This is a genomic window from Pseudobutyrivibrio xylanivorans DSM 14809 (assembly GCF_900141825.1).
GTDB classification, from domain to species: domain Bacteria; phylum Bacillota; class Clostridia; order Lachnospirales; family Lachnospiraceae; genus Pseudobutyrivibrio; species Pseudobutyrivibrio xylanivorans.
On record NZ_FQYQ01000010.1, the window covers coordinates 1 to 57671 of the forward strand.

Annotated in this window: 52 protein-coding genes and 1 riboswitch; of the genes, 6 read left to right on the forward strand and 46 right to left on the reverse strand. The window is 40.0% G+C overall.

The genetic code is table 11. The features are described 5' to 3' along the window. Nucleotides 1–120: 120 nt before the first annotated feature. Nucleotides 121–1917 (reverse strand): oligoendopeptidase F, encoded by a 1797-nt coding sequence (gene pepF, locus BUA88_RS08760; RefSeq protein WP_072916254.1) that lies wholly within the window; start codon nt 1915–1917, stop codon nt 121–123. A 135-nt stretch (nt 1918–2052) separates the two neighbouring features. On the opposite strand from pepF, the gene BUA88_RS08765 reads away from it, so the two are divergent. Beyond that, nucleotides 2053–2418, forward strand: a complete 366-nt coding sequence (locus BUA88_RS08765) for a hypothetical protein (protein WP_028248258.1) — start codon at nt 2053–2055, stop codon at nt 2416–2418. A 96-nt stretch (nt 2419–2514) separates the two neighbouring features. Here the strand turns inward: BUA88_RS08765 and BUA88_RS08770 are convergent, their stop codons facing one another. The 17 genes from BUA88_RS08770 to BUA88_RS08850 all read right to left on the reverse strand — a co-directional run bounded on the left by BUA88_RS08770 (nt 2515) and on the right by BUA88_RS08850 (nt 16818). Beyond that, the gene (locus BUA88_RS08770; RefSeq protein ID WP_072916258.1) at nt 2515–3510 is read right to left on the reverse strand and encodes an SPFH domain-containing protein; all 996 of its coding nucleotides are present in this window, start codon (nt 3508–3510) and stop codon (nt 2515–2517) included. 141 nt (nt 3511–3651) lie between these two features. Continuing rightward, entirely contained in the window at nt 3652–3999 is a 348-nt protein-coding gene (locus tag BUA88_RS08775; protein ID WP_015548769.1) for a hypothetical protein, read from the reverse strand. Nucleotides 4000–4029: 30 nt separating this feature from the next. Beyond that, a complete protein-coding gene (locus tag BUA88_RS08780; RefSeq protein ID WP_072916262.1) occupies nt 4030–4620 on the reverse strand; it encodes a helix-turn-helix domain-containing protein in 591 nt (196 codons plus the stop codon). A gap of 231 nt (nt 4621–4851) precedes the next feature. Continuing rightward, nucleotides 4852–5487 carry an ECF transporter S component gene (locus BUA88_RS08785; RefSeq protein WP_072916266.1) on the reverse strand — a complete coding sequence of 212 codons (636 nt, stop codon included), beginning with the start codon at nt 5485–5487 and terminating at the stop codon, nt 4852–4854. Between the two features lie 103 nt (nt 5488–5590). Beyond that, a riboswitch (FMN riboswitch) is annotated at nt 5591–5725 on the reverse strand. A gap of 63 nt (nt 5726–5788) precedes the next feature. After that, entirely contained in the window at nt 5789–7327 is a 1539-nt protein-coding gene (locus BUA88_RS08790) for a DHH family phosphoesterase (RefSeq protein ID WP_072916271.1), read from the reverse strand. A 115-nt stretch (nt 7328–7442) separates the two neighbouring features. Then, entirely contained in the window at nt 7443–7943 is a 501-nt protein-coding gene (locus BUA88_RS08795; protein ID WP_083572457.1) for a MarR family winged helix-turn-helix transcriptional regulator, read from the reverse strand. A gap of 10 nt (nt 7944–7953) precedes the next feature. Further along, the gene (gene fabZ / locus BUA88_RS08800) at nt 7954–8382 is read right to left on the reverse strand and encodes a 3-hydroxyacyl-ACP dehydratase FabZ (protein WP_072916275.1); all 429 of its coding nucleotides are present in this window, start codon (nt 8380–8382) and stop codon (nt 7954–7956) included. Next, complete coding sequence (fabF, locus tag BUA88_RS08805) at nt 8379–9611, reverse strand: beta-ketoacyl-ACP synthase II (protein WP_072916280.1); 1233 nt, start codon at nt 9609–9611, stop codon at nt 8379–8381. The genes fabZ and fabF overlap by 4 nt, the downstream gene beginning before the upstream one ends. Then, complete coding sequence (gene fabG, locus BUA88_RS08810; RefSeq protein WP_072916284.1) at nt 9611–10336, reverse strand: 3-oxoacyl-[acyl-carrier-protein] reductase; 726 nt, start codon at nt 10334–10336, stop codon at nt 9611–9613. Before fabG ends, fabF begins: the two co-directional genes overlap by 1 nt. After that, entirely contained in the window at nt 10333–11286 is a 954-nt protein-coding gene (locus tag BUA88_RS08815) for an ACP S-malonyltransferase (RefSeq protein WP_072916289.1), read from the reverse strand. Before BUA88_RS08815 ends, fabG begins: the two co-directional genes overlap by 4 nt. Nucleotides 11287–11296: 10 nt before the next feature. Then, nucleotides 11297–12232, reverse strand: a complete 936-nt coding sequence (locus tag BUA88_RS08820) for a nitronate monooxygenase (RefSeq protein ID WP_072916293.1) — start codon at nt 12230–12232, stop codon at nt 11297–11299. A gap of 3 nt (nt 12233–12235) precedes the next feature. Beyond that, on the reverse strand, nt 12236–13165 hold the full coding sequence (locus BUA88_RS08825; RefSeq protein ID WP_072916297.1) for a beta-ketoacyl-ACP synthase III: 930 nt from the start codon (nt 13163–13165) through the stop codon (nt 12236–12238). Beyond that, the gene (gene accA / locus BUA88_RS08830; RefSeq protein WP_072916302.1) at nt 13166–13966 is read right to left on the reverse strand and encodes a carboxyltransferase subunit alpha; all 801 of its coding nucleotides are present in this window, start codon (nt 13964–13966) and stop codon (nt 13166–13168) included. Continuing rightward, a complete protein-coding gene (locus BUA88_RS08835; protein ID WP_072916305.1) occupies nt 13963–14742 on the reverse strand; it encodes an acetyl-CoA carboxylase carboxyltransferase subunit beta in 780 nt (259 codons plus the stop codon). The genes accA and BUA88_RS08835 overlap by 4 nt, the downstream gene beginning before the upstream one ends. Then, the gene (gene accC, locus BUA88_RS08840; RefSeq protein WP_072916308.1) at nt 14739–16112 is read right to left on the reverse strand and encodes an acetyl-CoA carboxylase biotin carboxylase subunit; all 1374 of its coding nucleotides are present in this window, start codon (nt 16110–16112) and stop codon (nt 14739–14741) included. The genes BUA88_RS08835 and accC overlap by 4 nt, the downstream gene beginning before the upstream one ends. A gap of 5 nt (nt 16113–16117) precedes the next feature. Continuing rightward, nucleotides 16118–16576, reverse strand: coding sequence for an acetyl-CoA carboxylase biotin carboxyl carrier protein (gene accB / locus BUA88_RS08845; protein WP_072916311.1), 459 nt, complete (start codon nt 16574–16576; stop codon nt 16118–16120). Between the two features lie 2 nt (nt 16577–16578). Next, nucleotides 16579–16818: an acyl carrier protein gene (locus BUA88_RS08850; protein ID WP_083572449.1), complete on the reverse strand. Its 240-nt coding sequence runs from the start codon at nt 16816–16818 to the stop codon at nt 16579–16581. Nucleotides 16819–17030: 212 nt separating this feature from the next. Here BUA88_RS08850 and BUA88_RS08855 point away from each other — a divergent pair, with 212 nt between their 5' ends. Then, nucleotides 17031–17423 carry a pyridoxamine 5'-phosphate oxidase family protein gene (locus tag BUA88_RS08855; RefSeq protein WP_072916315.1) on the forward strand — a complete coding sequence of 131 codons (393 nt, stop codon included), beginning with the start codon at nt 17031–17033 and terminating at the stop codon, nt 17421–17423. Nucleotides 17424–17500: 77 nt separating this feature from the next. Here the strand turns inward: BUA88_RS08855 and BUA88_RS08860 are convergent, their stop codons facing one another. The 3 genes from BUA88_RS08860 to BUA88_RS08870 all read right to left on the reverse strand — a co-directional run bounded on the left by BUA88_RS08860 (nt 17501) and on the right by BUA88_RS08870 (nt 20077). Next, nucleotides 17501–17809, reverse strand: a complete 309-nt coding sequence (locus BUA88_RS08860; RefSeq protein WP_072916320.1) for a hypothetical protein — start codon at nt 17807–17809, stop codon at nt 17501–17503. Further along, complete coding sequence (locus BUA88_RS08865) at nt 17809–18279, reverse strand: helix-turn-helix domain-containing protein (RefSeq protein WP_072916323.1); 471 nt, start codon at nt 18277–18279, stop codon at nt 17809–17811. The genes BUA88_RS08860 and BUA88_RS08865 overlap by 1 nt, the downstream gene beginning before the upstream one ends. Nucleotides 18280–18391: 112 nt before the next feature. Beyond that, complete coding sequence (locus tag BUA88_RS08870; protein ID WP_072916325.1) at nt 18392–20077, reverse strand: methyl-accepting chemotaxis protein; 1686 nt, start codon at nt 20075–20077, stop codon at nt 18392–18394. Nucleotides 20078–20340: 263 nt separating this feature from the next. On the opposite strand from BUA88_RS08870, the gene BUA88_RS08875 reads away from it, so the two are divergent. Then, entirely contained in the window at nt 20341–21657 is a 1317-nt protein-coding gene (locus BUA88_RS08875) for an HD-GYP domain-containing protein (RefSeq protein WP_072916328.1), read from the forward strand. 10 nt (nt 21658–21667) lie between these two features. On the opposite strand, the gene BUA88_RS08880 is transcribed toward BUA88_RS08875, so the two are convergent. From BUA88_RS08880 to BUA88_RS08900, 5 genes are all read right to left on the reverse strand, one after another. Further along, on the reverse strand, nt 21668–25981 hold the full coding sequence (locus BUA88_RS08880) for a LamG-like jellyroll fold domain-containing protein (RefSeq protein WP_072916331.1): 4314 nt from the start codon (nt 25979–25981) through the stop codon (nt 21668–21670). Nucleotides 25982–26201: 220 nt separating this feature from the next. Beyond that, nucleotides 26202–27020, reverse strand: coding sequence for a carbohydrate ABC transporter permease (locus BUA88_RS08885; protein ID WP_072916334.1), 819 nt, complete (start codon nt 27018–27020; stop codon nt 26202–26204). Between the two features lie 40 nt (nt 27021–27060). Continuing rightward, a complete protein-coding gene (locus BUA88_RS08890; protein ID WP_072916337.1) occupies nt 27061–27954 on the reverse strand; it encodes a carbohydrate ABC transporter permease in 894 nt (297 codons plus the stop codon). A gap of 101 nt (nt 27955–28055) precedes the next feature. Then, complete coding sequence (locus tag BUA88_RS08895; protein WP_072916341.1) at nt 28056–29378, reverse strand: ABC transporter substrate-binding protein; 1323 nt, start codon at nt 29376–29378, stop codon at nt 28056–28058. A gap of 196 nt (nt 29379–29574) precedes the next feature. Continuing rightward, on the reverse strand, nt 29575–31779 hold the full coding sequence (locus BUA88_RS08900) for an alpha-galactosidase (protein WP_072916346.1): 2205 nt from the start codon (nt 31777–31779) through the stop codon (nt 29575–29577). A 188-nt stretch (nt 31780–31967) separates the two neighbouring features. Between BUA88_RS08900 and BUA88_RS08905 the strand changes: the two genes are divergently transcribed. After that, complete coding sequence (locus BUA88_RS08905) at nt 31968–32789, forward strand: AraC family transcriptional regulator (protein ID WP_072916350.1); 822 nt, start codon at nt 31968–31970, stop codon at nt 32787–32789. Between the two features lie 50 nt (nt 32790–32839). Here BUA88_RS08905 and BUA88_RS08910 read toward each other — a convergent pair whose 3' ends face one another. From BUA88_RS08910 to efp, 3 genes are all read right to left on the reverse strand, one after another. Further along, entirely contained in the window at nt 32840–33988 is a 1149-nt protein-coding gene (locus BUA88_RS08910) for an FprA family A-type flavoprotein (RefSeq protein WP_072916354.1), read from the reverse strand. Between the two features lie 94 nt (nt 33989–34082). Further along, a complete protein-coding gene (locus tag BUA88_RS08915; protein WP_028248234.1) occupies nt 34083–34286 on the reverse strand; it encodes a hypothetical protein in 204 nt (67 codons plus the stop codon). Nucleotides 34287–34317: 31 nt separating this feature from the next. Beyond that, on the reverse strand, nt 34318–34875 hold the full coding sequence (efp, locus tag BUA88_RS08920; protein WP_028248233.1) for an elongation factor P: 558 nt from the start codon (nt 34873–34875) through the stop codon (nt 34318–34320). Nucleotides 34876–35046: 171 nt separating this feature from the next. Here efp and BUA88_RS08925 point away from each other — a divergent pair, with 171 nt between their 5' ends. Continuing rightward, the gene (locus BUA88_RS08925; RefSeq protein ID WP_072916359.1) at nt 35047–35478 is read left to right on the forward strand and encodes a CYTH domain-containing protein; all 432 of its coding nucleotides are present in this window, start codon (nt 35047–35049) and stop codon (nt 35476–35478) included. A 31-nt stretch (nt 35479–35509) separates the two neighbouring features. On the opposite strand, the gene BUA88_RS08930 is transcribed toward BUA88_RS08925, so the two are convergent. From BUA88_RS08930 to BUA88_RS08945, 4 genes are all read right to left on the reverse strand, one after another. Beyond that, nucleotides 35510–36517, reverse strand: a complete 1008-nt coding sequence (locus tag BUA88_RS08930) for a substrate-binding domain-containing protein (protein WP_072916366.1) — start codon at nt 36515–36517, stop codon at nt 35510–35512. Further along, nucleotides 36507–38528 (reverse strand): methyl-accepting chemotaxis protein, encoded by a 2022-nt coding sequence (locus BUA88_RS08935; protein WP_072916370.1) that lies wholly within the window; start codon nt 38526–38528, stop codon nt 36507–36509. The genes BUA88_RS08930 and BUA88_RS08935 overlap by 11 nt, the downstream gene beginning before the upstream one ends. 113 nt (nt 38529–38641) lie before the next feature. Further along, complete coding sequence (locus tag BUA88_RS08940; RefSeq protein WP_072916373.1) at nt 38642–38893, reverse strand: hypothetical protein; 252 nt, start codon at nt 38891–38893, stop codon at nt 38642–38644. A gap of 19 nt (nt 38894–38912) precedes the next feature. Continuing rightward, nucleotides 38913–39926 (reverse strand): phosphatidylinositol-specific phospholipase C domain-containing protein, encoded by a 1014-nt coding sequence (locus BUA88_RS08945; RefSeq protein WP_072916376.1) that lies wholly within the window; start codon nt 39924–39926, stop codon nt 38913–38915. Between the two features lie 125 nt (nt 39927–40051). Here BUA88_RS08945 and BUA88_RS08950 point away from each other — a divergent pair, with 125 nt between their 5' ends. After that, the gene (locus tag BUA88_RS08950) at nt 40052–40312 is read left to right on the forward strand and encodes a hypothetical protein (protein WP_072916379.1); all 261 of its coding nucleotides are present in this window, start codon (nt 40052–40054) and stop codon (nt 40310–40312) included. A 117-nt stretch (nt 40313–40429) separates the two neighbouring features. Here the strand turns inward: BUA88_RS08950 and BUA88_RS08955 are convergent, their stop codons facing one another. The 13 genes from BUA88_RS08955 to BUA88_RS09015 all read right to left on the reverse strand — a co-directional run bounded on the left by BUA88_RS08955 (nt 40430) and on the right by BUA88_RS09015 (nt 57585). After that, complete coding sequence (locus tag BUA88_RS08955) at nt 40430–42025, reverse strand: sensor domain-containing diguanylate cyclase (RefSeq protein ID WP_072916382.1); 1596 nt, start codon at nt 42023–42025, stop codon at nt 40430–40432. A gap of 116 nt (nt 42026–42141) precedes the next feature. After that, the gene (locus tag BUA88_RS08960; protein ID WP_072916385.1) at nt 42142–42801 is read right to left on the reverse strand and encodes an alpha/beta fold hydrolase; all 660 of its coding nucleotides are present in this window, start codon (nt 42799–42801) and stop codon (nt 42142–42144) included. A gap of 42 nt (nt 42802–42843) precedes the next feature. Then, entirely contained in the window at nt 42844–43605 is a 762-nt protein-coding gene (gene dapB, locus BUA88_RS08965) for a 4-hydroxy-tetrahydrodipicolinate reductase (RefSeq protein WP_072916388.1), read from the reverse strand. 83 nt (nt 43606–43688) lie between these two features. Further along, complete coding sequence (locus BUA88_RS08970) at nt 43689–44168, reverse strand: cob(I)yrinic acid a,c-diamide adenosyltransferase (protein WP_072916392.1); 480 nt, start codon at nt 44166–44168, stop codon at nt 43689–43691. Between the two features lie 8 nt (nt 44169–44176). Next, a complete protein-coding gene (gene typA / locus BUA88_RS08975) occupies nt 44177–46009 on the reverse strand; it encodes a translational GTPase TypA (protein ID WP_072916397.1) in 1833 nt (610 codons plus the stop codon). Nucleotides 46010–46225: 216 nt separating this feature from the next. Further along, nucleotides 46226–47515: a serine--tRNA ligase gene (serS, locus tag BUA88_RS08980; RefSeq protein WP_072916402.1), complete on the reverse strand. Its 1290-nt coding sequence runs from the start codon at nt 47513–47515 to the stop codon at nt 46226–46228. 22 nt (nt 47516–47537) lie between these two features. Further along, nucleotides 47538–49808: a protein translocase subunit SecDF gene (locus tag BUA88_RS08985; protein ID WP_072916405.1), complete on the reverse strand. Its 2271-nt coding sequence runs from the start codon at nt 49806–49808 to the stop codon at nt 47538–47540. A 54-nt stretch (nt 49809–49862) separates the two neighbouring features. Then, nucleotides 49863–51248, reverse strand: coding sequence for a thioether cross-link-forming SCIFF peptide maturase (scfB, locus tag BUA88_RS08990; protein WP_072916408.1), 1386 nt, complete (start codon nt 51246–51248; stop codon nt 49863–49865). Nucleotides 51249–51345: 97 nt separating this feature from the next. Further along, nucleotides 51346–51489, reverse strand: coding sequence for a six-cysteine ranthipeptide SCIFF (gene scfA, locus BUA88_RS08995; protein ID WP_015548727.1), 144 nt, complete (start codon nt 51487–51489; stop codon nt 51346–51348). A gap of 96 nt (nt 51490–51585) precedes the next feature. Further along, on the reverse strand, nt 51586–52752 hold the full coding sequence (locus BUA88_RS09000) for an FKBP-type peptidyl-prolyl cis-trans isomerase (protein ID WP_072916411.1): 1167 nt from the start codon (nt 52750–52752) through the stop codon (nt 51586–51588). Nucleotides 52753–52803: 51 nt separating this feature from the next. After that, a complete protein-coding gene (locus tag BUA88_RS09005; protein ID WP_072916416.1) occupies nt 52804–54225 on the reverse strand; it encodes a response regulator transcription factor in 1422 nt (473 codons plus the stop codon). Further along, the gene (locus tag BUA88_RS09010; RefSeq protein ID WP_072916421.1) at nt 54222–56048 is read right to left on the reverse strand and encodes a sensor histidine kinase; all 1827 of its coding nucleotides are present in this window, start codon (nt 56046–56048) and stop codon (nt 54222–54224) included. Before BUA88_RS09010 ends, BUA88_RS09005 begins: the two co-directional genes overlap by 4 nt. Then, nucleotides 56011–57585 (reverse strand): extracellular solute-binding protein, encoded by a 1575-nt coding sequence (locus BUA88_RS09015; RefSeq protein WP_242939603.1) that lies wholly within the window; start codon nt 57583–57585, stop codon nt 56011–56013. Before BUA88_RS09015 ends, BUA88_RS09010 begins: the two co-directional genes overlap by 38 nt. Nucleotides 57586–57671: the final 86 nt, after the last annotated feature.

Below are 57671 nucleotides of genomic sequence, written 5' to 3' on the forward strand. Positions count from 1 at the left end.
GATTTTTATTAACCGGCAAGTTAACAATCATTATTCTATGAGAGGCACTCATTTTTTACAAACCTGATATTTTTACCCTAACAGGAATGCTCCCTAAGATAAAATTTTTTTTAACTTGATTTATATTATTTTTTCAAGTTCCTTAATAATTTCTCCCATCTTAGCAAGAGCTGCCTCGATTGGAGCTGGTGTGGTGAGGTCTACGCCGGCAATCTTAAGAAGCTCAACAGGAGCATCTGTGCAACCTGAAGATAAGAACTTCTTGTAGCGCTCTACTGCTGGTGCGCCTTCCTTTAAAATCATATCAGCAATAGCAACTGCTGCGCAGAAGCTTGTAGCATACTGATATACGTAGAAGTTGTAGTAGAAGTGTGGAATACGAGCCCACTCATATGCAATTTCATCATCTGAAATCATATCTGGACCATAGTACTTCTCGTTGATTTCCTTATAAAGCTTGCAAAGATTCTCAGAGTTGAGATTCTCGCCAGCCTCTACCATCTCATTTGTAGTCTTCTCAAACTCAGCAAACTGTGTCTGACGGAATACTGTACCCTTGAAGCTGTCAAGATAATGATTGAGAAGATATGCCTTCTCCTTCTTATCTGTGCAGTTCTTAAGAAGGTACTCTAAAAGAAGAATCTCATTACATGTAGATGCAACCTCAGCTACGAAAATCTTATAGCCACTGTAGATGTATGGCTGTGCCTGATTTGAGTAGTAGCTGTGCATTGAGTGGCCCATCTCATGAGCTGTTGTAAACATGTCATCAAATGTATCTGTGTAATTTAAAAGCATGTATGGGTGAACGCCGTAAGCTGTAGCTGAATAAGCACCACCGCGCTTTCCCTTATTCTCATATACATCGATCCAACGATTAGCAAAACCTTCCTTAAGAAGATCCACATAATCATCACCGAGAACTGCAAGTGCTTCGCAGATTGTCTTCTGCGCTTCCTCATACTTAACAGTCTTTGCTGCATCAGGAATCATTGATGTGTAGATATCATACATATGAAGCTCATCTACTCCGAGGCACTTCTTACGAAGTGAAACGTAAGCATGCAACTTATCAAGATTAGCATTTACTGTCTTAACAAGGTTGTCGTAAACCTGTGGTGACACGTTGTTTGCATCAACAGCTGCTTCAAGATTTGAGCTGTAGTTGCGGACACGTGAATTAAAAATGTGCTGCTTAACTTCACCGTTATAGATGGAAGCCATTGTATTTAAATACTTCTCATAAACACCATAATATGCCTTGAATGCATCCTCACGAACTCTTCTATCTGCAGACATAAGCATTGGTACAAAACGGCCATCTGTAAGAACTACTTCTTCGCCGTTCTCATCCTTGATTGCAGGGAATGTCATATCAACATTCTTAAATGCACTGTAAACTTCAGATGGTGTGTTGGCCATCTCCTGAGTCATGGCAACAACCTTCTCCATCTCTGCTGAAAGTGTGTGTGCCTTTAATCTCTGGATTTCCTTAATCTGAAGTCTGTAAAGCTCAAGCTCTGGCTTAGAAGCGATAAAACCATCAATTACTGCTGCGTCGCAGGCAAGAATCTCTGGTGAAACAAATGCTGTTGCTGCACTAATCTTTGCATAAAGAGCGAACATTCTCTGTGACATAGACTGATGCTCTGTGTTTCCCTGGTCCTGATCAAAGATACGCTCAGCATAGTTAAATGCAAGCTCGAACTTCTCCTCAGTAATAGCGCTTGTTTCAAGAACTGAAAGAAGATTCTCAGCGCTCTCACATACCTTTCCTTGATATTTACTAATCTCAGCAAGCTTCTCCTCTATAAACTTAATGTCAGCTTCCCAAGCATCCTTACTCTCATACATTGCGCTAAGGTCCCATGTATCCTCAACACGAACCTGGTCGCGGCTTACTAATTCCTTTGCCATAAAAATGTTCTCCTGTCTAATAAATTTAGCTGAAAGATATTTTAACACATTTCAAACTTTCTACACCATTTTTTCAAAAATACATTGTATTCTAATATTACAGTACAAAATGTCGTTTGAAAGAAGGAGTCGTTTATGTCAGATAGCAGAGCAGATCTTATCAAAGGACTCAATCAGGCAATGAATGGTGGCAAGGAAGACGAGCTTGGTCGTCAATTCTTTGCAGATACCAACACACTTAAAACTGGTGCAGCTGGAGGAAATGTTGAAGTAAGTGTTCTTGTTTCAAAGGCTGAATTTGCAAGAATTGCCAGTGGCGTAGTGAAATATCACATCACAGACCGCCGCGGAATTGAAGATGGAAATGATATTATTTTCAATGAAGTGGAATCTGATGGATTTACCCAGACAGGTCATAAGCTGACCAAGAGAGTATGTGATGTTAAATCTTATCTTCAGGTGCCAGGCCTCAAAGATGGATTTAATATCGTGTCATTCTAAAACTTAATATCGAAGTAAACTGCGTACTTATGTACGCTGATATAATAGATGGCGCTGGACCACCCAGTTTAGATGGTTCCCAGCGCCACTTTTTTATTATGCCTCTGCAAGACTACGTGTAGTTGCACTTTTTTCTGCGTCGCTACAGCATGGGTCTTCTTTCTTTGGTGTCTCCTTCTTTGGAGCTGATTTGTCGATTGGTGTACTCTCACCGAATCCAAGCATCTCTGTCTTAAATGTAAGATCAGCTGCTGCAGAAGCAAGGTCTGTAGGAACTACAATCTTTGTTGCTCTACCATCACCCATCTTCTCTAATGCTTCAAGCTTCTTGATAAGAAGAACTCTCTCGTCCATATTTGCAGACTTGAGCATTTCAATACCACGAGCCTCAGCCTCATATACAAGGCGGATAGACTCAGCCTGACCTGTTGCACGAGCAATCTGTGCATCTCTTTCAGCCTCAGCCTTAAGAACGAGAGCCTGCTTATCACCTTCTGCTCTTGTGATAGAAGCCTGCTTGTGACCTTCTGCCTCAAGAAGAGTCTCTCGACGATCACGCTCAGCCTTCATCTGCTTCTCCATTGAACGCTGAATCTCTTCTGGTGGGATGATGTTCTTAAGCTCTACACGGCCTACCTTGATTCCCCAAGGATCAGTAGCCTCATCAAGAATTACACGCATCTTAGAGTTGATGTTGTCTCTTGATGTAAGTGTCTGGTCAAGCTCCAGCTCACCAACAAGGTTACGCAAAGTTGTAGCAGTAAGATTTTCAAGAGCAAGAATTGGACGCTCTGCACCATAAGCGTAAAGCTTTGGATCCTGTACCTTGAAATAAACTACAGTGTCGATTTTCATAATAACATTATCCTTTGTGATAACGTCCTGTGGTGGGAAATCTGCCACCTGCTCCTTCAAAGAAACCTTCTTTGAAACTCTCTGAAGGAATGGAATCATCACATGGATACCTGCCTGCCATGTAGCATGATACTTTCCAAGGAATTCGATTACATATACGTATCCCTGTGGTACGATTCTGATACCAAATGCTATGGCAATCAGGATAATGACCAAAATTGTAATTAATACTGGCATAACAATACCTCCTTTTCGATTGAGTATAATTACTCTCATTTGCTTATTAGTATAATAAAATAAGGAGCATATTTCTACACAGAAATTGCTCCTTTAGATTATTTAAGACCTGCAACTATCATAAAGATAAGGCTTTAATAATTACTCTGTTAATGCATCTGTCTTTTTCTTCAATTCGTCTTTGTAATAAACGAATGCAAACATTTCTATAACACACTGAATACCTAATAAAAGCATAATGAAAAACTGAACCTGACCTACAGTAAGAGTAGTTTGTGCACCTATATATGAAGAAACTAATCCCCACACAACAACCATAAACCACAAAACATTCGCTGAACAAGCCTTTGCCTTTGTGATTATTAATTTGGTTTCGGCATCCTGATTAGCTTTATATTTTACTCCGATATATATCATCCAAATTGCCCATGCTAAAACTAAAACTCCTGCTACAACACCCATTACTGCTAAAAAATTCTGACTTAACATAATCATTATCCTCCTAAATTTAAAATTATCTTATAAACCAATTACGTGTTTACAAATATAAACCACTGTAAAACTTAATATCCCGGAAATTAATCCAGCCGTTATCATAACTAATACAGTCTGATATGGACGTTTTCCGATTTCCTGCTGCTTGCTTTTCTCATCCAGACTGTTTCCATTCATAAATGTCACTATTTCCTTATAGGTAACCAGGTCATTTTCTTTTTCAATGATATTCAGCTTTTTTGAAAAATATAACTCCAACATAGCTAGAATACCCTCTGGGATTAATGACCACATACCAATAAGAAGATATAGCGGACCAAACGTTACAATCAAGATTCCTATGCATGCTAGCATCATTTTTCCGTAAAACTTCATTTGTTTTACATCTTGATCATTAATAATCTCTTGCATTTGTTCTACATCTCCTTTGACTAGTTGATCTAGAGAAATTTCAAAAATATTACTTAGTAAAAGAATGCTTTGGATATCTGGATAGCTTTTCTCGTTTTCCCAATTAGAAATTGTTTGTCTAGATACGAACATCTTCTCAGCTAACTCATCCTGATTCCAATTGTGTGCGCTTCTTAAATCCTTTATTCTTTTTCCAAGTTCCATTTGCTTTCTCCTTGTTGTCTAAATACTACCCAAAGGGCGATGCTTCTTCCATCAAAAGGCTTTTACATTAGCCAAAAATACGGATGTAAAAACCCTTTTACATACCATTTTTGCCCCATTTTACGGGGTTTGGTAACGTTTTTATTCTAACTGTTTCTAATATATAAATAAAGATAAAGAAATAAAAAAATATGCCTAGGCACAGTGCCTAGACATATTACGAATTACTATTTAGTTATTTCCCTTAAGTAATGGTCGAAGTGGCTGATAAATAAGCACTGTGATAATTGCTGAAATCATACCCTTTACGAATGTGAATGGTACGTTGAACATGAGCAGGCATTTTTCGATTGAATCAATCTTTGCAAATGGCGCTACTGCCTGATAAGCCTCTACGATAACTTCCTTTGGCATGAAATTGTAGTATACCGGATATACGATATAAAGATTTGATGGGAAGCTGATTGCTGCCATAATAAATGCACCTACAACTGCACCAAGGATTGCATTTTTCTTTGTCTTCTTATGATGATAAATAAGACCTGCTGGAAGTACAAAGCCTACGCCAAGAATGAAGTTTGAAAGCTCGCCAACGCCACCAGTTGTAGTCATAAGAAGATGTAGAAGATTTTTAATCAAGCAAACAATAACACCATAAACTGGTCCCAATGCAAATGATGCCATAAGCGCTGGTAGCTCTGAAACATCAAGCTTGATGAAGCTTGGCATGATTGGCACTGCTGTGTCTAAAAACATAAGCACAAAAGCGATTGCTGAAAGCATTGCTGTCACTGTCATGCTTCTTACGTTAACCTTTTTCACTGTTCTTGTCTCCACATTTGTTCCTGTAAAATTTGTTGTATCCATTTTTGAACCTCCTTGAAAATACATTTATTTAACTAGGAAGTCTTCTGTATAAAAAGAAAGCCCTGAGATAAACTCAGGGCTGTACGTACACAAATAAAACTTTGCACATCTTCTTCCATCCAGACTATACTGTCGGTACTGGAATCACACCAGTTCAGTCTTATTAAAGACTCGCGGACTGTCACCGCCGGTCAGGAATTGAAAGCCTACGCTTTCGCACCTTGCCCTGAAGATTTCCTATTTATTTAACTATTGCAACTATACTACACCTTAAAAAACTAATCAAGTACAATTGAGTATTCTACTCTACTGGTGCGTATGTTTTTTCGAATAATTCCTTATCAACAACATATACAGCTGAAGGATCGTCCTGAGTAACTACCATGTAATCACCTGGGCGTCCTAGCTTATAATTCTCCGGCTCCCATTTTGTGAATACCTTTGTACGACATATTAGTTCCTTAGCATATATATTGCCATAACCCACAAAAGTACATGAGTGCACAAGTGGCAATAACCCCTTTGCGTTTCTTTCTTTGAGCTTTCTAATGGATGGAGCATATTCTCCTGGGAACTCGTATTTCTTATCACTAATCTCGTAGTACTTATCAAAAAGCTCAGTCTTTGTGATGTATACTTCTCCACGAACGCCAACCGCAATGATTGTATCTTCTTTTATTTCAAGCTCGTGGTCACCTTCCATAGCACGGATAACCGCCTTAGTACCAACTGGGTAAATCTCAGTGCCCTTAACATATCCGATAGTAACATGCTTACTCTTATATACGTTCATGCTGCTGATATCAGCTGTATATTCTCCAGCATAGATAATCTCATTGTTCATGAAATATTCTTCCATACGCCCTCTGAAGAAATGCTGAATTGCAGATGGATTATAATCAAGCTCCTGCTTTTCAAGAAGTGAACGAACGATAGAACCGCCTGCCTTTATAAGATGACCGCCTCCATCTCCTACGCCCTGACAAATAAACTTAGCAAGCTCGTCTGCTTTAACCTCTTTTACGCAGCTACGAACAGAAATCTTTATGCCACCTTCGTGAATAGAATAAACAAGACAGCATTCAACGTCCTCAACCTGAAGCATCATATCTGAAATAATTCCCAATATGTTCGGGTCGCAAGGATCAGTCTTTACTATAGAATAATGATTCTCGTGATAATATTCTGAGCCGAGAAGTGCAATTCCCGCAATGCGAAGCTCTTCCTGAGAAATATTAGAATTTTTAAACTTTGTGATAGCAGAATTACTGTATTTAAGATAATCTCTCATATCCATGTCCAGAGGATGCTGGACTTCTGAGAAATTATTACTATCTGTCATAAGACCATAATAAAGCGCTGTGGACAGCTTTTTATCCTTTTCAACTGGATATCCTTCTTCTTTGAGCATGTCCCAAAGAATAGTGGAACAGCTGGCAAGATATGAACGAATCTCTGAAAGCTCAGGTAATGGATTAGAAATCTGGTGATGGTCTATGACAGCAATCTGTCTAGCCTTAAAGGTGCGAACATTTCCCTCACCATACTGGCAATCTACAGTAACAATAAGCTCTGGAATCTCTTGCTCACGAATGCCAAGGAGCTGGGAAAGCTGAACCTGATGACGCACATAGTGAATGTCTACGCCAAGGTCGGAAATCATCAGCTTAAGATTGCTCTTGGTGATTTCAAAATTTCCTCCATACACGAAGGCAACAGTCTTATCATTATCCCTCAGATACTGTGTGAGAGCCATTCCTGAAGCAATGGCGTCAGCATCAGGCGTGTTATGACACTGAACTATTATATTATTGTACTCTAATAACTGTGATAGTTTCATATATACTCCCATTGTTTTATCTGAAAACATTATACCGTATAACGCATGGTAAATGTTAACAAAAAAGGCTTGAAACCTTACAAAAGTCTCAAACCTCTGAATTATAAAACTATTATTAATTAACTTCAACAGGAGGAATTACCACCTCATGCATAAGCTCTAAGGACATATCCCTGAGGATACCATCCAATATCTCTATCTGTTCAGCGGAAAAATGCTCCTGCGCACGCTCAACTACAGTACTAACATACTTCTGAGAAAGATTGAAATAATTGTAATACTTATCAGTTACGTGAAGGTGATACTCGCGACGATCAGTCTCTGACTGAACCTTTTCAATGTAACCCTTCTGAATAAGGCTGTTTACCTTATATGCTGCATTAGGTGATGATACATTAATAAAATTAGCAAACTCTGCAACCGTAGGGTTCTTAAGAGCGTGAATTATCTCCACACAAAAAAGCTCTACAGTAGTCAGTGATGTCTCACGAGAATTTAACTTCTTGAACATCTCCTGATAAAAGTGAATTTTGAATTTGGTGTACACCTCGGAAAGTGTCTGTTCTAACATTTCTAGTACCTGTTCCTTTTTGTTATTTATCTCCCCAAGCAACATGATACTCAAATTACTCTCCTATGGCAAAGGAAATTTCAGCCTTGGCTGCAATCTGGCCGTCAACATATGCCACTGCCTCACCAAAACCTACTGGTCCTTTCCTTGATGTAAGCTTACACTCCAGTTCCAAAACATCTCCAGGTTCTACCTGTTTTTTGAATCTAGCATTTTTGATTCCACCGAAAAAGGCCAGTTTCCCTTTGTTTTCCTCTTCTGTCAAAAGCGCCACAGCACCTACCTGTGCCAGTGCTTCTATAATAAGAACTCCCGGCATAACTGGATGTCCTGGAAAATGTCCCAGAAAATGCATTTCATTAGCTGTTACACACTTAATACCCTTGGCATAATTGCCAGGCTCGCACTCCTCAATTCTATCCACTAGAAGAAATGGATATCGATGTGGTAATATTTCCTGAATCTGTGATGAATTTAGCCTCATGCGTACCTCCTAAATACAAGAGATGCGTTGTGACCACCAAAGCCTAAAGCATTTGAAAGTGCCACGTTGATTTTTTCGTTACGACCAACGTTTGGCACTATATCAAGATCACATGCCTCATCCTTTTCACGGTAATTGATTGTAGCAGGCACAAATCCATCACGAAGTGCAAGTGTTGTAAAGATTGCCTCTACAGCTCCTGCAGCACCTAAAAGATGTCCTGTCATAGATTTTGTAGAGCTTACCTTGAGCTTATATGCATGGTCTCCAAATGCCTTTTTTATAGCAAGTGTCTCACCTGCATCATTAAGGCTTGTGCTTGTTCCATGGGCGTTGATGTAATCAACATCATCCATTTCAAGTCCAGCGTCTTTTACTGCAAGTGCCATACATTTAGCACCACCCTCGCCCTCTGGGTTTGGTGCAGTAACATGATAAGCATCACAGTTTGAACCATATCCTACAATCTCACCATAAATCTTTGCGCCACGATTTAGAGCATGCTCTAATTCCTCAAGTACAAGGATACCGGCACCCTCGCCCATAACAAAGCCATGACGCTCCTTATCAAATGGGATTGAAGCGCGATTAGGATCCTCGCTTGTGCAAAGAGCCTTCATAGCCTGGAATCCACCGATTCCAAGAGGAATAACTGTACCTTCTGCACCACCGCATACCATAACATCCTCATAACCATCACGAATTCTGTGGAAGGAATCTCCAATGGCATTATTTGAGCTGGCACAGGCTGTAACTACTGATGTGCACATACCCTTTAATCCATATGTGATAGCAATCTGACCTGCAGCCATGTTGCTGATAGACATTGGGATAAAATAAGGTGAAATCTTGTTATAGCCCTTTGTCTCACCCTTTCCATGTTCCTCAGCGATTGTTGAAAGACCGCCGATTCCTGATGACATGATACAGCCCATTCTGTCGTGATCTTCCTTTTCCAAATCGAAGGCTGCATCCTCCATAGCTTCCTTGGCAGCTGCACAAGCGTACTGCGTATACACATCCATACGTCTTGATTCCTTTGCGCCAAGTATCTCGGCTGCATCAAAATTCTTAACCTCACCTGCCAGCTTTACCTTGAAATCAGTGGTGTCAAAATGGGTAATCTGACCGATTCCACATTTTCCGTTTTTCACAGCTTCCCATGTTGACTGAACGTCATTTCCAAGTGGATTAACTGTGCCCATTCCAGTAATTACAACTCTTCTCATTACATTCCTCCGGTAACTTCTATAACCTGTCCTGTTACATAGTCAGATCTCTCTGACGCCAAAAATTCAACCACATTAGCCACATCCTCAGGACTTCCAAAGCGTCCTACAGGAATCTGCTTTAAATAATCCTCCTTCACATTTTCAGGAAGCTTATCTGTCATGGCTGTCTGAATAAATCCAGGGGCAACCGCATTTACGGTAATACCTTTACTGCCATATTCTCTTGCCACTGACTTCGTAAATCCGATAATTCCAGCCTTGCTGGCAGCATAATTTGACTGACCAGCATTTCCATTTACGCCTACAATTGAAGTAATATTGACAATCTTTCCTTTTCTGGCCTTCATCATGTCTTTGATTGCAGCCTTTGTACAAAGGAAGGTGCCCTTAAGATTAGTATCTACAACAGCATCATAATCCTCCTCACTCATGCGAAGAAGAAGTCCATCCTTAGTGATACCTGCGTTATTTACGAGAACTTCTACAGGTCCCATAAGGTCCTTTACTTCATCAAACATGTTTTTTACATCAGCTTCATTACTTACATCAGCCTTTATAAACATTGCCTGAACTCCGTATTTTTTGCACTCAGATATAGTATCCTGTGCCGCAGATTCATTTCCAGAATAACATATGGCTACGTTAAAACCCTGTCTTGCCAGCTTTTCTGAAATCACTCTGCCGATACCTCTGCTACCACCAGTAACTAAAGCTACACTCATGCCAACTCCTCCAATGTATTTTCAAAATCCTCAACAGTATCTATTGAATAAACCTTCACGTTATCAACAGTTTTACTTATAAATTTGCTGATAGCCTTTCCTGGACCAATCTCGATAATTGTGTCTACTCCAGCTTCAGCCATATATTTAATGGAGTCCTCAAGGTAAACAGATGACTGAACCTGCTTTTCCAAAAGCTTTGGAACCTGCTCATCATCATTTTTTTCCCTGCCAAGGCAGTTGTAAATAACCTTTGAGCTTCCCTCCTTGAAATCTACTTTTTCAAACTCAGCAGCCAGCTTGTCTCCAGCTGGCTTCATAAGCTTTGTGTGGAAAGGACCACTTACCTTTAGCGGTAAAATTCTTTTAACACCTGCGTCCTTTAAAAACACACTAGCCTGATCTACTGCTGCTGCATCTCCCGAAATAACAATCTGTCCCGGGCAATTAAAATTAGCTGCCTGAACAACACGCTCATTACAGAAATAGTTGTTAGCATAATCACAGGCTTCTTTGACTGTCTCTCTATCTGCTCCAAGTACTGCGCACATCTTTACAAGTCTATCCCCTGATGCCTCAGCCATAAACTTTCCTCTTTTTGCAATAAGTTCAAGTATGGTAGACTCGTCCAATACTCCTGCTTCGTAGAGAGCTGAATATTCACCGAGGCTAAGCCCACAGGTATATTCTGCCTTGATTCCCTTCTTGTGAAGAAGCTTTGTTACTCCGATGGCGAATGCAACCATGGCTGGCTGGGTATATCTAGTATCTGAAAGCTGCTCCAATGGACCATTGAAGCTTAATTCCGCCACATCCATGTCGGTTACACCCTTAACTGCATTTGTGGCGTTATCTATGGTCTCTCTGTACTCCTCGTACTTTTCATAAAAATCTAGGCCCATACCTACGCGCTGGGAGCCTTGCCCTGCATACACTATTCCTAATTTCATAAAATCTCCTCTAAATAGCTATATTTGCTGCACTATGTAGCGTTTTTTTAGCCCCCACATAGATTTCATCTAGTATTTCCACCGCTGGACGGATGGCTGTGAGCTGTCCACAAGTCTGACCTGCCATAAGTGAGCCATGAACTGTGTCTCCTTCTACTACGGCTTTGCGAAGACTGCCTAGAGTCATACGCTCCAGGTCTTCTCGTCCAGCACCTTCAGCCTCAAGCTTGAGATACTCGCGAGCCATCTCATTTTTGATGACACGTACTGGCGCGCCCTGACTGCGTCCAGTTACAGTTGTGGAATTATCCTTTGCCTTTATAAGAGCCTGCTTGTAATTCTCGTGAATAGGGCACTCCTCTGAAACCAAAAGACATGTTCCAATCTGTACACCGCATGCTCCCATAAGAAGGGCTGCAGCCATCTGCTTTCCGTTTGCGATTCCACCTGCTGCGATAACAGGAACATCCACTGCTGCTACCACCTGAGGAAGCAGGGTCATAGTTGTCATATCACCAACGTGTCCACCTGACTCGCCGCCCTCTGCAATGATTGCATCAGCTCCTGCTCTTACCATCATCTTTGCAAGTGCTACAGAAGCCACTACAGGAAATACTTTTGCTCCCATAGACTTCCAGCCTTCCATGTACTTTCCAGGATTTCCAGCACCAGTTGTGATAAACTGGACCTTTTCCTCGATGAGCATTTTTGCAATGTTGTCCACATCAGGATTCATCAGCATAAGATTTACACCAAATGGCTTGTTGGTTAATGATTTGCAAATCTTTATCTGCTCACGAAGCTGCTCAGCATTCATACCACCAGATGCCACCAGACCAAGTGCTCCTGCATTGGAAACTGCTGCTGCAAATTCACCTGTAGCGATGTTAGCCATACCGCCCTGAATAATAGGATATTTTGTTCCTGTTAAATCATTTAATTTCATAATCTAAATCTCCATAACCACGGCGCCCCAGGTCTTTCCTGCACCGAAGGCACACATTAGCACTTTATCGTATTTACGAATTCGTCCATCAGCTATAGCTTCGTCAAGTGCAAGTCCTACACTGGCCGCTGATGTGTTGCCGTATTTCTCTATATTTACAACGAATTTATCCATCGGCTGTTTTACTTTTTTGGCGATGGATTCAATGATTCGAAGATTTGCCTGATGTAATACAAAATGGTCAATTTCATCATATGTAAGACCTGCCTTTTCAACCACCTGCTCAATAACCTTTGGCACTGTGGCAACGGCAAATTTATATGTGCCCTGACCATCCATATGAATAAATCCATCTGGGGATTTGATGTTGATCATCTCCTCATCCCCGCTTACGCCAATCACTGATGTATAGCTGTTATCTGCAAGCTCCACAACTGCAGCTGCCGCACCATCACCGAATAACACGCAGGTGCCTCTGTCGGTCATATCCATTTTCTTGGAAAGAACCTCGGCGCCAACTATCAGTCCATATTGAGCATTTCGCGCCATCATCAGTGCTCTTATTGTTTCAAGTCCAAATATAAATCCGGAGCATCCTGCTCCTATGTCCATGGCAATTATGTCGTTTGAAAGACCAAGTCTGCCCTGAATAATGCATGCGCAGGATGGTGAAAAATAATCTGCTGAAACGGTACAAACAAGTACCACTCCAATCTTTTCTTTTGGGATACCAGCACGCTCAATCGCCTGTTTTGCAGCCATCTCAGCTAGCCATGTGTGATTCTCGTCACCTTCCACATGATGTCTTTCAGACATTCCTGTGCGTTGGCTAATCCACTCATCACTGGTATCAACTATCTTCGCCAAATCGTTGTTTGTAACTATCTTCTTAGGAGCCTGTGCTCCTGTAGCTATAATTCTTATTCCAGTCATTTACACATTTTCCATTCTAGCCGAGGTCCCTGTCTGCAAGAATCCCTCGTCAAAGCTTCTAAATTTTTCAAATCTCTCCTGAGCCAGTTCTTCCCCTGACATTTCATCTAGTTCCTTCAGGGCGCTGGCAATCACATTTGAAACCCTGATATACAAACCTCTCTCAGGAATAATTCCGTCGATAACGCCAAAATCAAACAAGTCCTGAGCAGTAAGCTTCATAGCCTCAGCTGCCTCATCACGTCTGCTGCTGTCACTCCATAAAATAGATGCAAATCCTTCTGGAGAAAGGACTGAATACACAGCATTTTCCAGCATGTAGACTCTGTTTGCCACAGCAAGTCCAAGTGCGCCACCACTGCTACCCTCACCTGTAACAATAGTGATTACAGGAACCTTCAGAGAACTCATTGCTGCAAGATTTCCTGAGATAGCCTGAGATATTCCATAGGCCTCCGCCTCTAATCCAGGATATGCTCCCGGTGTATCAACAAAGGAGATGATAGGGCGATTAAATTTTTCTGCCTGCTTCATAAGGCGAAGTGCCTTTCTGTAGCCTTCTGGCCCTGGCATTCCGAAATTGCAGGTTATATTTTCATTTACATCGTTACCCTTTCGGTGTCCGATTACTGTAACTGGACGTCCCTGAAAAAGTGCGATACCACCGTAGATGCTGGCATCCTCTTTTCCAAGCATATCTCCCTTTTGCTCAAAGAAATCCGTAAATACGTTATCCATGTAATCAGTAATTTTCGGGCGGTCCTTTTCACGGGCTGCCAAAACTCTGTCTATTGCTTTCATACGAGCACCTCCTGATGGAGCATTAAAATCCTTGTAAGAGTTTGCTTCATATCTTCACGCTTCACCACCTGATCCACGAAACCATGCTCCTCTAAAAACTCGGCTCTCTGGAAGCCCTCTGGAAGAGTCTGGCCTATGGTCTGCTCGATTACTCGTGGGCCAGCAAAGCCTATAAGTGCTCCCGGCTCTGCAAGTGTGATATCACCAAGAGTAGCGAAGCTTGCGCTGACACCGCCTGTGGTAGGATGAGTGAGCACTGTGATATACAAGCCACCATTGTTTTTGAACTTCTCAATAACAGCACTGGTCTTTGCCATCTGCATAAGTGAAAGGATTCCCTCCTGCATTCTGGCACCGCCGCTTGCTGTAAAAATAATAAGTGGAAGCTTGTGTTCCATTGCATACTCTGCACTTTTACAAACTGTCTCACCAAGCTCTATTCCCATGGAAGCCATCATGAATTTCTTATTCATCACAGCCAGTACCACAGGATATCCACCTATCTTGCACTTTCCAGCGATTATTCCATCATGACATCCACATTCTGCTCGAAGCTCTTCCTTCTTTTCCACATATCCTTCAAAGTCCAAGGGGTTTGTTTCTGGATAATCAAAATGGAATTCTTTGAAGGTACCGACATCTGTAATATCTTTTACTCTGTCGAAAATAGTGTATTCAGCAACGGGCTTAATAGCTGGAGACAAAACCTCTTCTGGATTCTCGCGAAGTTCCTTATAGCGATTAAATTTTTCTTTTCTCTCATCGACTACATTCATTCGTCTACCGCCTTATCCCATGCCAAAATCTCATCCATGTGCTCCTCTATGAAGCCCACGTTATAATTGCCCTTTACGAAATCTGGATGATGCAAAAGAAGATAATCAAAATCACCGTTTGTGATAATTCCCTCTGTGACAAGCTCTAGCAGTGCACGGCGCATTCGCCTGATTGCTTCAAGTCTTGTCTGAGCATGAACGATAATCTTTGCCATCATAGAATCGTAAAAAGGGCTTGTCTCGTAGCCGTTGTAGAGAAGTGTATCTACTCTTACTCCTGGACCACCTGGTATATTTAGGAATGTGATTTTTCCGGTGTTTGCCATAAATCCCTTTGCTGGGTCCTCTGCGTTAATTCTGCATTCAATGGCATGACCTTTAAGTCTCACATCCTTCTGTTTTAAATTCAAAGGCTCACCAAAAGCTATTCTGATTTGCCACTTAATCAAATCAATTCCTGTAACTGCTTCTGTTACTCCATGCTCTACCTGAATTCGTGTATTCATCTCAATGAAGTAGTAATGATTCTTTTCATCAAGAACAAATTCAACTGTACCTGCATTGTTGTAACCAGCAGCCTTTGCTGCTGTGACAGCTGCCTTACCCATAGCCTTACGCAAATCTTCATCTATGAACATGCATGGGCTTTCCTCTATAAGCTTCTGATTCTTTCTCTGGATTGAGCAATCACGCTCACCAAGATGAATAACATTTCCATACTCATCTGCCAGAATCTGAAACTCAATATGACGTGGATTCAAAACAAGCTTTTCCACATACATTTCATCATCATTAAAGCATGCTCTTGTTTCTGCCTTTGCTTCCTCATAAAGCTTCTGCAAATCTTCTGGCTTGTAGACACGGCGCATTCCTCGGCCTCCGCCACCGGCACTTGCCTTAATAAGTACCGGATAGCCGATTTTCTTTGCAATCTTTTCAAGCTTTTTGTAATCCTCCACAGGACCTTCGCTACCTGGAACAACTGGAACTCCTGCCTTCATCATCATTCTTCTGGCAGTGGATTTATTTCCAAGTGCATCCATGGCATCTGCTGATGGTCCTATGAAAGTGATTCCTGCTGCTTCGCATTTACGAACAAACTCAGAATTTTCTGATAGGAATCCAAAACCAGGGTGAAGGGCATCACATCCAGTAACCTGGGCTGCAGTGATAATAGCATCCATGTTCAGATAGCTGTCTGCAGCTCTGCCTGAGCCTATACAAATGCTTTTTGTAGCCAGCTTTACGTGAAGAGATTCCTTATCAGCTGTGGAATAAACAGCCACGCTTTCGATATTCATCTCCATGCAGGCTCTGATTATTCTGATTGCAATTTCCCCGCGATTAGCTACCAAAATTCTATTAAACATAACTACTAATCTCCTATGAGAAACAGCTGATCCTCAAAACCAACCACATCCTGATTCTTAGCGTAGATGCTTTTAATCACACCATCTCTTGGAGCAGTGATTTCGCTCATCATCTTCATAGCCTCGATGAGACATAAAACCTGACCTGACTTTACCTTATCTCCCACCTGAACATATGGCTTGTCATCTGGTGATGGTGCTGAGTAGAACACTCCTACAAGAGGTGCAAGAACAAGTTCGCCATCTGGCTCTTCCTGCTCCTGCTCATCTATGCTGACAGCTGTTTTTGGAAGTGGCATCTCTACGATGTTACTCTTTGGTGCCACGTCCTGAGACACCATAATAGTCTGTGCCTCAGATGGCTTTTTGAATTTGATTTCTACGCCATCCTGTTTAATTTGAAAATATGAGCTGCCGCTTTCATCGAAAGCCTTAAGCAGCTCCTTAATTTCTTTTGTATCCATAGTTATTTATGTGCCTCAAGATAATTTACGATATCTGCAACTGTCTTAATCTCAGCCATAGCATCCTCATCGATTGTGATACCTGTCTTCTCCTCTACTGCAAGTGAAAGCTCTACAGCATCAAGTGAATCAGCGCCGAGATCCTCGAAAAGATTAGCCTCCATTGTTACCTTCTCTGCTGCGCAGCTAAGAGTATCAATAATAACTTCCTTTACCACATCAAACATTGCTACTTCTACCATAATCATTCTCCTTCTCTGTTGATAATTATTCTCATTGTTTAAAAGTATTTAGTTAAATTTTTTTAACTAACTAACCAATATAATACCCATCTTTTTTACTATGTCAAGGTATTAGTTAAATATTTTTAAGTATTTACTCAGCTGTTGTATTATTCCCTAATGAGTTTTATAATTAGTTGCATACAATTAATACATACGGAGGAGGATAAAAAATGCAAGAAGTATTAGAATTTCTCAAGACTTGTGGTACATATTATTTAGCTACAGTAGATGGCGACCAGCCAAGAGTTCGTCCTTTCGGAACAATTCATATTTTCGAGGATAAGCTTTATATCCAGACAGGAAAATCAAAGGATGTTTCAAAGCAGATTCAGAAGAATCCTAAGGTTGAGCTTTGTGGATTCGCTCAGGGTAAATGGGTTCGCGTAGCTGGTGAGCTTGTTCGCGACGACCGCATTGAAGCAAAAAAGAGCATGCTTGACGCATACCCTTCACTTCAAAATATGTATTCTGCAGAAGATGACAACACAGAGGTACTCTACTTCAAAAATGCAACTGCTACATTCTCATCTTTCACAGAAGCACCAAAGACTATCAATTTCTAAATAAAAAAGTATCTGTTATGCTCATCGAAGCTACAGATACTTTTTTTAATCTCTATTATTCTTTCTGCTAATAATCTTTAGTCATATTCAAACATTCCTTGAATAGCATCAGATATATTAATGATACTCCAGTAATTGATTCTATCCACTTTATTACATACTCTTGCAACAGGATCTATGAGCTTTATTTCCTCACAAATAACTGTCCCTTCAGTCCCTTCAACACCATTAATAGGGATGTTCATAGGATTTATCAAATCAGTATTAACAATCGGACTAACATGAAACATTTTTCTTTCTTTGATAAATGCATTCTTACTTACAATTAAAAATACATTTCCAAATCCATTAATCTTTATAATGTCTCCCTGATAAAATTCTTTCATTAAAACATCTCTCTTCCCTTTGGTTCTCCCCAATCAAATTTATAAGTTTGTGATAACCCACCGCACTCGGCTAATCTTTCTTCATAGGACTTATGTTTAAAAGTAAACCCTGCATTCAGTAATTCTCTCACTTGCTCATCGGACATTTCCTTAACTACATTCATATCAAGTACCTTTCCCTTTCTTACTATTTCACTAGTATAGGTTAGTATTCTATTTGCAGCTGACAACTTTCCTTCCTCATCAAGAGGACCAAAAAACTCAGTTGTTTCTATCCCAAAATATTCGCCCAATTTTTCTAGATTCTGATATTTTGGAATAATACGCCCATTAACCCAGTCACAAAAGGTAGTATATTTTATTCCCAGATCATTACATACTTTTTTTCTAGATACTCCTTGCGCTTTTAATAAGTATTTTAGATTATTTGAAACAATAATATTTGTATTTAATTCACTATTATCTGTCATATATCCTCCTACGATATTTTCGTAATTTTATAATACGATATTTTCGTATTTTATACAAGCCTCCATAATAAAAAACGCCTCCCCTAAGGGAGGCTCAATAAGTTTTCTTTGTTTATCTCTTAAGCTCAAACTTCTCAACAAGCTCTTTCAACGAATTTGCATGCTCATTCATCTCGTGGCTGAGAGCCAGTGATTCTTCTGATGTAGCCGCATTATTCTGACCTACAGAAGAAATCTCGCCAATGTTATTTGACATCTCCTTTACAGATACTGCCTGAGTATTTGAAGCCTCGGCAATGCTCTTAACCTTCTCAGCAATTCCCTGAACCTGAGCTACCATGCCATTAAGCTTCTCAGCTGTATCATTGGCAATAGCGATACCTTCTTCTACGCTCTTAAGCGATGCTCCAATAAGTCCTGCTGTATTCTGAGCTGCCTCAACAGTCTGTCCTGCAAGCTGAGATACCTCAGTAGCTACAACTGCGAAGCCCTTACCAGCTTCGCCAGCACGGGCTGCCTCAATAGAAGCATTAAGTGAAAGAAGGTTAGTCTGATCGGCAATAGCATTGATAGTATCGATAATCTTTGATATTTCCTGAGATGACTCAGAAATAGCATCCATAGCCTTAACTACATCCTGCATTCGCTGGTTACCTTCTACGATATTCTCAGCAACAACTTCAACCTCTTTAGAAATAGAAGTTGCATCAGTAGAGTTACTTGAAATCTGTTCTGTAATATCCTTAACTGTTACAGAAAGGTCATCAACAATATTAGCCTGTGATGTAACTGTATCTGCAAGGTTTTCACCTGCACCCGCGATCTGATTTGCACCGTCTGAAACCATTTCTGATACTTCCATAATTTCTGTCATGGAATCCGAAATCTTTCTAGAGAATTCATCTATAGAATCCTGAATAGCTCTAAAATCACCACGGTATTCTCTCTCGAAATTTATATTGAAGTTTCCAGATGCCATTGTAGACATCTTATTCTCAATATCATCTATACAAAATGCAAGGGAATCAATAGCACTCTTAAGATTCTGAATAACCTTTCCAATCTCATTGTCCACATCAAAATCAATGTTCACGTGAACATTACCATTAGAAAGCTCTTCTGCAGCATTTCCAAGAATTGCCAAATCTGCGTCAATCTGTGTTACCAAATCTTTAGCTGTCTTCTTACTTTTTGTGGCTATAATCAAGAGTGCTACAAAAAGCATCGCAATGGCAATCATTGTAATAATTATGATTGTGTGATACTTATTTGCTGCAGCAGCCTCTGCCAACTCTCCTGTTTCATCCAATGAATCAGCAAGAGTCTCCGCCACTTCATTTAATGTTGAGTTAAAATATTCAACTGCTTCCTTATTCTGACCTGCTTCCACCATGGCAAGCATCTCATAAGATGTAGTCTCAAATGCCTTCCAGTTTGTTGTAAGTCTGGAACCTAATTCTTCATTATTAAGATTCTTAGAAATGATTGAAAAATATCCCTCAATCTTAGGAAAACGCTTTTCCAAATCTTCCTTCTGTGCAGCAGTAACTGATTCATCACCTGATGCTACAGCAAATAACAGACGCTTGTTGATTGTCTGTACGTCCTTACGAATTTCCATCTGGTACTTTTCTGTTACGAACTGAACATTGTAAAAGTTATAAACATTCACAAAGATAACAGCCAGAAAAATACCCATTACGATGGCGCTGGTTAAGAACATCTGAATAGAGAAACCAGAAAAGTATCTCAACGCACCTGCAATAGTTCTCTTGTCATTTGCATTTTTAGACCTCATAAAATTAACCTCCAATATAATATGCCAGCCTTATGATTTCCATGAGTATTAATCCACACACCACCACACGCTTATTATATTGCAAGCAGACAATCAAATTGTTGATTTTCACATATTTTTTGCAATTTATAAATAAAGTTTTAACTATTCCAACGATTTTTTTTATTTGCACTTAGGTTACATAGTTTTGACATATTTTAATGCTATGCTTTTTTCATAATGTAGTATTGTGTGTTTTTTTAGAATTAACAGAGGTTTTATCGATGGCAATTCTAGATTATTTCTTTTACAATTGGCCAAAACTTATTTTTGCTGCTTGGTTCTCAATATTTAACTTATTATTAGTTTGGGTTTATCTGAACGAGCGCCGCTATATTATAGAAAGATTTATAGTGGGATTCTTTGTCTCAAGCGCGTTTATGTCTATTATTGCAGAAATTGTTGGCGTTTCTCTTTATAATATTCTTATCGACAATGGTTTACTTATCGACAAATATAATTTCTTTTTCATAGCCATAAGCATATTTTTTGATGCACTATTTATTTTTATAGGTGGAAATCTATTTAGCCATTTCACTGGACAAAAGAACTATATAGGCGCCAGCATTTACATGGAATATGTTTGCTTGGAGCGACTGTGTCTTGTTGTAGCTACAAACTACACTAACTACATTCTTTTATATATTTTCTTCCAGTTTTCACTTTTTGCCCTGATGCGCAAAAAGTTGGATTACCTGTTCAAGGCAACCTCTTTGAAATGGAAAAGTATATTTGTATATCTGACAGGTCTGTTCTATATTTTGGATCTGTTATATTCTGCATACCTACTATTTCCAGAACTTGGAACAAATGTTGTTAATTTTCAGAATCTATTTTGGCTGGATACAATGGCCCTTATTACTTGTTGCTTTGTATCTGGTTATATCAATATTTCTATTTCAGAGTCAAAGGAACATGATGGAAAGATAGAATATTTTGAAAGACTTCAAAAATCTCAGGAAGACATTATTACAACTCTCGCTGAAATGTCAGAAGCAAAATCTGGCGAGACTGGTCAGCATGTTAGACGCGTAGCAGAATATAGCAAGCTTCTTGGAACTAAGCTTGGACTTGGATACGAAGAGGTTGAAAACCTGAAAATTGCAGCCATGATGCATGACTTAGGCAAGCTGATGATTAGCAAAGAGATTATTGAAAAACCTGCAAAGCTCACACCAGCTGAATATGACATCGTAAAACAGCACACTCAGTATGGCTGGGATATTCTTTCTAATTCTGATGGCGAGTTGATAAAGATGGCGCGTATCATAGCCGTACAACATCATGAGTATTGGAATGGTCAGGGATATCCTATCGGTCTCAGTGGTAATGGAATTTCAATTTATGCTCAGATTGTGGCTGTAGCAGACGTTTTTGATGCGCTCACAAGTGAGCGTTCATATAAGAGAGCATGGTCAAACGAAGAAGCATATAACGAGATAATAAAACAGCGAGGAGAGCAATTCTCTCCTCGCGTGGTTGATGCTTTTATTGAATGCTTTAACCAAATTCGCGTCATTAGGGACACTTATCTTGATTAAAACATTTTATTTAGAATGGCTTTTTCCCTTTCTTAAAGAATATTGCAACGGCACCTATGAGAACTACTCCAAGTGCAACGATAATTGCAACTATTCCGCCCATATTTGAAGATTCAACAGCTGCAGATGCCTCAATATCTGATAAATTCTCATCAGATGTATTGTCTTCTGTGGCTGTTTCACTTTCTTCTGCAGTGTCTCCTACAAGCGGAACCTCTGGCTCCTCAATAGTCTCTTCTGTCTCATCAGACTCCGCTGCTTCATCCTCAGAATTGCTATCTGCAGCAACAACATTAGTTGTGTTCTTCTTTGTTGTCTTTGTTGTCTTTGTTGTCTTTGTAGTATTAGCACTTGCAGTCTGTGTAATTGCAGGACCTGCCGCTGGAACACCTGCATCAGCTATAGTCTGATTCTGTGCTGGTGCTGTAGTTCTGCTTGAGCTTGCACTAGAAGAACTTCTTGATGAGCTTGAAGATCCAGAGCTTGTACCAGCTGATGGATTTGCTGGAGCTGTTGTAGGTGCAGGTGTTGGTACTGGGATTGGAGCAGGTGTTGGCTCTGCTGCTGACTCATCAGCTACTACCAGTGCAAAATCAAATCTATCTAGATTTGGAGTATAGTTTACGCATGTATTTACTCCACCCACACCATTCTTATGAGCGCGGTAATCATTGTTATAGAATCTAAGAGTATTCTCACCTTTCTTTAATACTACCTTTACGCACTGTGTTCTGAAGGAATCTACACTATATGTGTTTCTGAAGTATACTGTCTGATTCTTACCTCCATTTACATTTAATGTAACGAATCGGTCAACCATCTGAGCATTGTAAGAATGGCTACCAAATAGCTCCTTATTTGACTGATAAACAACCATATCATATACACCTGCCACTGGTGCATCATATGTGATTTCAAGGGCGTTCTCAGCATCCTCAGATGCAAGAATTTCCTTTACATATTTACCATTAGAAGCTACATCATTTGTGCCGATTTCAACATTTCCGATAAGCTTTCCATCCTCAGCTTCAACAGTGTCAATGTTCTTGTCATCTACCTTTGCAACTGTGAGCTTATCAACTGCAAGAGCTGCTGAGCTTGCATCTAAATCAATGATATTTATTCCCTTCTCAAGGAATACTTCTGCCACTGCATCGCTCCATGCATCTGCAGTAGCGGCTACCTTAACTGTTCTTACATGATTTGTTAATGTCTTATTTGTATTGTTGACGAATACATTAATCTTTTCATCAGATGCTGAATTATATCTGATAGAAAGCTGGTGTGTTCCATTATTCTTAGCAAATACTACAAATCTGATTCCACCGCCATCTTTAACAGACTTGTCTAATCCAACAGCATAACCTGCACCAGTGAAGCCTGCTACATCAGATGCTGTATAGACACTTGTAGATGTCTGTGAGCCAAGAATATTGTAATCGCTAAGCTCTGCCTCATAGGTCTTTGTTGTCTTATCTGAATCAACCGCGTTTTCATCACCAACAAATGTTAGATAAACACAGTCGATAGATGCCTTTCCTTCGCTGTCCGTACCTGTAACTGAAAGAGTATGGCTGCCCTTAGTAAGATATACATACTCTGTATGTAAACCTGACATGTAGAATGTAAGTGTATTCTCTAAATACATCTCTGCTGCAAGAGCATCATCAACATAGAGCTTCTGAATAGCATTCTTTGGATCATTTAACTCAGGTCTCTGAGTGTTGTTTCCACTACCTGCTCCATATACCATATCAAATCTATAGAAGCCATCCTCTGGAGCCTCTACCTTAAATGTTGCCTTTGCCTCCTCATTATCTAATCCCTGTGCCTGGCCGGAACCTGAACATGCAAAGTTTGGATTCTTGCCTGCTCCTCTGGCGCCACCTGAAAGCTGAGCTTCCTCACCTTCAAAGGTCTTCTTCCAAGGGCCCACCTCTACAACGCCAGCCTCAACAGATGAGTCAGCTGGTGTAATTGTAAGATTGTAAGCTGCAGCTGCTACAAGGTCAGACATCTTGATTGTGCAGCTTCCATCTTCTTCAACATCGAAAACTTCCTTCTTCATAAATGAAGGAGCCTCTGCTGCACCATTAATACCTGTCCAGTCTGTGCGCTCAAATTTAACCTCAATTTTGTCACCAAATACATTCTTATCAATATTAGAAAGATTAATTACTGCCTTCTCGGAACCACCAAAAATGATGTTTGAAGATTTCTTTGTATCATCAACAGAAGCTACTCCGTAGAACTGAGTCTTTGGAAGACCATCCGCATCGATGCTAACTGTCTCACCTGACATCTCTGCATACCACTTGTATAACCACCATGCACCGTTTGGCTCGTTATTAGATGCTGCCAGGTCAGCAAGGTTATTTGAGATGTGCCAGTATGCCAGACATGCTGTAACCTTCTCATCCTCGAATAAACCAATCCATCTTGAAAGACTTCCAGGTACTCCAAGGTGTGTGAAATCTGCATACTCGTTAATAACGATTTCTCTCTTCTCTGTAATAAGCCCTGGCTCCAACCAATACTTCTCCTCAAGTCTTCTGTAGTCAGCTACATTGTTTGGGAAATTGTTGTAAAGGTCGTTATTTAATACATGCCATGAAATCTGTGTTGGAATACAATCATTTTCAGCACAGAAAATCATGAACTGCTCAAGCTGTCTTGCCTGATAGCAGCAGAAGTTTGGACCAGCAGTCTTCGCATCCTTATCCACTGACTTAACTGCATCGTAAGCCTGCTTCCATGCTGCGTTGAACTTGCTCATGTCATTGCTCCAGATTTCATTGAACCAGTTACCCTCTGGCTCGTTGAACAGAACATATACTGCAGCATCTGTAAGTCCAGCTTCCTTTGTCTGTCTTACCATTGTTTTAAGCTTCTCACAGTACTCATCCATTCCCTCGTACTCATATGGCCAATTAGCATAGATATCTGGACATGCAATCTGGATTGAATCTCCTCCTGCCTCAAGGAATGTCTTAGCCATAACGTTGATATCACCATTTGGATGCTGTAAGCCCTCTGCTGGCTTCTGCTCACACATATATGGCTTGATGGCTGTCTGAAGGATAGCGCTTGGTACATTATCCTCACCCACACCGTAAAGATAGCCTGTAGCACCATGCTTTACCGCTCCTGTCTTCTTTCCCATATCTACATTCAAAATACCAGAGTAATCAGGCTTTTGAATTTCTGGGAAGCTGTCATAAAGCTCCTTTACCTGATCAGCTGTCAATGCATCATCATAGAAGGCTACATCATCCAAAGAGCCCTTAAAATCATTATCAGAGGTATAGTAAGATTTTCCAAGAGATGCGTATTTTAGGCTCTTGAGATAGTCCTTCTTTAGAAGCTCTGGTAAGACCTCTGTAACCTTTTTTGTGCCATCACACTGGTCTGTAAATCCGGCATCCTCGCCATTGATGTATACCTTGTACTCATCTGCCTTAAAGGTAACAGTGAGATACTGCCATTTATCTCTCTGTAATGGCTTGTTAAATGTAACCTTTGTTTTTACATCTGTGCTCTTATTAGCATCACCTACATAGAGTGTCATATCGTAGGCACCGCCACCTGCTGCAAATGCAAAATCAGGATCATTCCACCAGTTTACTCCGCTATTTGTAGCTCCGATAGGACTATTTGATGCATCAAAGAACTTTGAATAGTTCTGTGCATCCTGACTTGGATTAACCCACATTGAAATTGTAAAGGCTTCATTACCAGCCTCACCAATCTTTGCAAATAAATCCTCTGGCAAATCCATGGAACCCTTGCCTGGAAGAGTAAGAACTTTATTTCCCTTTAAGGAATCCTTCTTAACCTTTGCATCATCTCTTAGAAGATCCTTTACAGAAGACTCATCTTCAAAATCATAGCTGTAGACTGGAGTTGGAATTTCATCGTCCTCTTCCTCTTCTTCTTTTTCTTCCTCCTCTAGGTTATCTTCATCGGACTTCTCGTCATTTTTTTCATCATCCATAGACTCGTCGGCGTCTGATTTCTTTGCCTTAGATTTTTTCTCCTTTGTTTTCTTCTCTTCAGATTCCTTGTTCTCAGATTCGCCAGTCTCAGCAGCCTTATCAGCTTTCTCGTCTTCCTCTGTCACTTCCTCTGAAGTATCTTTTTTCTCTTCAGTGTTTTCCTTTTCATCCTCTGAAGTATCCTTCTCGTCTTCTGCTTTTACCCCATCATCCACAGAAGCTGTAGCTGTATCCTCCTTTAAAACAGCCGCTTCAACAGGTACCCCCGTAAGCAACATTTGGGTGGCTAATGCAACAGCAAATGTCTGCTTAACCAATTTGTTCTTCATATATATCCTCCTCTTTTAATGTGTGTACTGTGGCATATACCACAGCGCTAATATGATTTGATTATATGAATTATCCCGCCTTCTGTTTATGTCTAAAACAGCATCTAAGCATGTCAAAATGTGATTTAATTTTATAAGGAATAGTAATTTCCTCGTAAAGAAAAAAAACAGGAATCAGCATTACACTGATTCCTGTAATCAACAATATCGTATATACGTATTAAAGTTTTCCTCCTGATGTTGCGATACCCTCAATAAACTGTCTCTGGAATATTACATAAATAACAATCATTGGAAGACAAGCAATAAGTGCTGCTGCCATCAGCTCTGGATAATTAGAAGAGAACTGCCCCTGCATCTTTGAAAGTGCGCTGGCAAGTGTAGTCTGATTTGTATCTGGACATACAATCATTGGCCACATCAAATCCTTATAGGCAAACACTGCAGTGAAGATACCCAGTGCTACCATTGATGATTTTGTCAGTGGTGCCATGATAAATAAAAATGTCTGACCAATATTGCAGCCATCTAATCTTGCTGCTTCCTCCAGCTCCTTTGGAAGTCCCATGTATGCCTGTCTCAAAAGGAAGGTTCCAAATGCTGATACCAGACCTGGGAATAACAAGCCCATCATGGAATTTGTCCAGCCTAGCTTACTTACCATGACATACTGTGGAATGATGAAAATCTGTGACGGTATCATCATCTGAAAAAGCACAAGACCAAACATCAGATTCTTTCCCCTGAAATTTAGTCTGGCAAATGCATAGCCTGCAATTGTTGATGTAAGCACAGCGCATAAAACGCGAAGTACAATCATCATAACCGTATTAAAATACAATCTTCCAAAATTTACATTATGAAGAACTTCGTTAAAGTTGCTAAGTCTAAAATGAGATGGGAAAATAACAAATGGATCCATCTGTGTAGACTCACCAACTGTCTTGAATGCTGTAAGAACCATCCATGCAAAAGGAACCAGCATAACGAAGGACATAATCACTAGTACTATATATATTATGGTTTTATTTTTGTTCATAGCTTTCCTATCCCTTCTATGTAAGAAGGTTCCCTCCTTATTACGTATAGTGTACCCACTTCTTCTGTCCTATCATCTGAAGGACTGTGAAAATCATAATTACAACCAAAAGTACAACTACAACTGTAGCTCCATAGCCCTTATTGCTCTGCTGGAATGAATACTTATAGAATAAGCAAACCAATGACTGAGTCTTGAAAAGAGCCGGGTTGTTATTATCAATAACCATGTAGATAACATCGAATACCTGCATGGCTGCAATAATTCGTGTAACCATTACAAAGAAAATTGTAGGTGAAACCAACGGAATTGTAATGCTGAAAAACTGCTGCACACCGGTAGCCCCATCAATTGCAGCCGCCTCATAATAATCCTTTGGGACCTCCTGAAGACCTGCCAAAAACAATACCATGTTGTATCCAATAATCGACCAGATACCAATTATCGCTATTGAGTAGATAGCAATCTTTGGATTTGAAATCCAGTTTGTTTTACCTGGAAGAATATGATTTAGTAATCCAAATTCTGAATTATAAAGCCATTTCCAAACCATAGCTATAGCAGCTGGTGCTGCAACCATTGGAAGGAAGAATATAGTTCTAAAGGTACTTTTACCTTTTATTTTCCCATTTAAAAATACTGCTAAAACCAACGCAATAATAATTGAAAGTGGCACCTCCACAACTGCGTATTTTAAGGTGTTAAAAAGTGCCTGCCAAACCTCTTTATCTGCAAAAACCTTTTGATAATTAGCAAAGCCTACAAAAATATTTCCTCTTCCAAAATCACCTGTCTTAAAAAAGCTCTGATAAATCGTTTGAAAGATTGGAATGATATTGAGAACAATCAAACCAACCATTGTTGGCAAAATAAACAGCCAGCCCCAAATGAACTCGCTTCGTTCTCTATGAGTTGTTTTTCCCTTTTTATTCATAACACTAATCTCCTAACTAAAAACGGTTAAAGGGCACAGCCCAAAAGCACTGCGCCCTCATCCCCAATATTTATTATACCTATGAAAAAGAAGAAAAAGAATTACTCCTCACTAAGAGTCTTATTCATGCTATCGCAGATTTCCTGGCAAACTGTCTTAACATCCTTATCGCCAGTCCAAGCTTCCTTGAGCTTCTCTGTCTGCATATCTTCCCATGTTGTTGTGTACTTAGAATATGGTCTAAATACAAGGTCAGCATCAAGCATCTTCATATGACCATTAAGATCAAACTTATCTGTGCAGTTTACCCAAAGATCTGAGCATCCTTCGTAAGCTGACATTGTTACACCAAGCTCAGCCTGCTTTTCCTGCATCTCCTTAGAACCGAACCACTCGATAAGTGACCAAGCAGCATCTGGATTCTTTGTGTTAGCTGAAGCAGCCCAACCAAGACCATTGTAAATAGAAACTCTCTTACCTGTCTTTGCATCCTTTGGAAGAACAGCTACATCACAGTTCTCCGCTGTATACTCGTTGTCCTTGAAGGCAGCTACCATCCAAGAGCCCTGTGTAACCATTGCAACCTTACCTGACTCAAAGAGTACATCTGCACCTGACTCAGAAATTGTATTAAGATCTGGGCAAGAACCATCCTGAACCATATCTACGAAAAGCTGAATAGCCTTCTGTGTCTCTGGCTTATCATAACCAGAAGACTTCTTGTCTTCACTGATGATTTCTCCGCCCATAGAATATACTGCGTTGTAGAATGAATCCTGATTGTTTGATGGAGCAATTGCATATCCCCAGTGATCATCATTTGTGAGCTTCTTTGCAGCATCTGCAAAATCATCCCATGTCCATGTGTCATCTGGATAAGCTACACCCATCTCATCAAAGATTGTCTTGTTATACCAAAGAGCGATTGTATCGATATCCTTTGGAACAGCGTACTGCTTACCATTTGACTGATAGAGGTTTACAATTCCCTCATAGTAGTTGCTCATGTCAATCTTGTCGCTTGAAGCAATCTTATCTGTCAAATCCATAAGCATATCGTTTTCCATGTACTTCTGTGCCTGATTTGAGTGCATCCAGAATACATCTGGAAGCTCTCCGCCTGAAGCGCCTGCCTCAAGAAGTGTCCAATAGTCATCCCAGCCAACTACCTGAATAGTAGCCTTTACCCCAGACTGTGCTGACCACTCATCGATAATCTTCTGGAGTCCTGGTCTCTGGTTCTCATCCCAGATAGATACTGTAAGCTCGCCTTCTACGCTACCCTTCATAGCCTCTGGAGCTTCTGACGCTTCCCCACCTGCAGTATCTCCTGTAGTGCCTGTATCAGCAGCACCACCGCAAGCCATCATGGACATTGCCATAAATGCGCTCAAAACCATTGCAGCTAATTTTTTAGCCTTCATAAAATCTTACCTCCCATATTTCCCTTTTTTCTTCATTGTCCGTTCCTTCGAACATATACACATCTTAGCTAATCTGTCCCCTTATTAGCATGGAATAATCACACTATTAAATGTCTAAATGTGACATACTTCGACAATACTATTTCCAAAATAAAAGAAAGCAGATTTTGCAATATGCAAAACCTGCTTTCTAAGCTTACTCTGCTTCAAGTATAAACATACGAGATGTAAAATCCTTGTCGGCATGATACCATGGTTCGTCAGCACCCATTGTGCCAAGTCCACGTTCCATAAGGAAATCTCCGTATAATTTTTCCTTGTTGTTAATATTGTAAATAAGGTTTTCGTCGAGACCCTGAAGTTTAATTGTCTCCATTCCGATGTTTGGAGTCTTGTGGGTCTTGTACATAACTACGACCGCCTTCTTCTTATCATCTGAAACAACCATCCAGCTTGCAATATTCTTCTCAAATGGAGACTGCAATCTGTAAAGTGTTCCGTACTGGAAAAGTCCTCTGTATTCCTTCATAAATACAATTTGGCGCTTAACTGCTTCGAATTCTTCCTCATCCACATCGTTAAGATCCAGCTCGTAGCCAAAGGTTCCGAAGCATGCAATATTTGCTCTGTCATCTACGTGCATGATACGTCCAGTCTGGTTGTTAGGTGATTTAGAAACGTGAGCACCCATAGATGCAATTGGATATCCGTAGCTTGTACCATACTGAATCTTCACACGCTCATGTCCATCTGTATCATCTGATGTCCATGCCTGTGGAGCATAATATAAAAGTCCAGCATCAAATCTACCACCGCCACTAGCGCATGACTCAAACAAGATGTGTGGGAAATCCTTAATGAGTCTCTCGTAAAGTGAGTATACTCCAAGGATATATTTGTGATAAACCATGCCTTGCTTTTCAGGCTCTATTCCCTGGCTGAAGCACTCTGTAATTGAGCGGTTCATATCCCACTTGATATAGCTAATATTTGCCTTTGAGATTACATCGTAGAGCTGATGATAAATGTTGTCTACAACCTCTGGCTTTGAATAATCAAGTACCATTTGGTGACGTCCAAGAGTTCTTCTGCGTTCTGGTGCGGCAAGTACCCAATCAGGATGTGCACGATATAAATCAGAATCTGGATTTACCATTTCTGGCTCAATCCAAAGACCAAAATCAAGACCAAGCTCGTTTACTTTTTTAGCAAGTCCTGTAATTCCATCTGGAAGCTTATTCGTATTTACGAACCAATCTCCAAGTCCTGCATAATCGTCATCACGCTTTCCAAACCATCCATCATCAAGTACAAAAAGCTCCACTCCAGCTTCCTGTCCCTTCTTGGCAATCTTAAGGATTTTCTCCTCATCAAATTCCATCTCTGTAGCTTCCCAGTTGTTGAGAAGAATTGGTCTTGGCTTGTTCTTGTATGGTGAACGAACTAGGTTGTTGTTCATAAATTTATGAATGTTCTGGCTTAAATCATTAAGACCTTCCTTGGTATATGAAATGATAACCTCAGGTGTATCAAACACTTCCCCTGAATTAAGAGGCCATACAAACCAGTTTGGATTTATACCCATTGTGAAGCGAAGCTTACCAAAGTTATCCACCTCTGCTGCCGCTCTAAAGTTACCACTGTAGACAAGATTTACACCGATTGCTTCGCCCTGAAATTCATCTGTATTTTTACGCTTCAAAATTACAAATGGGTTGAAGTTGGCACTTGAATGTCCACGCATGCTTTCGATGGAAATAATGCCCTTTTCTACTGAGCGAACATGTGGATAACGCTCTCTTCCCCACGCTCCCTCAAACTGCATCCAGTCATACTCATAATCAGGCAAATCTAAGCAAACACTATAAGCCTTTGTAAGCTTAACTTCCTCAGAGCCAAGATTTCTAAAGCTTGTATGACGAGTGATGATATTGTAGTTTTCATAGATTGTGTAATAAAGAGTTACCTCTACATTTATCAATTCATCTTTGCAAACAATCTCAAGGGTTGTCGCTTCTGAATCCGTATTTACGTAGCTGGCTGGAAGACCAGGAATTGGTTTCTTGCCCTGATATATTTCATATCTATCATAAACAAGATTGGTTACTCTAGAGCCATTTGCCTGTCTGATTTCATATGCTGGTCCTCTGAAATCACCATTACCAAAAGCTGGATATTCAAGGCTTGCCAGCTCCTTAGTATAATTCTCATCATCTGTCACTGGGCAACAAAGAGGTCTGCCTGCGAGAGTCTGATAACCATATATAATCTGGTTTTCATTTATCCTTTTTCCGAAGTAAAGCTGACCGATTTCTCCATCGCGGCATTCGCCAATAACATAGCTCACCTTTGAATTATATAAATGAAATTGTTTTTCCTTTTCAAATACTTTAACTGCCATAATTCCTCCATTGAAACTCTAATTTTCATACGTTAGAATGAATTATATTATGTTATACATTTTTTGTAGATGTTTTTATTGATGTATTAAATGTCAAAATGTGACTGATATGATATTTTGCGAATGCTAATGATGCAAAATGTCATATGCCACCCCGGCGAGGGGCATTAATTTGGGAGAGTATTTTAATGGAAGTATCTGGAGTAGACAGGGTCAAATTCATTGACCTTACAAAGTCTAATGATTTTTACTTATTTGAAATTGGAGAATGCAAATGTAAGCCTGGCTACAGCTACGGTCCAATCGTTAGAACCAGAACCATTTTTCACTATGTAGTTTCTGGCCACGGCCATTTTATTCTAAATGATAAACGATATGACTTGGGCCCTGGACAGGGCTTTTTAATTCCTTCAAAAATCAAAGCGTATTATGAAGCTGATGAAAATGATCCTTGGGAATATGCATGGATTCACGTGGATGGTCCTCGTACTATGGAGTTATTTGCAAGCGCTGGAATAACAGCAGAATCGCCTATTTTTTACCCAAATGGAGATTCTTCAAAAATCCTTGATATAATCCACGACATTTACGACCACAGCAACAGCGAATGCTATTGCTACGCCAAGGTCTACGAATTTTTTGATACCATTATTTCTCAATCAAAAAATCGTATTTTCCATGATGTGGATCCTCGTCTGGCATATGTAAAAAGTGCCATCAATTTTATACGTTTAAAATATTCCGAGCCTATCACTGTAGAGGATATAGCGGCTGCCTGCTGCCTGAACCGTAGCTACCTTACCAGACTTTTCAAACACGCCACCGGCTACACCCCACAGGCTTATCTCGGTACCTACCGCATAAAAAAAGCTACTGAGCTTCTTTTGGAAAGTACCGAAAGTGTCAGTAGCATAGCGTTAATTGTAGGTTATTCTGATGCCTTTACATTCTCAAAGGCCTTTAAAAGATTCAAGGGTGTCTCACCTAGTGAATACAGAAACAATCACTAGACTTAATCTCGCTGGTTACACTCTGATAGCTACCAGCTATTTTTATACATCTACAAATTTTTAACTAGTTCATCCATTACTGCTTCAGACGCTGCATTAAGCGTAGACTTAATGGATACGACTGGCTCTACAAGTTCTATGTTCTTGCTGCCCTCTAAGATTGCTTTCATCTTACCAGCGGCCTGAGGTGCCCAGGTACCATTTTCTACGAAGGCTACCTTACGATTCTGATAAGCCTTTGCTGTCAGATGATGTAAGAAATCCTGCATAGGAGGGAAAAGACCTCCATCATAAGTACATGCACAGCAAACCATCTTGTCATAGTAGAATGCTCGTGCCACAGCCTCAGACATGCTATCGCGAGTCAAGTCTATAAACATAGTCTTCTTACCAGCTGCTTCTAACTTTTCCTGAAGCTTGAGAGCAGCTTTCTTTGTATTACCATGGATAGATGCGCATGTGATTAACACACCCTCTTCCTCAGGCTTATAGCTACTCCACTTGTCATACAAATCAATATAGTAGCCAAGATTTTCTGTAAGAATTGGTCCATGAAGTGGACAGATAGTCTTGATATCAAGAGTAGCTGCCTTTTTCAACAATGCCTGCACCTGCAATCCATACTTACCCACAATATTAAGATAATATCTACGAGCTTCATCAATCCAAGGCTCATCGCAATCAAGCGCTCCAAACTTTCCAAAGCCGTCTGCTGAGAAAAGAATCTTCTCTGTAGATTCATACTCTACCATTACCTCTGGCCAGTGAACCATAGGTGCAAATACAAATGTAAGCTCATGGCTACCAAGTGAAAGTGTATCACCCTCAGCCACAACATGCTTTCTATTTTCGAAAAGAGCAGCGTCCATGAACTGTCCCATCATAGTAAATGTCTTGGCATTTCCTACTACTGTTGTGTCTGGATATTTCTCAAGAAATGCCTTGATAGAACCAGCATGATCTGGCTCCATGTGAGATACTACAAGATAATCTGGCTTGCGACCATCAAGCTCTCTATCCAAGTTTCCAAGCCACTCATCTGTAACTCTTGGATCAGCTGTATCCATGACAGCCACCTTTTCATCTAATATTAAATATGAATTATAAGATACTCCATTTGGAACTGGATACTGACTCTCGAATAAATCGATTGTCTTGTCATTGCAACCAATGTACTTAATTGAATCTGAAATATGCATGATTAACCCTCCTTCTGAACTTATCTATATAATAGCAAATTCGGGTATAAAAAAGAACCTTGGAAAAACCAAGGTTCTTAAAAGATTCAATTATTTATTTTCCAGAGAGTCTCTCAACAATTGTATCAAGTGTCTCGCGAGGCACTGTACCGTCACGATACAACTGATTTATTGTGCTGTCACTTCCAAGAAGAGCTGTGGCATCAAGCCATGTACCTTTTTGGAATTCTTCATCAAATACAGCAAATATTTTTCTGTTCTGTAAAAGCTGTGAAAGCGGAAATTCTCTGTAATCCATAAATCGTCCTAACTAAATAACTGTCTCAATATTAAACACGTGAAAGGTACTCACCTGTTCTTGTATCAATCTTGATTGTCTCGCCGTTCTCAACGAAAAGTGGAACGTAAACAAGTGCGCCTGTCTCAACAGTAGCTGGCTTTGTAGCACCTGTAGCTGTATCACCCTTGAAACCTGGCTCTGTATCTGTAATCTGAAGCTCTACGAACATAGGTGGCTCAACTGAGAAGATTGAACCGTTGTGTGAGAGCATCTTAACAATCTCGTTTTCCTTAACGAACTTAAGAGCATCACCAATCTGATCTGCTGTAAGAGCAACCTGATCATATGTCTCAACATCCATGAAATTGTAAAGCTCACCATCGTTGTAAAGGTACTGCATATCCTTACGATCGATACGTGCAGCTGGGAACTTCTCTGTAGGACGGAAAGATGTCTCTGTAACACCGCCACCCTTGATATCCTTAAGCTTTGTACGAACGAAAGCTGCGCCCTTTCCTGGCTTTACGTGCTGGAATTCGATAACCTGATAAACCTTGTTATCCATCTCGATAGTCATACCGTTTCTAAAATCACCGGCTGTAATCATTATAAAATCCTCCTTAACAGGTGCGAAACAACATCCTTTCGCACATTTAATACTAACTCAATTGGCTCTAGGCCACACTCGTATACAGTATTTTACCTCAGAAGCGCAAGAATTTCAAGACATTTATATATTTCACACCTATGTTACTATGTCGTAAAAGGAGCAAAAACTATGGAAATTGAACGCAAATTCTTAATTAAAGAACTACCAGATTTATCTAAATATGATTATGTGGATATTGAGCAGGGATATCTCTGCACTCATCCTGTTGTCCGCATCAGAAAAAAGAATAATAAATATATTCTTACCTATAAGGGTAGCGGACTTATGGCCCGTGAGGAAATCGAGGCTGAGCTTACAAAGGAAGCCTACGAGCATCTCCGTGAAAAGATAGATGGTCATGCCATTACAAAGAGACGCTATCTTATCCCATTTGAGCCTTATACCATCGAGCTTGATGTTTTCGAGGGACATAAAAAGGGGCTGAATATGGCAGAAGTAGAATTCCCTAGTGTAGAAGAAGCCAATAGCTTTGTCCCACCAGAATGGTTTGGAGAAGATGTTACCAACGATAAAAACTACCACAATTCTAATATGATTTAAAAATTAAGAGAGCCCCGAGGGGCTCTCAAATTTATTTCATATAATCTTTTACATTACTAGCATCGACTCTTTCAAATGGAACCCAAATGTAAAATCCATCTTCTGATAAACCTTCTATTCCATCTGCTGTACCACCACTTGCCAATGCCTTTGTTAACTGAATAGCCTTTTGAGCCTGGCCATCTGCTGACTGATAAACTGTAAACTGCATCTCGCCCTTTGCAATAGATTCGCATCCTGCAACAGTTGCATCTACACCTACTACAGGGTATTTATCCAAGTCATAACCAGCTTCTTTTAGAGCTTCTACGGCACCAAGTGCCATATCATCATTATTACAGAAAATAGCATCGAAGCTTTGATTTGTTTTCTGGAAAATACGGAACAAATCCTTTGCCTGATCAGGATTCCAATTCGCAGTATCATCAAAAACGACATTAACTGCAACCCCTTGGCTTCTCAACCAGTTTTTCACTGATACAGAACGTGCCACTGCTGCATTGTGAGTAGCCTCTCCACGGAAAATAATAATGTTCATTGAGCTTGGCTTACCCAGCTTGTTATAAACATACTCAGCCTGATATTCTCCAGCATTCTCCTCAAAGCTACTAACTGCCATATATTTATTTGGCTTTAGGAATTGCTCATCTGGGCAAGCATTAACGTAGATTATAGGTTTATCCCCTGCTGCAATTTCAAGCTGTAATGCAGTGGCTCTATCAACCGGTAAACAAATAATTGCATCATATCCATCAGCTACTGCCTTTTGAATCTGTGCCACCTGATCATTTGTAGAAGCACATGCCTCTCCAATTGTAAGATCTATACCTTCACTTGGGGCATATTCTGCAAGCTTATCCATCAGCATCTGCTTAAAGGTATCTGTACCAGGACCCGAATAAATTACTTTAATTCCTCCGGAACTAGCTGTGTTACCTGAACTTCCTGAACTGCCGCAACCCGATAAAACCAATCCTAGTGACATTATAATTGTAAGAAGAAGTACCGTAAGGTTTCTACATTGTCTGTTAACCTTCATAATCACTTACCTCCTCATCAATCTTAAATTTCTGAACATAATCTGTAAGCTTCTGAGATGTATTTGCCAACTCGTGAGAATTGTCTGCTACATCCTGACTGCTCTGACTAATGCTATTGGCCTGTTCAACCATATTCTGTGATGTTTCAAGAATCTCATCAGCACTAGCTGCCTGCTCCTCAGATATTGCAGCAACATTGTTTGCAACATCATCAACCTTCTGAATATTATCAAGCATCAATTCAATCAGTTCATTAGATTTTTCTATGTTAAGATAAATCTGATCAAAGGTTTCAAGTGCTGTACCAATTCTCTCTGAGTTTTGTTCAATTTCTTCTGCACTTGTCTGAGCCTGCTCTACAACACTGTCTATCGCTCTACTTACCTCATTGATAAGGTTCGAAATATTCTCGGCACTAGACGCAGAATTTTGAGCAAGCTTTCCGATTTCTGTTGCAACAACTGCAAATCCCTTTCCTGCCTCACCGGCTCTTGCAGCCTCAATGGAAGCGTTAAGAGAAAGCAGATTAGTTTCATCAGCAATATCCTTAATCAGGCTGACAATCTTTGTGATTTCCTCAGAAACCTTTCCAACCTCATTGATTGATTCTACCAGCTGATCATTACTGCTCTTGATTTCTTCCATGGCAGCTGAAAGCTGTTCCATGTCAGCCTTACCTTTCTTACTTATCTCTACAGTCTCTTTCATGCTGACATTAGCCTCATTTGAATTATCTCTTGTGTCTGCTACTACCATAGCAAGAGTAGTTGCATTTTCAGCGATTTCATTAACAGCTATAGCCAGCTGATCTACTGTAGCATTCAGATTCTGCATAGCATCCGCCTGAGAACGAGATGCATCAAACATATCCTTTGATACTCTATCCGAATTATCCGACTGCTCTTTTAATCTTTCAGACTCATTATTAATCTCAGATAGCATTCCTCGCATCGACTCTACAAACTCACTTACCTTCCGGCCCATAAGTCCGATTTCATCATTGCTCTCCTGTTTAACCTTAATTGTAAAATCACCAGCAGACATATCAGAAATATGCTTTGTAATATTTCCTATAGGTGCGATTACTCTACTTACAAGGACGTTGATAAGAATGACAATGATGATAATAGCTATCACGCCAATTATTGCCAAAAGCTGTATCAATTTATTTACATCCTGCAGAATCACACTATTGCTGATATAAGAAACAAGATACCATTCTGTTCCAGCAATATTTCTAAATGCTACCTGATAGCCTTCTATTTCTGTGGTTGCGTAATCACGTTCTGCAAACTTTTTGGCTATACCTGCCATAAGCTTATCAGAATCATCCTCCTTAAGAACTGTAAATATTCTTGAGGCATCTCTATGAGCCAATATAGTGCCATCAAAAGAATCAATAAGGAAGGAAGTCGCCTGATCCATTTTTACACCAGAATTAACGATAATACTAATCTGATCCAATGTCACATCTGCTGCAAAAACTTTAAGTTCGTCGCTTCCATCATTAAGAATGCCTGACGCACTTATAACGGAATCACCATTTGCATTTTTATAAGCCCCACCATAATTTAGGCGCACTCTAGTAATACCCTGCTTATACCATTCCTCATCCTTTGGATTTGAAACAGTTTTAGAGGATTCACTAGCCTTCATGAATTTACCTGATTCGCTGGCAATATAAAATCCGTCAGTACAATAGGTGTTGTAGCCATAGAATGCATCCAAAAGAGACTGCAGAGCCTCATCGTCAGGCTTCTGAGTCTCAATAACCTGCTTGGCTGTTGAGAAATTCTCGAGATTTTTCTGTAACCAGGATTCGATATTATCTCCCTGATTTGAAATAGAAGAATCAAGCTGAGCTGTTGCCATTTTTTTCAGACTCTGGCTGGAAATATAACCAGAAATAACAACCAGTAGTATCACCTGAAGCAATACTACTGGCATCAATAACGCAATCAGCTTATTCTTAATTTTTGCGTGCTTTTCTGAAGATTTTGTATTGGCCATGGTATTCTCCTTAACTAAGAAAAATGTATCCCTTACACACTACATTAAGTTTATTTTAATACCACAGCCACATTATTTGTTGTTTTTCGCTAAATCTTCATACATTTTTAACATTAACGTCTAAATCGTAATGTCTCGTATTTTGATCGAGTTCGAACACAATTCTTTAAATCCTGAACTCTGGATTCGATATCCCCATCTTCCACAACTACATCTATAGATGAAGCCATATTATCAATGAGAAGATTGTCAAAATCCATTATAGGTGTAGCTACCAATATTTTATATTTTTCTTCAAAGGAATCCGTATCCAAAAAATCTAAAAGTATTGGATTGATTTCTTCTTCATCATAATTTCTTTCCATAATCTATATTGCTCCTAACTTAAAAATTCGAATAATAAATATGTCTTGCCAAATCAGCTGTACCAAAATCTACAATGATAACACCATAGCTGGTCTCTGATTTTAGCTCATATTCCATAAGAAGAGTATTCAGGGCCTTTGAATACCCCTTTGGATGGCCAACCTTTCCATCTCCAGCTGTGCTGGCAAAATTCAGGAAAATTGTAGTCTCGTCGGCCTCACAGTTCTCTAATCCATCTATTACTGCTTCATATTTATCCTCTACGGAATACTTATATCTATCCTGAACCCAGAATCTGTAATCAGAATTTACATAAAGCTCATATGGAATATCTGCTGGAACTCGGTTATCCTGCTCGTCCCATATCATATTCAGACCAGTAATATCAGCTGCAGCCTCATCATTAAATCTGGTAGCTAAAACAATTCTTCCTCTTACTTCACCAAGAGTAGGAATCTCATTTTCAGTGTACCAGTAATCCTTATTAGCTTTCACCTGTGCTAACAAAAGCTTTTGAATATCAGCTGTAGAATAATCTTCATCCTCAATCTTGATATTAATAATTACTGTTTCATTTGTGTGCTCCTGAAGGAATTTATACACATCAGCTACGGCATCATCAAAATAAAGAAAATCCGAGAACAGATTTCCATCTGTGTGACAGCTGGCAAAATTATGAACAAGCTTTAGCTTATCGCCATCCTCTGTCTCTTCGATGGCTACTCTAAAATCCAGGTATCTATAGCCATTCTCGAGCTGCTGAGCTATTGTCGTATCTTGGCATCTCATAACATATCCCAGTACGACATTCTGAGAAGCGCTATTATGAGCGCCCGGAATAGTAATCTGAGAAATATAGACATCATCAGAAAGCTTCTCCATCCAGTTGGCTGTATCAGAGTAATCTTTTGACATATCCACGCTGAATTCTGCCTCTGTGTTGTCATCGCTGACAAACAAAATCACAAGAATACCAACTATGATGGCAATCATCACTCCACAAATTATTCTGAAAAGCCGTCCCTTATCCATAAGCATGCCCCCCATTAATTAGGCCTTAATATTTTCTATATAAATATATTACCATTCTTTAGTGACAAAGTCTTTCAAAATCGGTACTATTGAATAGAATTAAATTGATTTTTGGAGGAATAATAATGATAGACAGAGGACGCCTCTTATCTTTAGGATATTATAAAAAAGCTCCCTCTTTTACAGGGAGCGATAAAAATAAATGCTATAAAATTGAACGTTTCCGTGAGGAGGATTCTGAAGAAGACTTGTTCAAAGCCACTATCTGGCCTGGACCATTCAGCTCAGAAAACACACCCGAGGAAGTCAAGCAATCCCGTACCGCGCCATTCACGGAAGAGGGTCTACAAGACCTCGTGGCGTGGATGAATAGCTTGGAAATCTAGAAAAATAAAAACACTTGTAGCTATCAAGCTCTGAGTGTTACTCAAGCGAAGCTTTCTTCAGCTGAGCGGAGTAATATCTCTGGCTTGAGAGCGTAACAAGTGTTGGATACTTTACAGTTATTTACAAGCTTTTTTGTTTTCATACATGTATGCATCTGCACGCTTCACAAGTGCACGGAAATCACTATCAAGGCTTGAGTCATATGCTGCAGCTCCGATAGCCACTCCAATAGAATATTGATGACCGCCTTCTATGTTTGCAGTGTAAATTTTTGTCATAAAGAGCTTCTTTAAACGCTCCATGTTAACCGCCTTGCTTGCTGGGATGATACAACAAAACTCATCACCACCTGTACGATAGCAGTTACCATATCTACCAAATACACTGTTAAAGATTTCTGCTACAAGTGTGATATACTCATCACCTGCTTCGTGTCCGTAGGTATCATTACAAGCCTTGAGTCCGTTGGCATCTGCTACTACTGCAATGATTCCATCAAGCTTATCTTCCGACTGAACATGACTTTCAAAAGCATTTCTATTGTAAAGTCCGGTCATTGTATCTGTAAGGGCAAATACCTCAAGCTGCTTAGCATGGCGGCCTTTCTCAATAATCTCGTTAGTTCCCTTAATCAAATCCCACGCAAGAAGACTTACAAAAATAAGGAACATATAGCGACCCATTTGATCTGAGTCACCAACCTCACTGTAATAATTTCTTACGTCAATGATAATCGAGATAGTAAATAGTAATACTCCAATAGCACAGATTTTCGTCTGACGAGAAAAATCTCTATGATAAAGCTGAATAGCAATCGCTGAGACAACATATATAGCTGCAGCAAGAATTAAAATCTGCATGTAAACAAGAGTCTCTCTATATTCTAAAATCTTCATCAAATGAAGAGTAGTGAATACGACAAACTCGACCATAGATGCTATGACTATAATTCTCTTAACTATCTTTCCATTGATTCCCAAATAACCATCAAAGAAAAGCACAAATGGAGCAATAACCATCATTAAACATAAATATGGAATTACAGCGTCAAAGATTTTGTTATTAAAAAGAAGCACTGATACGTCTGTCTCGTTCAATGTCCATGTTCCAATGAATAATGCAAAATACGCCAAATGAACTAACTCTCTGCCCAAGTTAAGCCTCTTGTTCATAAATGCATAGTAAATCAACATGATAAAACTAAATATCACGATTAATAAACTTGCGCAGAACTTTGGCAAAGAATTTCTGAGCAAATTATCATACATCTGGTATGCATTTCCCACATAGAATGTAGGAACCTGATCCTTTACACAATCATAAACTGGCTTAATGATAATAGCCACATTAAGCATCTTTTCATTCACTGATATAAAATTGTAAGCAGAACCTGGCGTAGAACCTAAAATGCCTCCTGTTTGGGTAAAAGAATAAATTTCTCGTCCAGCATTATAAGCTTTTACAAACTGATGAGATGTGTAAAACATGAAGCCAGAATAATGACTATCAAAAGAAGACAAATCAAAGAAGTACTCCTTTGAGCCATCTTCTAATCTTGCCACCTGATATGGCTCAATCTTGATGGTAGGAGTATCACACTCTGATTTCTCGTTCGTCACTAAGAAGCCTATAACAAGTGCACATGCGCACAGTATAAGCATCAGATTATTTAAACGTTTTTGAAAATTAAAAATTAACTTATTCTGATTCATCGTCATTACCAATTGAAAACTTTTTCACATAACATTATATTTTGGAATCGATTTCACATTTCATTCACATTTTATAACATTATACATTCCTATTGGTATAATGGCAACTATCAAAATTATCTAATAAAACTTTCTATATGTGGGTATAAAGTATCTTTTTGTACAATATAGCTACTATGAGTTTCCCCAGAAAGCACTTTTAACACTGAATTAGGGATACTGGCGGCTATCTTTTCAGTTTCCTTCTGTTTCACACAATCATCTTCTCCAGCAAAAATCATAGCAGGAACGGATATGTTCTTAAGGTCATTTGGATTAATATCAGGTTCCTGTAGCATAAGAAGTGTTCTAGGATCATTATATTTCTTATACGCTCTTTTCATTTCCCTGATATCTCTATGATGAAAACCTGCTGGAGTGAGATTAGCTCCGCAGCAAATAATTCCAGAAAGTAATTCACTGGCCTCCATAGCCACTAATAAAGAAATAATGCCTCCATCTGAATATCCAAGAAGATATGGCTTTTCAATATCCAATGCTTTAATCAGATTGATAACGTCCTTTGCCATATCACTATAATGGTATTCCTTTGGTGTAGCACTTTCACCGTGTCCTCTTGTATCCATTGCATAAACTACGTGATTTCTGCTAAGTCTTTCTACCAATGGATCAAAGATATGGTGATCCTCTCTATTTCCATGCATGAGAATAACCGGGGTTCCCTGCTCCCCGGTTATTTCATAGCATATGATTTGTGAATTAAGCTGGATATACATGTGTTAAACACCTCATCAGTCACCCTCAGTGACGCTCTCGGTTTATTTTTCTGCGATTACTTCTTTCATATCGTAGAGACCTGCTGGCTTTCCTGCCAAAAACTTAGCTGCTTCTACAGCACCCTTTGCAAATACACTCTTTGAATATGCTGTATGCTTGATTGTGATAACCTCATCAAGTCCAGCAAAGATAACTTCATGCTCACCTACAATATTTCCACCACGAACTGCAGAAATACCAATTTCATTCTTAGGTCTCTTCTCACGTCTGTCAGCTCTGCCATAGCAATACTCATACTTCTCATCTAATGCATCGTTGCAAGCATCAGCAAGTGCAAGAGCTGTTCCACTTGGTGCATCAAGCTTCTGATTGTGATGCTTCTCTACGATTTCGATATCAAAACCAGCATCAGCAAAAACCTGAGTAGCCTTCTTGCATAAATCAAATAGTGTATTAATACCTAATGACATGTTTGCAGAGCGGAGAATCGCTACCTTTTTACATGCAGAATCCACGTGTGCAAGCATCTTATCATCTAATCCTGTAGTACAAAGAACAACAGGCTTTCCATTCTTCTCACATACGTCAAGCAACCCATCTACTGCAGCGGCTGTAGAGAAATCAATTACAACATCATAGTCCACATCAACCTCTGCAAGAGAATCATATACTGGATACTCATTGTCGATACCCTTAAATTTATCTACTCCAGCAACGATAGTTGCATCAGCGTCATTCTTGCATAAATCTGTGATAACTCTTCCCATGTGTCCGTTGCATCCGTGCATTACTACTTTTGTCATTATTCTACCTCTCTCTTTCTACTTGGTCATATATAAACAGAACTGCCATAGAAGCCTAAAAAGCCCATGGCAGTTCTATGGAATTACTTCTCAGGTTTTAAATTCAAAACGCTGTCCGCAATTTCAAATATTCCTTTTGTAATGTTTAATCCTGTCAAAATGACATTAGTCGAATATGAACGTCCTTCCAAAGCACATAAAATATCCTGTTCTGGAACAATACCCTCATCAACAACGCCAAGAATCTCATCAAGAATAACCAGATCACTTTCGCCGGTACCAAGAACTTTTTTAGCATAGTTAAGACCATTTTGAATATTCAAAATCTCTTCCTGCTTTTGTTCATCTGTTAACTCAGCGAAGCTCTCTTTTGAGCGCTCGAATCTAAAAAGCTTAATTTCAGGCTCAAGCTTGCTTAAATACTCAGTATTTGTCTCAGATTTAAGGAACTGAATTATTGTTGTAGTGCGTCCCTGCGAGGCATTACGAATAGCCTGTCCTAAGGCTGCAGCTGACTTTCCCTGTCCCGTTCCGTAATATACTTGAACAATTCCTTTTTCCATAAGTCTCCTTATTTCTTAAAGCTAGCTCTCTTTCTAAGTGTAGGATCAAGAATTCTCTTTCTGATACGAAGAGATTCTGGTGTAACCTCTAAAAGCTCATCTACATCGATGAAATCAAGTGCCTGCTCAAGGCTAAGTACTCTTGGTGGTACAAGTGTAAGTGCTTCATCAGCTGAAGATGAACGAGTATTTGTAAGGTGCTTCTTCTTACATACGTTAAGCTCAACATCCTCTGCACGAGAACACTGACCAATAACCATACCAGAATAAACCTTCTCGCCTGGTCCAATGAAAAGTGTACCACGATCCTGAGCTGAGAAGAGTCCGTATGTAACTGACTCACCTGTCTCGAAAGCGATAAGACTTCCAAGCTTACGATAAGAGATATCTCCCTTGTAAAGCTCATAACCATCGAAAATTGTATTGATTATACCATTTCCCTTAGTATCTGTCATGAATTCTCCACGATATCCAATAAGACCACGTGAAGGAATCTTAAACTCGATACGAGTATATCCACCTGCGATAGGTGTCATATTCTGAAGCTCACCCTTTCTCTGAGAAAGCTTCTCTATAACTGCTCCTGTAAACTCATCAGGAACATCTACATAAGCGCGCTCCATTGGCTCGAGCTTATGGCCCTTTTCGTCTTCCTTGTAAAGAACCTCTGCCTTTGATACAGCAAACTCAAAACCTTCACGACGCATGTTCTCGATAAGTACTGAAAGGTGAAGCTCACCACGTCCAGAAACCTTAAGTGAATCTGGTGAATCTGTATCCTCTACACGAAGTGATACATCAGTGTTAAGCTCCTTCATAAGACGCTCACGGATGTGACGTGAAGTTACGAACTTACCTTCCTGACCAGCAAGTGGGCTATCATTTACAATGAAGTTCATTGAAATAGTAGGCTCAGAAATCTTCTGGAAAGGAATTGGATTTGGAGCATCTACTGCACAGATTGTATCTCCAATGTGGATATCTGAAATACCAGAAATAGCTACGATTGAACCAATCTGTGCTTCAGTAACATCTACCTTATTAAGTCCATCGTACTCAAAAAGCTTTGAGATACGAACCTTATTGCTCTTCTCAGGATCATGTGCATTTACAACGATAGCATCCTGGTTAACCTTGATAGAACCATTCTCTACCTTACCAATACCGATACGACCAACGTACTCGTTGTAATCGATTGTAGAGATAAGTACCTGTGTAGGTGCCTCTGGGTCTCCCTTAGGAGCTGGAATATAATCAACAATAGTCTCAAAGAGAGCTGTCATATCCTTATGTTCTTCGTTAAGATCTCTGATTGCGAAACCTTCCTTAGCTGAAGCATAGATAAATGGACAATCAAGCTGCTCATCTGAAGCATCAAGATCCATGAAAAGCTCGAGAACCTCATCGATAACCTCATCTGGACGAGCCTCTGGTCTATCAATCTTATTGATACATACGATAACTGGTAAATCAAGATCAAGTGCCTTCATAAGAACGAACTTGGTCTGTGGCATAGCGCCCTCGAAAGCATCTACTACGAGAACAACACCGTTTACCATCTTAAGTACACGCTCAACCTCGCCACCGAAATCAGCATGACCTGGTGTATCGATAATGTTAATCTTTGTGTTCTTATAATATACTGCTGTGTTCTTTGAAAGAATAGTGATACCACGCTCACGCTCAATATCATTTGAGTCCATGACACGCTCAGCAACTTCCTGATTCTCTCTAAATACACCTGACTGCTTTAAAAGCTCATCTACAAGTGTAGTTTTACCATGATCTACGTGTGCGATGATGGCAATATTTCTAATATCTTCTCTACTTTGTACTGACATAAAAAATCCTTTTCTACTGTGTATAAAATACTACTACTCAGTAAAAACCCCTCAAAAAAAGCGGCATCGAAGTCTTACATGCTCCCGCAGGCCACCTTCCATACTCGAGCAAGGAATCTCCCCTAAAGGGGCCCCCTCCTTCCTCGGCATGGAGCCTTCCTGCTCGCGCCTGCCAAGAATTTTAAGCCGCTTTTATATAATTTGTCAATAACTTATTTATTTAATAGGAATTAATTCACTCTTACCACCCATGTATGGCTGAAGTGCCTTAGGAATAGCCACGCTACCATCTTCACGTAAGTTGTTCTCAAGGAATGCGATAAGCATACGTGGTGGAGCAACTACTGTATTATTAAGTGTATGAGCGAAGTACTTATTACCATTCTCATCCTTAACACGAATCTTAAGACGTCTAGCCTGAGCATCACCAAGGTTAGAGCAAGAACCTACCTCAAAGTACTTCTTCTGACGTGGTGACCATGCCTCAACGTCACAAGACTTAACCTTAAGATCTGCCAAATCTCCTGAACAGCACTCAAGTGTACGAACAGGAATATCAAGGCTGCGGAATAAATCAACTGTGTTGTTCCAAAGGATATCGTAGTACTTCTTTGACTCCTCTGGCTTACAAACTACGATCATCTCCTGCTTCTCGAACTGGTGGATACGGTAAACACCACGCTCTTCGATACCGTGTGCACCCTTCTCCTTACGGAAGCAAGGGCTGTAGCTTGTAAGTGTATATGGAAGATTAGCTTCGTCATTAAGTGTATCAATGAACTTACCAATCATAGAGTGCTCTGATGTACCGATGAGGTAAAGATCCTCGCCCTCAATTTTGTACATCATAGCATCCATCTCTTCGAATGACATAACACCAGTAACTACGTTTGAACGAATCATGAAAGGTGGGATGCAATATGTAAATCCTTTATCAATCATGAAATCACGAGCATATGAAATAACTGCTGAGTGAAGACGAGCAATGTCTCCCATAAGGTAATAGAAGCCGTTACCAGCAACCTTACCAGCAGCATCCAAATCGATACCATTGAATCTCTCCATGATATCTGTGTGATAAGGAATCTCAAAATCAGGAACAACTGGCTCACCGAACTTTTCGATTTCTACGTTGCAGGAATCATCTGGACCAATTGGAACGCTAGGGTCGATAATGTTAGGAATCTTCATCATGATTTCCTCAACCTTATCGGCAAGCTCCTTCTCAACTGGCTCTAAGTCCTTAATGCGCTGCTTGAGCTCTGCCACCTCAGCCTTAGCCTTCTCAGCCTCATCCTTTTTGCCCTGACCCATAAGAGCACCAATTTCTTTTGATGCCTTATTCATCTGCGCACGGAGGTCGTCAGCTTCCTGCTGAGCAGCACGTCTCTTGTCATCAAGCTCGATGACCTCATCTACGAGGCCAAGCTTGTGCTCCTGAAACTTCTTTTTAATGTTTTCCTTAACTGCGTCTGGATTCTCACGTAAAAACTTAATGTCTATCATGTTTTTTCTCCTAGTTCTAATCTTAATTCTTTGAAGCAAACTTAAGCTTAAGGATGTACCAAAGCTGTGTTGCGATAAAGATTGATGAATATGTACCAGCAATTACGCCAGCAAGAAGTGGTAATGCGAACTCTCTGATTGATGAAACACCAAGGATGAGAAGCATAAGTACCATGATTGCTGTTGTGATTGATGTTGAAATAGAACGTGAAAGTGTCTGAGCAAGTGACTCATTACAAAGTGACTTAAGTGTCTCGGCATTTTCTGTTCTAATTGCCTTGTGGTTTTCACGGATACGGTCGAATACTACGATTGTATCGTTGACTGAGTAACCGATAACTGTAAGCATACATGCGATGAATGCAGCGCCTACTGAAATTCTTGCAAATGCATAAAGTGCAAGTACTACAAGAACGTCGTGTACAAGGGCGATGATTGCTGAAGAAGCAAATCTGATGTCCTTGAATCTGAACCAAATATATACAAGCATGCAGAGAACTGCAACGAGTACAGCGATTGTAGACTGGCTACGCATCTCGCCTGAGATTGTGGAACCAATTGTCTGCTGAGTGATTGAAGTCTCCTTAACCTGGAACTGGCTCTCAAACATCTCATTTAATGACTCTCTCTCTTCAAGAGTAAGGTTTCTTGTCTTGAAGATTGCCTGATTGCTTCCATCTACTGTTGTAGTCTGGATACTTCCCTCGCTAACACCGATTGTGCTTGCAATCTGAGGAACTACCTTTGCATCTAAATCTGCAAGTGAATATGTCTCATTGAAATCAACTGTTGTTGATGTACCACCAAGGAACTCAAGTGAGTAGTTAAGACCTGAACCAGTCTTAGCCTTCATAGCTCCCATTGTGATGAAGCCAGCTGCGATAATTGCAACTGAAATTGTAATAAAGATTGCCTTCTTGCCAACGAAGTCGAACTTTGAAGGATCCTTTGCCTTTCCATAGAACTTAGCATCACGAACGCCAAGTGCATAGAAAGAATTAATAAGAATTCTTGTAATAACAAGAGCTGTAAACATTGATAAAACAACACCAAGTGCAAGAGTGATTGCGAATCCCTTTACTGAGCCTGAACCAAGGATACCAAGTACCGCTGCTGCGATAAGTGTTGTGATGTTACCATCAAGGATTGCTGAAAGTGCCTTTGAGAAACCAGCCTCAATAGATGAAACTACTGGACGACCGTTCTTAATTTCCTCACGAACACGTGCAAATACGATAACGTTAGCATCAACCGCCATACCGATTGAAAGAATCATACCTGCAATACCAGGAAGTGTAAGTGTAATATCAAATGCCTTAAGAATGCCTATAAGCATTGCTGTGTAAAGCGCAAGTGCAAGTGATGAAACAAAACCAGGTACAAGGTACATAACGATAAGGAATAACATTACGAGACCAAGACCAATACCTGCTGCGATAAGTGAGGTTCTAAGAGCATCAGCACCAAGCTGAGCACCTACAACCTGTGACTCTAACTCCTGAAGCTCGATATCAAGACCACCGATACGGATGTAAGAAGCAAGCTTTTCTGCCTCTTCCATAGAAGACATACCAGAAATCTCACAGTTACCTGTTGTGATTGCTTCGTTTACCTTTGGAACTGAAACAAACTGACCATCATAGTAGATACCAATTGTCTCACCTGCAACAGCTGCTACTGTTGTAGCATCACCAAATGCCTTTGTTCCTTCGTCGTTGAACTGAAGTGTTACAACGTACTTTGTAGCGCTAGTAGTCTTATCCTGCTCAGCTCTTCCCTGCGCTGCTGTAACTTCTTTACCTGTACAAATAACTGAACCATTCTCTGTGAGTGTCTCAATATCGTAGTTGAGCTGATATCCATTCTCACCATAGCTATAGTTCTCATTTCCATCGTTATCCTTCTGAGCGATGAAATAAAGTGTACCAGGAGTACCTAACTCCTCCAATAATGCGTTTGCATCTGAAACGCCAGGAATCTCAACTGTGATTCTGTCATCACCTACGCGATAAACATTTGCCTCTGTTGTTGAGCTCTCCTCGCCAAGGTCATTTTCAATACGCTGCTGGAGCTTAAGAATTGTGTCTGCCATCTGCTCATCTGTAGGCTTATCTCCAACTGCTTCGTATGTAATGCTGACACCACCATCAAGGTCGAGACCAAGCTTTAGGCTGTCATCATTTTCTTTAATTGTGCCTGTAATAACTGTGAATGCATAGTAGCCAAGTAAACCAAGAATAACTACAAATGCAACGAGCCAGGCAATCCCCTGTCCTTTTTTTAAACGTTTCATTATTTATTCTCCTATCTTGTAATTTATAACTGCTGAGCAGTCTAAAGAGGTGGTTTATGCCTCTTTTGTTTCGTTAATCTCTGCATTGTGCACTTTTAAAGCAATAGCACACTCAATACGCTTCTTCTGAAGCTCACATCCTACATGGTAATTACCAAGGATGCTTCCTGTGAAGTTAAATGCATTTGCTGCACATCCGCCGCTGCAGTAGAATCTTGCAAAGCAATTCTTGCATTCTTCTTTTGCATAAACATTGCAGTGCTTGAACTGATTTACAACTTCAGTGTTCTTAACCCCGCCCCATACGTCACCGAGACAGAAATCAGTATTTCCAACGAACTGGTGACATGGATAAAGCTCACCAGTAGGTGTAACTGCCATGTATTCTGTACCAGAACCACAACCTGAAAGACGCTTGTAAACACAAGGACCGCCCTCTAAATCAATCATGAAGTGGAAGAAATTGAAATCCTTGTCTGTACCCTGACGACGCATCATCTCGGCACAAAGTGAATCGTACTCTTCAAAGAGCTTTGGTAAATCCTCCTCACGAAGAGCATAATCATCTGTCTCCTGTGCAACTACTGGCTCAACGGAAATCTGCTTGAAGCCTTCATTTGCGAGATGAATAACATCCTTAGAGAAATCAAGATTATTACGTGTGAAAGTACCGCGAATATAATATCTGTCCTGATTACGTGAATCAGCAAGCTTCTTGAATTTTGGCATTACGATATCGTAGCTGCCTGCTCCCTTTTTGAATGGGCGCATGAGATCATGAATCTCTGGACGACCGTCGCAGCTAAGAACTACGTTAGCCATCTCCTTATTAGCGAATTCCTGAATCTCGTCATTTAATAACACACCGTTTGTGGTGAGTGTAAATCTAAAGTTTTTGTTATGCTCTTTTTCGATTGAGCGACCGTAGGCAACTAAATCCTTAACTACCTGCCAGTTCATAAGTGGCTCGCCGCCGAAGAAATCAACTTCAAGGTTTCTTCTGCTGCCAGAATTTGCAACGAGGAAATCAAGTGCCTGCTTACCAACCTCGTAGGTCATAAGCTCGCGCTTTCCTGTGTGATATTCTCCCTCTTCTGCGAAGCAATACTTGCAGGCAAGATTGCAATCGTGAGTTATATGTAAGCAAAGAGCCTTTACAACTGTTGGACGTGCTGTAAAATCAGCAATCTTTGGCTCGTAGTTGTCTTCTGTAAATAATGCTCCATCAGCAATAAGCTGTTCAATCTCAGACTGAATCTCTGAAAGCTCTGCCTCTGAAACCTCTGGATGGCTTTTCTTCATCTGATCAAGTGCTGCATCCTTTCCCTGCTCCTGCCAGAGACCAAGGAAATCGTATGTGATTTCATCTACTACGTGGATGGCACCGCTATTGATATCAATAACAATGTTGTAACCGTTGTTTTTAAACTGGTGAATCACTAAAAAAATGTCCTTTCATAAACGCACAATAGACCGTTCCCCATCCATGGGATGAGGACCGGTCTGCGTTAAATATTACTTCATTAAATATGAGCAATTACTTAGAGTGCTCACAGCTCTGGTTTCCAACTGTGCAAGAAGTCTTGCAAGCTGACTGGCATGATGTCTGGCACTCGCCACATCCGCCTTCCTTTACAGTGTTCTGTAATCTTGCAGTATTTAATGTTTTGATGTGTTCCATAATGAATATCTCCTTTTCTTTAAACAGCTACTACTCATAGTAACCCTAAGATTAATTGATTATACTATAAATCCGCTAAAATATAAAGTATTTTCCTTATTCTGCCTCAGCAGGTGCTCCTGTGTAATTTGCATTGTCGATGCAGAAATCAAGTGCCTTCTGTGTAAGGTAAGCCTGACGGAAATATCTCTCGCCAGTGTAACCATCTACATCATATACTTCATAGAAGCTTGTTTCGTCAGTTGCACCTGATGATGAAAGAACTCCCTGAATAAACTCTTTATAGCCAGCTTCATCAATTTCAATTTTCTCTGCCTTTGCAATAGCCTCAAGGATGAGTTCAGTCTCTGTAGACTCCTGAATGCTTGTCTTCATGCTTTCAACATAAGCATCATAATCCTGTCCCATCGACTCGAAGTATTCTTTTGCTGTAGTGCCATATGACTGATACTGCTTGTCATATACGCTAAGATACATATCTACTCTTGCCTGAAGAAGTTCCTCTGGAACCTTTGATACCTTGCTGTTATTTAGAACGGCATTTAATACGGCTGTCTGCTTGTCGCTCTTAAGATTGTTCTCAAGGCTTGCTGTATATTTCTCCTTAAGTGAATCCATGTAAGCATCGACTGTGTCATATCCGAACTTATCTGATACGATTTCATCTGTAAGGGCCTTCTTAGAATCGATAGCCTTTGCGATGTAATTAACCTGGAATGTAAAGATAACTGTCTGACCTGCTAAATCTGCATTGCCATAATCGTCTGGGAACTTAACTTCGTAAGCAACTTCCTCGCCTACCTTGTGACCTACAAGACCGGCTGTAAATCCTTCAATGTATCCGCCGCCTGTTGCTGAGCTGTTGTTTCCTACGTCGATAAGCTGATCCTCAGCAGAGCCACCATCAAAAGCGACTCCATCTTTTGAGCCAACATAATCAACATTTACGATAGAATCTTCAGCAATTTCATTAGCATCCTTATCCTCTACGTAAATAGCTGCTTCTGAAATAGTCTTTGATACATATTCATCAAAGCCCTCATCCGAGTACTCGTACTCTCCATCCAATGTGATTTCGAGATTCTTATACTCTCCAAGCTTAACAAATTCGTCTACATCATATTCGATATCAGCAACCTTCTTTTTGCTGGTTTTATCTGTCTTCTCTGTCTTAGTTTCAGCTTTGTCTTCTTTCTTTCCACAGGCAGAAAGAGAAAAGGCCATTGTGCATATTAAAACCAATGCTAATAATCTTTTTTTCATGTCTTAAAATCCCTCCTCAAAAGTCTGCCTTAGTTTAACACATTATAAACCTTATCGCAAAGTGCTAGCGTTCTTTCTATATTCGGTTGGTGACACCCCCACATAGGATTTGAAGCTTTTCATAAAATGTTTTTCATTGTCATATCCGACCTGGGCAGAAATCTCATTTACCTTTAAGTCTGTATTGGCCAAAAGTTCCTTTGCCTCTGCCATTCTAAGATCCTTTACATAGGTGACAAAATTAGTGCCTGTAAAGTTTTTAAACTCTGTGGAAAACAATGAATAATTCATTGATATATGGTTGCTTACAACTGCCATATTCAAATCTGTTGAATAATTTTCCTTTATGTATTTAATGGCTTCCTGCATTTTTGAATAGGTATTATCAGAATCATTTTTTAGCATAAACTCTGATTGTCTCTCCAAAATAAAGTTCATAAATTTCTCTCGGTAAATATCAAGGCAATCAATCTCCATTACATTTTTAAGCTCTACCGGTACTTCTTCTCTAAAAGTTCCTGTGAACTCAGTAATAAAAAATTCAATCGAATCTAAAAAATCAGAAGCTGGAATCTGTCCTCTTATTGCAGCAATAAAAAAGCCATCCCACTCTTTTTTAAGGTCTTTTGTTCTATCTGTACCCATCAATTGCACTCGGGCAGATATGGATTTTTTATCTGTGTATTTCTGAGCTGATTGCAATAGCATTTCCGGAATTTCAGGTAAGTCCTCATCTACTACACTCATATTCTGCAAAAAAGCTTCCATTCTTCTATCCCTTGCCTGAGTGTATGCCTTTTTTAAATCCGATGCATCTGAATAGGAATCACTGACACCAACATATCTTATATTATGAATAGTTCTCTCTGATGAAACTATCATAACATTGGACCCCAAAACGTTTTTTAGAAGAATTCCACACTTTTCTTCTGGAAGACTGCCAATAGGAGCAACATACACATTAAACTGCTGCCCAACCTCATCCTTTATTTTTTTAGCTATAAGCTTGATGTCATCAGAGGTTGTTCCACTATCCTGAAGAAAATACTTCAAAAGCTTTGTATCAGTAAGCTCTGTCTTTTCCTCGTCTAGTCTTCGATTATTCAGTTCCTCATCAAGCTTTGTAAGAACTTCCTTCAGCTTATCTCTTTCAACAGGCTTTAAGATATACTCCCTCACTCCCTGTCTCATCATTTCTACTGCGTAGGAAAAATCATCATAGCCACTGACTGCCACTGAAAGAGGAGGATTATCCAGCTCCTGCACCGCCTGAACCAATTCAATACCATTCATCTTTGGCATTCTAATATCTGTCAGCATCACGTCAATCCTGGTAGTCTTCAGTATATCCAAGGCTTGCAAGCCATTACTGCACTCTATTACCTCTTCATATGGGACCCCACTTCTTTTAATCATTGCAGAGATTCCCTGTCTTATTAGCTTTTCATCTTCAACAACTAGAATTTTATTCATGAATTACCCTCGTTTACATCTATCTCAATCATAGGAATTTTGATGCTTACCTTCGTATAGCATCCTTCCATAGCAGCCACTTCTATTCCGTAGCCTGGGCCATAGGCCATTTTTAATCTATCCTCAACATTCTTTAATCCAATACCGTTACTTGAACTACCACTGGTTTCTATTTCACCTGCTATCTTTTTTCTGAGCATCTCCAGCTCTTCTTCATTCATGCCACGGCCATTATCTGTAATCTCTATGATACAGTCGGAATCAATGATAATACCTTTGATATAAATAGTTGTGTCCTCTGCAATCTCCTCCACACCATGAATTATGGCATTTTCAATGATTGGCTGAAGGGACATCTTAGGTATTTTCTGACTTAAAATTTCTTCCGGTATATTCAAAGACAGATATATGACATAATCAAATCTAAGATTGATAAGTGCCATATAATTTTTTATATATTCCAACTCATCTGCCACAAGCACCGTATTAGAGCTCCACTTCATACTATATCTCAGGAGCTTTCCTAGACTTGTTATGGAATCAGAAATCTGATACTCCTCCTGCATCTCTGCCATCATCTTTATGGATTCCAAAACGTTGTAAATAAAATGGGCATTTATCTGATTCTGTAAAGCCTTAATCTGGCTATCCTTTGCCAGGATTTCTCTGTCGATATTCTGCTGCATAAGAGTCTGAATGTTGTCAAGCATTCGATTAACCTGGTGAGCCAGCTCACCCATTTCATCTTCTCTGCCGACATCAGTAGCTCTTACATACAGATTTCCTGCACGTACCTGTCTGATTGTACGCAAAACATCATAGAAGTTCTTTAAAAGATTAAGCACTACACGATTAACCAAGAAGTACAAAACAACCAGAATGCAAATCATCCAAAATACAAATGCATTTCGCTGACTATGAACCTCATCAATATTTTCTGAAATATTTTTTACAGAGACAAGCGTTCCTGAAAGCTCATTAATGTACATTCCCGAAATAACGCTTTTATCATTCTTGCTGTAATAGGTTTTAATATCCGGGGCCTCGCCTTTTTTTGCGATTTCCTGCATCTGCCTTGCCAGAGAAATGGCGATTTTTCTAACAGCCTCATTAGTGTTCTTTCCGAAAATAACTCTACCCTCAGCTGTAACAAAGCAGCTGATTTCACCGGCAACATTTTCATACAAGGATGGGAACATTGTCTCCATTTTCATATTGGCCTCAATCACACCAAGCTCTCCGTATTTACGATTTTTAACCGGTGTAATCAGTGCCATCATTGGAGTATTATCTCCACCAGAAAACAGATTATCTTTATAATCAAAAATCCATCCACCCTCTTCTAACATAGGAATCCATGCCTGTTTTTGAAGACGGCTGGCAGAATACATTACCGGCATCATCTCCTGCACATTATCTGTGGAGGCATAATATCTTGCTCCTCCAAGTACCGGGTTTGTATTGATAAGTCTTTCAAGAGCTGCTACGTCATTGCGATATATTTTTATCCACTCTTTTGTGGTATATTCTCCACCGTTTTTTGCATTAAGAAGCACCTTGTTCATGGTTTCATCTGACAGAAAAAACTGTGTAGTCATATTGATTGAATCCACGTTATTTCTAATACTATCCTGCCTTCTTGCCATTGTAGAAGAAAGATATGAAACATTTTCATTGATGGTAGACTGCTCAATATTGAAAAACATTATTCCGCTTAGGATAGCAATAGGCACCATAACAAAAACCAGGATAATGGCGGTCAATTTAATATTCAGTTTTACGCCTTTAATCGATTCCCAATTTTTCTTTTGCTTTTGCAACATATTGATATCGTTTCTCCTGAAGCTGTTCGTAGCCTAACGCATTACGCTCTTCTTTATATCTTTCTAAAATTTCATCAAACTCTTCTTCACTTTCAGAAATAAGCAAATCCTGTAAAGTCTGCGCCCACAGTGCCTTTATCTGACTATCTACATAAGCATCCTCAGTATCCGCTGGCAAAATAACATCATACTGACCTGTGTAGCTGGCATAATCATAGGTCCATTCCTCCAGCTGAGTAGTAGGGGAAGTATTCTCTGGCCGCCACTTTAGCTGCATTACGTTATCCTGCAGCATCCAATATGCATCATCTGCCCCATAAATCTTGTCGTAGGTAACCCTATCAGAATTAAGCAGTGACAGCACCTCAGGTTTTATCACTGGCTTGCCATCCACCATTTCGTAGGTAATTCCTTCCACTCCCAGATACACTAGCTTCTGCCCCTCCTCCGAAATCAGGTAATCCATAAACTGAATAGCCCTATCCGGATTTTTGCAGTTTTTAGAAATCATAGTAACAGTCCATCCACTGACTGTGTTTGTAGGAAGTACAGGGTCATCCCCATTTTTATTCTTCGGACCATCCACAGCTATATAAATGCTGTTAGGGTCTCTGGAGTAAAGTAGCTTCTGCTGGGCTGCCATATCCGTATACTGATATAGCATGCAAAAATACCTTCCCTCAGCCAGCTTTTCTTCCATCTGGATTCTCTGGTCGATAAAAATATCCGTAGCAAGATACCCTTCCTCGTTTAGCTGTCTGAACATCTTTAGCCACTCGATGTACTCAGGGTCTGTATTTCTATCATAGAGCTTGCCATCCTTTTCGTATGGCACAGCCAAAAAATTCTGTATATACTGATCAAAGGATACATTTCCCGAATCATCAAAAAGATGTGCACCTATTGGGATAAGAGGCTTTCCATCCACTTCAGGAAACATCTGCTTTGCCTTTCTCACAGCCCTCTCAAAACCTGCAATGGTGGTCATATCCGGACTTCCGATAGCCTCGTAAATATCCTTCCTTACCAAAAAAGTCTGATTCGAGCCTATGTTATCGTTGCTCTCCACGTCCTGAGGAGTAACACTAGAACAAGGATAACCATAGATATTTCCATCACTTTGGGTATACCAGCTAACAGCCTGCTTATCGCACACCTGATAAAAATATGGGTCATACTCATCTGCCAACTGATTAATGGCATACACCATATCCTTCTGTATCATCTCGTTGACCTGAGGCTCCCACCATCCCAAAGTAATCAAATCAGGCAGAGATCCAGACTCTATCAAAGCATTAAGCTTTTCCTCTTCATTACCCTGTGGCGTTATGAAATTAATATTGACCCCAGTGTTCTCCGTAATGGCCCTGGAAACCACACTGCTTCCCCAGCCTGTATTAAACCAGGAATAATTAATATACCAGTCCAAAGTAATCGAATCCTCTGATGCTGGTGTATTATCTACAGTTTCCTTTCCGCAGCCCACAAACGTTGTCATCACTAGGCTTGCCGCTATTATTCTTTTAATTGTACTCAATTTAGTTTCCATTTCCCCATTATACTAATTACCCACCTGTCTTTCAATCAGTCCTTGTTTGCCCCCTCTTCCTCTGCCGCCGCCCG

Excerpts from the sequence above, each read along its gene's own strand:
- BUA88_RS09000 (WP_072916411.1), bottom strand. The coding sequence starts at position 52,752 with ATGAAAAAAAGATTATTAGCATTGGTTTTAATATGCACAATGGCCTTT.
- accB (WP_072916311.1), bottom strand. The coding sequence starts at position 16,576 with ATGGATACAAAAGAAATTAAGGAGCTGCTTAAGGCTTTCGATGAAAGC.
- BUA88_RS08875 (WP_072916328.1), top strand. The coding sequence starts at position 20,341 with ATGGCAATTCTAGATTATTTCTTTTACAATTGGCCAAAACTTATTTTT.
- BUA88_RS08825 (WP_072916297.1), bottom strand. The coding sequence starts at position 13,165 with ATGACTGGAATAAGAATTATAGCTACAGGAGCACAGGCTCCTAAGAAG.
- BUA88_RS08820 (WP_072916293.1), bottom strand. The coding sequence starts at position 12,232 with ATGAAATTAAATGATTTAACAGGAACAAAATATCCTATTATTCAGGGC.
- BUA88_RS08960 (WP_072916385.1), bottom strand. The coding sequence starts at position 42,801 with ATGTATATCCAGCTTAATTCACAAATCATATGCTATGAAATAACCGGG.
- accA (WP_072916302.1), bottom strand. The coding sequence starts at position 13,966 with ATGAAAGCAATAGACAGAGTTTTGGCAGCCCGTGAAAAGGACCGCCCG.
- BUA88_RS08835 (WP_072916305.1), bottom strand. The coding sequence starts at position 14,742 with ATGAATGTAGTCGATGAGAGAAAAGAAAAATTTAATCGCTATAAGGAA.
- BUA88_RS08865 (WP_072916323.1), bottom strand. The coding sequence starts at position 18,279 with ATGACAGATAATAGTGAATTAAATACAAATATTATTGTTTCAAATAAT.
- serS (WP_072916402.1), bottom strand. The coding sequence starts at position 47,515 with ATGATAGACATTAAGTTTTTACGTGAGAATCCAGACGCAGTTAAGGAA.
- BUA88_RS08770 (WP_072916258.1), bottom strand. The coding sequence starts at position 3,510 with ATGCCAGTATTAATTACAATTTTGGTCATTATCCTGATTGCCATAGCA.
- BUA88_RS08855 (WP_072916315.1), top strand. The coding sequence starts at position 17,031 with ATGCAAGAAGTATTAGAATTTCTCAAGACTTGTGGTACATATTATTTA.
- BUA88_RS08950 (WP_072916379.1), top strand. The coding sequence starts at position 40,052 with ATGATAGACAGAGGACGCCTCTTATCTTTAGGATATTATAAAAAAGCT.
- BUA88_RS08885 (WP_072916334.1), bottom strand. The coding sequence starts at position 27,020 with ATGAACAAAAATAAAACCATAATATATATAGTACTAGTGATTATGTCC.
- BUA88_RS08970 (WP_072916392.1), bottom strand. The coding sequence starts at position 44,168 with ATGGAAAAAGGAATTGTTCAAGTATATTACGGAACGGGACAGGGAAAG.
- BUA88_RS08890 (WP_072916337.1), bottom strand. The coding sequence starts at position 27,954 with ATGAATAAAAAGGGAAAAACAACTCATAGAGAACGAAGCGAGTTCATT.
- BUA88_RS08900 (WP_072916346.1), bottom strand. The coding sequence starts at position 31,779 with ATGGCAGTTAAAGTATTTGAAAAGGAAAAACAATTTCATTTATATAAT.
- BUA88_RS08795 (WP_083572457.1), bottom strand. The coding sequence starts at position 7,943 with ATGTTGCTTGGGGAGATAAATAACAAAAAGGAACAGGTACTAGAAATG.
- BUA88_RS08790 (WP_072916271.1), bottom strand. The coding sequence starts at position 7,327 with ATGAAACTATCACAGTTATTAGAGTACAATAATATAATAGTTCAGTGT.
- BUA88_RS08925 (WP_072916359.1), top strand. The coding sequence starts at position 35,047 with ATGGAAATTGAACGCAAATTCTTAATTAAAGAACTACCAGATTTATCT.
- BUA88_RS08785 (WP_072916266.1), bottom strand. The coding sequence starts at position 5,487 with ATGGATACAACAAATTTTACAGGAACAAATGTGGAGACAAGAACAGTG.
- BUA88_RS08850 (WP_083572449.1), bottom strand. The coding sequence starts at position 16,818 with ATGGTAGAAGTAGCAATGTTTGATGTGGTAAAGGAAGTTATTATTGAT.
- BUA88_RS08870 (WP_072916325.1), bottom strand. The coding sequence starts at position 20,077 with ATGAGGTCTAAAAATGCAAATGACAAGAGAACTATTGCAGGTGCGTTG.
- BUA88_RS08940 (WP_072916373.1), bottom strand. The coding sequence starts at position 38,893 with ATGGAAAGAAATTATGATGAAGAAGAAATCAATCCAATACTTTTAGAT.
- BUA88_RS08930 (WP_072916366.1), bottom strand. The coding sequence starts at position 36,517 with ATGAAGGTTAACAGACAATGTAGAAACCTTACGGTACTTCTTCTTACA.
- BUA88_RS08905 (WP_072916350.1), top strand. The coding sequence starts at position 31,968 with ATGGAAGTATCTGGAGTAGACAGGGTCAAATTCATTGACCTTACAAAG.
- BUA88_RS08860 (WP_072916320.1), bottom strand. The coding sequence starts at position 17,809 with ATGAAAGAATTTTATCAGGGAGACATTATAAAGATTAATGGATTTGGA.
- BUA88_RS08910 (WP_072916354.1), bottom strand. The coding sequence starts at position 33,988 with ATGCATATTTCAGATTCAATTAAGTACATTGGTTGCAATGACAAGACA.
- BUA88_RS08765 (WP_028248258.1), top strand. The coding sequence starts at position 2,053 with ATGTCAGATAGCAGAGCAGATCTTATCAAAGGACTCAATCAGGCAATG.
- fabF (WP_072916280.1), bottom strand. The coding sequence starts at position 9,611 with ATGAGAAGAGTTGTAATTACTGGAATGGGCACAGTTAATCCACTTGGA.
- BUA88_RS08935 (WP_072916370.1), bottom strand. The coding sequence starts at position 38,528 with ATGGCCAATACAAAATCTTCAGAAAAGCACGCAAAAATTAAGAATAAG.
- accC (WP_072916308.1), bottom strand. The coding sequence starts at position 16,112 with ATGTTTAATAGAATTTTGGTAGCTAATCGCGGGGAAATTGCAATCAGA.
- BUA88_RS08880 (WP_072916331.1), bottom strand. The coding sequence starts at position 25,981 with ATGAAGAACAAATTGGTTAAGCAGACATTTGCTGTTGCATTAGCCACC.
- BUA88_RS08775 (WP_015548769.1), bottom strand. The coding sequence starts at position 3,999 with ATGTTAAGTCAGAATTTTTTAGCAGTAATGGGTGTTGTAGCAGGAGTT.
- BUA88_RS08985 (WP_072916405.1), bottom strand. The coding sequence starts at position 49,808 with ATGAAACGTTTAAAAAAAGGACAGGGGATTGCCTGGCTCGTTGCATTT.
- BUA88_RS08780 (WP_072916262.1), bottom strand. The coding sequence starts at position 4,620 with ATGGAACTTGGAAAAAGAATAAAGGATTTAAGAAGCGCACACAATTGG.
- scfA (WP_015548727.1), bottom strand. The coding sequence starts at position 51,489 with ATGGAACACATCAAAACATTAAATACTGCAAGATTACAGAACACTGTA.
- BUA88_RS08915 (WP_028248234.1), bottom strand. The coding sequence starts at position 34,286 with ATGGATTACAGAGAATTTCCGCTTTCACAGCTTTTACAGAACAGAAAA.
- BUA88_RS09005 (WP_072916416.1), bottom strand. The coding sequence starts at position 54,225 with ATGAATAAAATTCTAGTTGTTGAAGATGAAAAGCTAATAAGACAGGGA.
- BUA88_RS08815 (WP_072916289.1), bottom strand. The coding sequence starts at position 11,286 with ATGAAATTAGGAATAGTGTATGCAGGGCAAGGCTCCCAGCGCGTAGGT.
- pepF (WP_072916254.1), bottom strand. The coding sequence starts at position 1,917 with ATGGCAAAGGAATTAGTAAGCCGCGACCAGGTTCGTGTTGAGGATACA.
- BUA88_RS09010 (WP_072916421.1), bottom strand. The coding sequence starts at position 56,048 with ATGTTGCAAAAGCAAAAGAAAAATTGGGAATCGATTAAAGGCGTAAAA.
- efp (WP_028248233.1), bottom strand. The coding sequence starts at position 34,875 with ATGATTACAGCCGGTGATTTTAGAAACGGTATGACTATCGAGATGGAT.
- fabZ (WP_072916275.1), bottom strand. The coding sequence starts at position 8,382 with ATGAGGCTAAATTCATCACAGATTCAGGAAATATTACCACATCGATAT.
- BUA88_RS08895 (WP_072916341.1), bottom strand. The coding sequence starts at position 29,378 with ATGAAGGCTAAAAAATTAGCTGCAATGGTTTTGAGCGCATTTATGGCA.
- BUA88_RS08955 (WP_072916382.1), bottom strand. The coding sequence starts at position 42,025 with ATGAATCAGAATAAGTTAATTTTTAATTTTCAAAAACGTTTAAATAAT.
- dapB (WP_072916388.1), bottom strand. The coding sequence starts at position 43,605 with ATGACAAAAGTAGTAATGCACGGATGCAACGGACACATGGGAAGAGTT.
- BUA88_RS08945 (WP_072916376.1), bottom strand. The coding sequence starts at position 39,926 with ATGGATAAGGGACGGCTTTTCAGAATAATTTGTGGAGTGATGATTGCC.
- typA (WP_072916397.1), bottom strand. The coding sequence starts at position 46,009 with ATGTCAGTACAAAGTAGAGAAGATATTAGAAATATTGCCATCATCGCA.
- fabG (WP_072916284.1), bottom strand. The coding sequence starts at position 10,336 with ATGAGTGTAGCTTTAGTTACTGGTGGTAGCAGAGGTATCGGCAGAGTG.